Raw genomic sequence first — 48,102 nt, forward strand, 5'->3', positions numbered from 1 at the left:
AAAGCACTCTTTGGCTGGACAAATGACAGTATGGCATCTCTTTATACCAAGAGCGCAGATCGCAAAAAACTCTCCCTTGAATCGATACAAAAGCTCCAAAAAAGTTAGGGATAGAGATAAAAAAACATAATAGAATCAATAAGCACCTAATCCCTTACTACAAATATAACTTTTTGATTTAATTATTATTTGTTACCGTTGCTTAAAATTATAAAGTTTAAGTGCATAGAAACAAATAACAAGCCAAGCAATCCAACTAACACCTATAATTAAAACTGGTCGTGTCTCATCAAAGTACCATAGGAGAATAAAAATAAAAACCATAAATAAAATAGAAAAAATCGATCCTATTGGCCAAAATGGAATGGGAAATTTTAAACCATTCTGAGCTTCTTTAGGCATCTTAATTCGCATAAAAAATTGTGAAAGTAGAATCATCATCCAAACAAAAACTGTCGCAAATGTTGCCATTGCAGCAATAAGAAAAAAAAGCTTTTCATGATAAAAATAATTAAGGACAGCACCAAGAAGAAAAATACCAAAGATCATCAAAATAACAAAAACTGGTATACCGTTTTTTGATAAATATTGAAACTTTTTTAAAGCATAACCTTCCTGCGATAAACCATGGATCATACGACAAGCACCATACATTCCACTATTCATTGCTGAAATAGCCGCTGTAACAACAACAATATTTAAAATATTTGCTGCATATGAAATCCCAAGATTTTCAAAAATGGATACAAAAGGGCTATCCATGAGACCAATCTCATTCCAAGGATAAAGAGACATTAAAATAGCTAACGTCATGACGTAAAAAAGCAAAATACGAACTGGAGTAGAATTAATTGCCTTTGAAATCGTTTGATGAGGGTTTTGAACTTCCATGACTGCCATGCCAATGATTTCTATGCCACCAAAAGCAAAAACAACAACACTAAAGCAAGCTAAAAAACCAAACCAACCATTGGGAAAAAGTCCACCATTTTTCCATAAATTATGAACAGTAACGGTAGAAAAATCTGTACCTTCACCCCACCCCCAAAAAATAATTGCTATTCCTAAAATAATCATCGCAATGATAGCGATAACTTTAATAGAAGATAGCCAAAACTCTAGTTCACCATAGACTTCTACAGCAGCTAAATTAATACCTGTGATGATTAATGTAATACTCAGTGCCCATACCCAAGGAGCAACATCAGGATACCAAAACCCCATATAAGTCGCAAAAGCTGTAATATCAGCCAAACCAACAAGAATCATCTCAAATACATATGTCCATCCCGTTAAAAAACCTGCTAATGGTGATATGTAATTTGCCGCATAACGAGCAAAAGAACCAGGCAATGGATTATGAAGTATCATCTCTCCTAGAGCCCGCATAACCATAAAAATAGCTAAACCAGCAATACAATAGGCAATCAAAACACTGGGACCCGCAAGCTTAATTGCCTGTGCAGACCCATAAAAAAGACCTGTTCCAATAGCAGAACCAAGAGCTAAAAAAATAACTTGGCGTTTACTCATCCCTCTTTTCAGTTCATTTATTGCCATTTCTTTCCTTACTTTTTGAAATGCTGACAATCCACACCACGATAACAGCTCTATGAGAAATAAAGCCTCATGTTTCTTTCACAAATATATTTCAAAAAACATCGAAGACCAGCCAGTCCAACACTTTGCTCTAAACAATGAAAAAATACTTTTATTGCGTATTGCGAATTATTCAGCTTTTATATATTGCGAATTATTCAGCTTTTATAGCCTGCAATTTCGTATTATTTTATTCAAATAAAGTGATAATGAATTTTTTCATAATTGTCATTTAATTCATTTCGTATTCTCTAGTTTTTTACAGAGAAAATTAACCTTAATGTAATCTAAACTTTAGGCTTCTATTTCGGTGCACTGAAATAGAAGCCTAAAAATTCATAACAAACACATTAACTATGCATACAATTAATTTTTTGTTACTTTAAGCAAACTTTCTTTGAGCCCATAAAACAAACTTTTTATGCCAATTGAATAGCTCAATCAATGATAATACGAATCTCGCAAGTTTTCAAAAGCATGAGAAAATTTATCTACAACCCATCTTTTAAGGACTCCAGCTGCCTTAACGACAAGCTTTCCAATGAAAAAAAAATATACGATAAAAAGAGCATCTTTGATTATTGGTCCGATGATAGCGTTCTCATTACCTCTGGGAATTTGCCCTGAGATAGCAATAAAATCTTTGTTTTTCGCTGAAATAAGAGGCTCTTTCTCTTGGGCCACTATCATAATGAAAACTTCCTCTGGAAAGCTAGCTCTCCTAAAATTTGCATGAATCTCAAGAATTTGAGAGAAAAAAAGAAGTGTTATTAAAACACATAATTTAGCACTTTTAAACATTCTTTTCTCCTTTTTTATTTTAAATATCAAAAATGAACTATAAAATTCATAAAGTATTAAAAATAAGAAGAATATAAAATAAAAATTTTATTTTTACTTGATACAATACATATATCATAATTTATATTTATAAAAATACAATATCACGAATATATAATTCGTATATATTATTTAACTTATATTAAAATTTCTGATATAAATCAGAAAATATAGGTGCTTTAATTTTATAGTTTCTATAAAATAACAAAATATCTAGTTAACTACAAAAATCAGATATATACAGTAATAAATATATAATTTATTAAATAATTCAAATATAGTATTGCTCCTCTATATTTTCATATGAGGAAGTTTCAAAATTCAATATCCCCCCTTCAGCATTGACCTTAAAACAAATACTATTGAAAACTTAATGAAGGAAAAATTGTTTCTGGTAAAACAGATAATAAGTGCCCTTCACGCACAAGTATATGTGCTTGATGAAGATCTGGAGCCAGATAGCGATCTTCCTTAAGAGAAGCAACATTTTTTCGTAGACATTCCATAACAGATTGCAAAAAAGTACTTGTTTTTAAAGGTGCACGATATTCAATTCCTTGTGCTGCAACAAGCGTTTCAATGCCAATAAGTGTAAAAAGATTTTCGCTCATTACCAATAACCGACGCGCTCCATGGCAAGCCATTGAAACATGATCTTCTTGATTGGCAGAAGTTGGGGTTGAATCAACGGAAGCAGGATGGGCCATTTGCTTATTTTCAGACATTAAAGCTGCCGCTGTTACTTCAGCAATCATAAAACCTGAATTAAGACCCGCATTATGTGCTAAAAAGGCTGGAAGTCCATAAGAAACTGCTGGATCAACCATAAGAGCAATACGCCGTTGAGAAATAGATCCTATTTCACATAAAGCAAGAGCAATCTGATCAGCAGCAAACGCTACAGGTTCAGCATGAAAATTCCCACCTGATACAACTTCACCATTCCTTAAAATCAATGGATTATCTGTAACAGCATTTGCTTCAATAATCAGTGTTTTTGCTGCTGCCAGCAAAATATCAAAACATGCCCCCATGACCTGTGGCTGGCAACGTATACAATAAGGATCTTGTACACGCTCATCCCCCTGTAAATGTGCTGCACGAATTTCTGAATCCTCTACAAGCTTTTCTAATGTTTTCGATACGGCAATCTGCCCATAATGTCCTCGTAAAATATGGATATCAGGATGAAATGGCGCCGTTGATCCCATGATAGCATCTGTCGTCAAAGCCCCTGCCAACAATCCACCACACAATGCCCGATAACCTCGAAAAAGACCAGCAAGTGCAAGGGCTGTTGATGTTTGAGTCCCATTAATAAGAGCTAGACCTTCCTTTGCCTCTAAAATAATAGGGGACAATCCCGCTTTCTCTAATGCAACCGCCCCACTCATACGAATATTTTGAAAAAATGCTTCCCCTTCTCCCATCATAACAGCCGCCATGTGAGCAAGTGGAGCTAGATCACCTGAAGCACCAACAGACCCTTTTTCAGGGATGACAGGAATGACGCCCTTTGCAAGCATATTTTCCAGCAAATTTACTAATTCTAGACGAACTCCTGAAGCCCCTTTTCCTAAAGAGATAAGCTTTAAGCTCATTATCAAACGCACAATATTTTCAGCTAAAGGCTCTCCTACCCCACAACAATGGGACAAAATAAGGTTTCTCTGTAAAACAGCGACATCGTCCGCATCAATTTTAATGGAAGCCAACTTCCCAAAACCAGTATTAATGCCGTACACAGGCTCACTTCCAGCAGCAATTTCAGCAATGCGCTGAGCCCCTTTCTTGATAGCTAAATGCGTGTCATTATGAAGTTTACTCACTTCACCATTAAAATAAATAGCTGCAAGTTCACTAAGCGTCACTTCGCTCGGTTTCAGTATAATAGTCATAATTTACTTTCTTTTTTTATCAAAGTATAATGTTTAGCATTATTGATCCTTCTATAAAACAAAAAAACTATAACGACTCTTTAAAACGAGAATGCTTTCTTAAAGACATTCCTTACAGTGGAGTCATTATTCAAAAGTAGAATAGTTTACGATAAATGAAAATGAAATATTGACAAGCTCAACCAAGGTCATGGATTTCAAAAATAGACAACACATTAATTTATAATCATGATCTAGCATTATTAATATTAAATGAGAGAGCGGAATATCTTAAGATTCTTTCATTCCAAATCTGTGTATGTTGAATCAATCAAAACCATTCGCTTGCACGTCATAAGCGAGATTGTCGTATGGATAAAACTGTACAAAAAAGGACTAAAAACTCCTCTTATAAACCATGTCAAGGGCTGTCGCAACATTGGAAAATGACAAAGTGTGTGATGGTGCAGGCTTATTCTTTTATGAAGCGTAAAGATGGAGAACTCAATGGATTTATCATCAAGCTATTCCTACTAAACTTATAAAAACCTTAAATAGATAGCTGCCACAATCTATCATGATTGCAAAAATTAAACTCTATAGAAAATTAAAAAACTTATTCAACACATCACAACAGAGAAAAAATTGAGCTTATTTGCCACTTCTAAAATTGTATTTAAAGCGCCAGATTAAACCTTGAAAAACACATCTTCAATAAAACCACATAAGACTCGGACTAACCCGTTATTTAAAATAGAAAATAAAAGAAGTTTTCTTATATCAAAAAAAATTAATTAATATATTGTTTTTATATTATATATTCTAAAAAGAGAAATGCTTCATATAGCATATTTATATTTTACTTTTTGTTATATTCAATCTGAATTTAGAGATAATTTCAAAATGAGTTGTTTTTTAAAGGTTCTTCCAAGCCATTACCTTTTTTACTACAAATTTCTGATTATGATAATTTTTTGTACTTTTTCAGTTATTTTTGTCAAAATTTATTAAAAACACTCTCATTTAATAATAAAAAGCAATCATAAAAACAAAGAATTATCAAACATTTCTATTCAATCTACCTCTTTCCATTTTATAAAATAATCTGTTGTTAAACTGCAGTAAAGAAAGCGCTTCGATGCTATAATGCAGTGCATAAATTTTCTATTTAAACTCTCTCATATTAAATGAATAATGAAAATCAACGGTAATAAGATGTCAATGTGAATGCTGAAGAAAAAAACTTTCCCCCTCAAAGTCTGCCTTAATAATGCGTTAATTTCCTGAATACCGCCCACTCTGATGTGCTAAAAGAGCAAAAGCAATCATCGATATCGGATTATCCTGCATACATATAGAGCTCACTTCGATACAAAAGCTCCAAATTGCCTTGCACTTCATATTTCTTTATCAATGCGACCAATTGCCGCAAATATTCTTCCCCATAGAAAGCAATAGCGCGTTGCGCTTGCGTTGAAGAGCGGCTCATTCCAATAAAAGCTTCAGATGGGATCATCATCGTCCAATTGTGCGTATGAAAAAAAATCTTTTCTGGATCTACCCCAAAGCCATCACTCATTTCCTGTAAAAAATCAAAATTACGATAATACCGAGAATAGTTCGGACTCATTTTCTCTAACAATGTCTCATAAGCCTCTAGAAATTCGCTATGCTGGAAATCGCGATTATTTTGAATAACCGCCATGACACCATTGACCCGAAGTTGATCTGAAACAGAACAAAGCAACTTAGAACGATCCATCCACTGAAACGCTTGCGCTGCAATGACAAGATCAACCTCGCCAATTTGAGGCAATAGGTCTTCGGCACGGCCCTGATACCACTGCACCGTAGGAAATTTTTTTCGCCCCTGCTTAATCATATCTGCCGATACATCGATAGCATGATATTGGTGCTCATTTCCTAAAAATTTAACAATTCCCTCTAATGCGATGCCTGTCCCAGCACCCACATCCACAATGGACAAATGCTTTTTGTTCTTAAAAGGATGGAGCATGGTTTTAAATAAAGTAAGGGGATAGCGAGGACGATAACGATCATAATCATTAGCCAATCCATCAAACTTTTCACTTTGCCGCTGAACACTTTCTATCATAGGACTTTCACCCTCCTTCTCAATTACTACCATACATAATAAAAAAGCCTTTTTTATCCAATTCATTAAACATAACTTCTAAAGGAGGAAAATAAGAACTGCCCTGACCTTCTATCTTTCCATAAGATTGATACTTACATTTTTCTCTTTTCCAATTGTTATCTGCACGTTGCGAAATCCAAAACTCCTACGAAAATAATATAATTTTCTGTAATAATAATTGATATAAATATTATTGATCTTTTATAAGATGACATCTATATTACTATTATTATTTTAATATCAACAAGTCACTTAAGCGTACCTAAAACGCATAGAGATATCAATTTATTGATAAATACGCCTGTTTATAAAGTTCAAAATACTTTCCACCAAGAAAATAAACCCTATATAATACATAAAATATCTGTGGAGACATCTTTATGTTAAATGTACAAACTTCTTCAATGTTTAAAATATTAAAAAAATTTCCAATCGTGATTTTTTTGGCATGGTTAGTGCCATTTTTAAGTGGGTGCGGATTTAATACGATACCAACAAATGAAGAAAAAGCACATGCAGCATGGAGTGAAGTGCTCAATCAATATCAACGTCGTACAGATCTCATCCCCAATCTTGTAGAAACAGTTAAAGCTTACGCAGCTCATGAACAAAGCGTTTTCACAAATGTAATTGAAGCACGCGCCAAAGCAACGCAGGTCAACATTAATGCAGATATGTTGAATAATCCAGAAGTTATGCAGCAATATCTCAAAAATCAAGCAAATTTATCAAGTGCACTTTCGCGGCTTATGGCTGTTGTTGAAAACTATCCGGATCTTAAAGCAAACCAAAACTTTCTTGCTCTTCAATCACAATTAGAAGGAACAGAAAACCGTATTTCCGTTGCGCGCCGCGATTATATTGAAACAGTACGTGCCTACAATACTGCACTCAAAACAATGCCGACGATGATTTGGGCAAAATTATGGTTTCGTGATGCTAAACCTATGCCAACTTTTACCATCGATACTGATAGCCAACAAACACCAAAGGTTAATTTTAATTAATGAAATCATTTCGATACTCTTTGCAACGTATTGTATTTCCAAAATTATGGGCTTTTATCTGCTCTCTGTATTTAGTTGCTGCATTGGGAAGTATCGCTTGTTCGCAAATAAAATTTCCTCATTTAACAGGTTATGTTAATGATGTGGCTCATTTGCTCGATAATGCAACCAAAGAAGACTTGACAAAAAAACTGGCAGCACTCGAAGAGAAAACGGGAGATCAAATTGTTCTTGTGACACTCCCTACTCTTTCTGGCAATGATATAGAAACATACAGCAATTCTCTTTTTCGTACATGGGGATTAGGCCAAAAGAAGATCAATAATGGTGTATTACTGGTCATTGCACCGAATGAACGCACAGCACGTATCGAAGTTGGATATGGTTTGGAAGGAGAGCTAACAGATGCTCTTTCCTCTGTCATTATTAATAGCTTCATGATTCCTAATTTTCGTGAAGGAAATTATCAAAAAGGAATTGCTGAAGCAGTTGATGCAATTATCAAAGTTATTACAGAAAGTGATTCTGATTTTACTTTTCGCATCAAAGAAAAAGCTAAAATCGTTGAAGAACAACGTAAACAAGCTGAAAAAGAAGAAATAATTATAAATACAATCATGTTTCTCATTCTCTTTATAGTCGTTGGTTTGCCCATTCTTGCAATGATTTTTGGTAAAAAAGTGGGTCCACAAAAGTATCTCTGGCTGGGGATCATCTTCACACCTTGGTTTCTTAACTTAAGTGCCGGTGGCAGATATCCTGGTGGAAGGTTCGGTGGTCCTCGAGGTGGAGGGGGATTTAGGGGTGGTGGTGGATCATCAGGTGGTGGTGGTGCAACAGGAAGATGGTAAAAGGAACGTGGATTTTTAAGCGTAGCAAATCTTCTTAAGATAAAATTTATGAACGTATTCTCTTTTATTCAACAATTCTATACCTTACTCTGTAATCACTTTTATTGATTAAAAAATAAACTCAAACATCAAGATAAATATTACCAATGACATTTGAATTGAAACATACGGATCGTAATCACTTATCACATCATTTTAATGCAATTCTAGGAAATCCACCCGTTGAATGGAAGATAAGTGATCATCTAGTTGAGTATCCTGAAGCTCTGCGTTATATGCAAGAACGTGTAGAAAAAATTCTTGCAAAAACCGCGCATGAACAAGTTTGGCTTCTTGAACACCCTTCCCTTTATACAGCGGGAACGAGTGCAAATAAAAAAGATCTTTTAGCGCCTAATTTATTCCCTGTTTATGAAGCAGGACGTGGAGGTGAATTTACATATCACGGTCCAGGACAGCGTATTGCTTATATCATGCTTGATCTTAAACGCCGAAAACAAGACATTCGTGCTTTCATTAGTGCATTAGAAGAATGGATCATACAGATGCTTGCCAACTTTAATATTAAAGGCGAACGCAGAGAAGATCGCGTTGGTGTCTGGGTTAAACAGTCTCATTGCCCATCAAAACAAAATGATCTTTCTTCCGAAGATAAAATTGCAGCTATTGGCATTCGAGTGCGCAAATGGATAAGTTTTCATGGAGTTTCTATCAATGTTAATCCTAACTTAGCCCATTATTCAGGAATTGTTCCTTGTGGAATTACAAACCACGGTGTAACAAGCTTTCTTAATCTCGGTTGCCATGTAGCAATACATGATGTTGATATTGCTCTCAAACACGCTTTTGAACAAATTTTTGGCCCAACAATCGATGTTTCCTAAGTGCATTGATTTTTAAATAAAAAACAGGCATAAAATTATTTTAATAATATTTGATTTTATGAGGTGGATAGTTAAACGCTATGAGCGATAACAAAAAGGATCTTTTTAGTGTTTTAAATAAAGCCCAATCTCGGGTAAATACAAAAGAAAACACTCTGCAGTCTCCAATGAAATCAAACGCGATGATTTCAAGAAAAAGTGCAAAAGATACGCAAGAAGATGACTATAATGCCCTCTCTATTCGAGTTCTTGAGGGTTTAGAGCCTGTACGTTTACGCCCTGGAATGTATATTGGTGGAACAGACAGTAAAGCGCTTCATCATTTATTTTCCGAAATTATTGATAACGCGATGGATGAAGCTGTTGCGGGTTATGCAGATTCTATTGAGGTCTCATTAGATAGGAACGGTTATATAACCGTTACAGATAATGGACGCGGTATTCCTGTTGAAAATCATCCTCAAATGCCTGAGAAATCGACTCTTGAAGTTATTATGACACAACTCCACTCAGGGGGAAAATTTGATGGAAAGGCTTATCAAACTGCAGGTGGACTTCATGGAGTAGGAATTTCTGTCGTCAATGCTCTTTCTGATGATATGGAAGTTGAAGTTGCACGAGAACGAAAACTTTACCGCCAACGTTTCTCACGTGGTATTCCTCAATCTGGATTGGAAGATCTGGGAGATGTTTATAATCGTCGTGGTACGCGCGTTCGTTTTCATCCTGATCATGAAATTTTTGGTGAAAAAGCAGCTTTTGATCCAGAAAAAATCTATAAGATGACATGCTCCAAAGCCTATCTTTTTGGTGGCGTAAAAATTCGCTGGTCTTGTGATCCCGTCATACTTGAAGGCGCAAAAAATATTCCTGAAAAAGCTGTTTTTCATTTTCCCGATGGGCTTAAAGACTATTTACTTTCGTCACTAAAAGATGAATATCGAGTAACGTCAGAAATTTTTTCTGGCAAAACACAACACAATAATGGCCATGGCTCCGTTGAGTGGGCTATCGCTTGGCATGGTGGTGATTCTTGTGTGCAATCTTACTGCAATACGATTCCTACAGGAGAAGGCGGAACACATGAAATAGGATTACGTCAAGCTCTTTTGCGTGGATTGAAATCCTACGCTGAGTTAATAGGAAACAAGCGCGCAACGATTATTACGTCTGACGATATTATGATTTCAACAGCCGCAATACTTTCAGTCTTTATCAGTAACCCTGAATTTGTTGGACAAACAAAAGATCGATTAGCAACCATTGAAGCACAGCGTATCGTTGAGAATGCAATCCGCGATCCTTTTGATCATTGGTTAGCAAATTCCCCACAAGAAGCAACAAAACTTCTCGATTGGGTTATTGAACGTGCTGAAGAACGTGTTAAACGACGCCAAGATAGAGAAATAAGTCGAAAAACTGCTGTCCGTAAATTACGTCTGCCCGGTAAACTTGCAGATTGTAGCCAGAACCATGCTTTGGGTGCTGAACTATTCATTGTTGAAGGGGATTCTGCAGGAGGATCTGCTAAACAAGCAAGAAATAGAGCAAACCAAGCAATTTTACCTCTTCGTGGTAAAATCTTAAATGTCGCCAATGCTGCACATGAAAAAATGAACTCAAGCCAAACAATTAGCGATCTTATCCTTGCTCTTGGATGTGGAACACGCTCCAAGTATCGTGAAAAAGATCTTAGATATGAACGTATTATCATCATGACAGATGCTGATGTTGATGGTGCTCATATTGCGTCACTGCTCATTACCTTCTTCTTTCAAGAAATGCCTGACCTTATTCATCAGGGACATTTATATCTTGCCGTCCCTCCCCTTTATAGAATATCGCAAGGAGGAAAAGTTGCTTATGCTCGTGACGACATTCATAAGGATGAATTGCTCAAAACTGAATTTACTGGAAAAGCTAAAATCGAAATCGGGCGTTTTAAAGGGCTGGGTGAAATGCGCGCAGAACAACTTAAAGAAACGACTATGCATCCTCAAAAACGTACATTGCTTCGTGTTTCTATTGATGCCGTGGAAATGCAAGAAACGAAAAAGACTGTAGAAAGTCTCATGGGAACAAAACCAGAAGCACGATTTCGTTTCATACAAGAAAACTCTACTTTTGCTTCTAATCTAGACATCTAATGTAAAAAACATCCCTTTCAAACCACTGCAGCTGCGTCAATCACGCGCAGTTGCGGATTGATCGTTCCATTCCAATAATTCAAACTAAGATGACCAGCTAAATGAATCATTTCACCAATATTTTCAAAAAGAAAATCACCTAGCGATGTCCCTACAGCACGAAAAGCTATTCCTTGCAATTTTTTTCCTTCAACATTAGATACAACGAGGCGAAGATGTCCTTTACCAACTTCAGATAGATTCACCAGTCTATGAGAGGGAAGAACAAAAACAGGTGTTGCATTCCCTGCTCCAAATGGCCCTGCTTTTTCAAGCAATTCAAACAGTGCTTCATTAACACCAGAAGCAGAAAGAGAACCATCTATACTAAGAGATTTTTTTGCACGCAACTGTGAAACCATTAAAGAAACTTTTTCTTCTAGCCATTTTCGAAAGATTTCAATTTTTGTTGATTGAATTATAATTCCTGCGGCCATACTATGTCCCCCTCCTTTTTCTAATAAATTTAATGTAACAGCTTCACGAACGAGTGCTCCTAAATCTATACCATTAATTGAGCGTCCCGACCCTACGCCATTTCCATCTTCTTTCAAAGCAATAGCAAAAACAGGACAAAAAAAACGCTCTTTGAGACGGGAAGCAAGAATACCAATAATTCCCGGATGCCATTCTTTATGAGAAATTACAAGTGACAAGGGTATTTCTTGATCTTGATAAAGAGATGCAATGTAAGATTCCGCTTGTGCTAATTGAATGTTCTCCATTTCTTGGCGTTCTTGATTAAGCTGATCTAATTGTTCTGCTATTCTGTCCGCTTCATCTTTATTCTCACAGCTAAGCAAACGTGCTCCCAAAGCTTGATCACCAATGCGCCCTCCTGCATTAATTCTAGGACCTAATAAAAAACCTAAATGAAAACTATTAAGCGGCTCCCCTATTCGTGAAACCTTTGTTAAAGCTGTTATTCCTGGATTATGCATAGAACGAGCAACTTGAAGCCCTTTTATCACAAAAGCACGGTTAACCCCCTGTAATGGAACGACATCACATATGGTTGCCAATGCAACAAGATCAAGCATACTTAAAAGATCAGGCAGCTGCCCTTGGAATTGTTTTTTCCGCAGCAAATGATGAACCCAAGCTAACGTAACAAAAACAACGCCCGCTGCACATAAATGCCCCTGTTTAGAAAAATCATCAGGGCGATTAGGATTGACAAGAGCAACGGCTTCTTGATGAATCTCTGACATTTGATGATGATCTAAAATCACAACATCAGCACCAGCAAGCCTCGCTGCTTTTACCGCATCTGGACTATTTGCGCCACAATCAACAGTGATAATTAACCGAGCACCTTCTTGCACAAGCATCCTCATTGCTTGTTCATTCGGACCATAGCCTTCAACAATACGATCAGGAATATAAATTTTGACTTCAATACCAAAATAACGAAAAAAACGCGCTATGAGTGCTGAAGAACAAGCACCATCAACATCATAATCACCAAAAACAGCAACCTGTTCTTGATTGAGAAGAGCCTTAACAATACGCTCTGCAGCGCATTGCATATCCCTAAAACTTTCTGGATCCGGCATAAGTGTACGCAATGTTGGATTAATAAAAGCAATAGCCTCAGCTTCATCCACATCTCTTGCTGAAAGTACTCGAGCTAACTGATCTGGAAAACCAAATTTTTGAGAAATAGCGCGCGCATTATTTATCCCTTGAACATCAAGGGCATCTAACCAAGCTTGACCACAAGCAGAAGATTCAACATTAAGAAAATAACGAGACCACTGCATTATTACTTATTTTATAATGAAGAACGATAAAATACAATCATGCGTTAAAGATAAAATAGTCTTTTGCAACATTCATTTTAAATTTAAATGGTCCACAAACTTCTTTAATGTAGTATTATAATACCTTTCTCATAACATGTTGTTTTATAAAGTTTTTATTTTCTCTTGACGTCAATCAAAAGACATTATATCAGAACAAGTGGTATGCGTTAAATATTTCGCTATGGTAACAATTTTCAACGCAAAACAGTAAAAATTCCCTTATATTAAAAGGGTTCTAATAAAGGATACTTCTATGGCAACTTTTTCACAAAAGCCAACTGAAGTGGTGAAAAAATGGGTTATTATTGACGCAGAAAACCTTGTTTTAGGTCGTCTTGCCACATTTGTTGCTAACCGCTTACGTGGCAAACATAAAGCTACATTTACTCCACATGTTGATGATGGTGACAACGTTATTGTCATTAATGCAGATAAAATAGCTCTCACTGGCAAAAAATATACGGATAAAAAATATTATTGGCATACCGGCTATATTGGTGGAATCAAACAACGTACAGCACGTCAACTTCTTGAGGGGCGTTTTCCCGAACGCGTTATTGAAAAAGCGGTAGAGCGCATGATTCCTCGGGGTCCCCTTGGTCGCCGTCAATTGAAGAATCTACGTGTTTACGCTGGAAGCCAACATCCACATGAAGCACAACAGCCTGAATCTCTTGACGTTGGTGCTTTAAACCGCAAAAACAAAAGGATTGCTTGATTATGGCTGAAATTAATTCTCTTTCTGAGCTTAGCATAGTAACAAGTATTACAGAAACACATGAAAATGTTGTTCCTGTTCACGTGCAAAAGCTTGATTCACAAGGACGTGCTTACGCAACAGGAAAGCGTAAAGACGCTGTTGCACGTGTATGGATTAAACCAGGTTCTGGAAAAATCACGATCAACAATAAGGAATTTGACAAATATTTTGCTCGTCCTGTTCTTAGAATGATTCTTCGTCAACCAATTGTTGCAACAAATAGGGATACCCAGTTTGATATTATTGCAACCGTTGCAGGCGGTGGTCTTTCCGGACAAGCCGGTGCAGTGCGCCATGGCATTTCCAAAGCTTTAACCTATTACGAACCAGAACTTCGCTCAATCTTGAAAAAAGGTGGGTTTCTTACCCGTGATAGTCGTGTTGTTGAACGTAAAAAATACGGTAAAGCAAAAGCACGTCGTTCTTTCCAATTCTCAAAGCGTTAATTTCATTTTTTGTACAATGCATAAAGCCTCGGACAAAAACGGGGCTTTTTTAAACTGCTAAAACAGACTTTTAGATGAATGTAGGAACAAATCTATACCGATTAGAAAAAACAAGAATGCAAAACAACCTCTTCTCTTAAGATAAAAGGCAAGAAAAATAGACCGAAAAAATTCAAAACTTCAGTTTCAATTTTTTAAATCTGTTTTACTAACTTGTAATATATCGACGTGCTAAAGCACAAAAATATTTACGCGACAACTTTAGCAATCTTATAAGCTTTTCAATATTTTTTCTATCATCACTTAACAAGCTTTAGTCCAAGAAATGCTTTACCATTGTGATAAAATGAGGGACAGAAATAGGCTTTGACATATATTCTTCACATCCACTGGCACGAATTCGCTCCTCATCGCCTTTCATAGCAAAAGCTGTTACAGCAACAACGGGGATTGATCGAAGTTCTTCATCTTCTTTTAATTGTTTAATAACATCTATTCCAGAGACCTCTGGCAACTGGATATCCACAAGGATAAGAGATGGCATTGATGAACGCGCCAAATCTAATGCCATAAGACCATTACGCGTTTCAACGGTTTCATAACCACTCGCTTCTACAAGATCGCGAAATAACTTCATATTAAGCTCATTATCTTCCACGATCATGACTTTTTTTGACATTCGTATAACTCCACCCTTCTCAGATAAAATAGAGAAATAGAAATGAATCCACATTCTCTTTGCTTAAGATAAAATGATAAAATGAATTGTAAACCACAAAGAGATTAAAAGATTCCAATAAAAGCATTTTTGCAAATATTTGTAAGACGCATCGCTATACTTATTCAGTTCATCAACATAAAACCCACAAATAGTCGTAAGATTGTGTGACCTTGTATTTTTTGAGTTGATATACAAAGTTTATGGATGTCTCAATTAATGCATTCGCGTTTTCATCATAAAAAAATATCAACCACAAACTTAGCTCAAATGCGCATTTTGAAGAGGAAAAAATTTAAGTAAATTTAAAAAGCAACTGATTAGCTGAATTTAATGCACCATATACTGGCATCCACAAAACAATATCTTAATGATATAAAAGGATAAACTTATCAATGTCATTAAGAGTAAAAAACAAATAAACCGTGATTAAATATCACGGTTTATTTAATATAAAACATTCAATAACAGCATAATTCAAAGTTTATCAAGGATAATATCTTTTAATTCAAAGCCCATGAACTATGAGAAAAAGCATCGAATGTTCTTCCACCTGTCTTTCTGTTAGGACTCGGCGGCTTTCTAGTAAAGAAATATACAAGATATGCGATGAGACCAAAAATCGCTGTCTCCAACCCCATTAAACCCGCAACTTTTTGGACATTTTTCTCAGCCCCGTGTCCTCCAAACTGGCTAATAACCATATCAACAGCTTTAATAACTCTATTTTCCTGTGTCATTACAGAAATAAAACCAGCATTTTGAAATCTACCATTTAAAGAATCAGCATTGGCTCTTAAAATCTGTGAAAAGAAAATCGCTACTGCAACAAAACATACTATACAATGCTTGAATATTTTCATCATAACCACCTAATTACAATATTTAATAAAATAAATTTTCTTTACCGCCCCCTCTAAATAGAAAACATTCCATCATCTATCGATAAAGTATATTTATCTTCTTATAATAAAAATATAATACAAAATTTAATTAATAATTTTATTTTAATTGTTATTTTTTGTATTATATTACACTTATAATATATCCGTTACATGTTTATTTAATAATTGTCAATTATTTTATTTGTAATTTACATTATGTAGTTTAATGATAAAAATATATTAAAATAAAATTATTTTATTGTTTTTATTATAAATTTATCTTTATTAGCATAAATATTATTATGATTTTATAATATAAAAAATATCAATATGTTGTTTTTTAGTTACACATAATATTTTTATTTTTTTGTATAATATAGTAAAATAAATATTTTATAAAATAATTTTTCCTTAGTATAGATTGAGAAAAAATATTTTCCCCAGCTACAATTAGCGTAAGCACTAGCTTAATTCTTTGATTAAAAAAGCTAAATTAGGTAATATAAGGGATAACTTTGGTGAATGCGCTAAATCTAATGCCATAAGCTATTACACATTTCAACGATTTCACAGCCATGCGTTTCTACAAGAACGTGGAATAATTTTAATAAAGTTCATTGTCTTCCACAATTATAACTTTCTAACATTAATATAATTCCACGACTTTAAGATAAAATAGAGAAATAAAAATGAATAGACCTTCTTTCTAACTAAGATAAAATGATTAAAAATATAAATCATAAAAAATTTAAATAACGTTGATATGGATAGATTATTTGCTAGCAAACAATCTTCTCTATTAAATCAGAGTGTTCACTACTATGATATTGTAATTTCAATCACGACAACACTTCAATAACAGACTAAAATATAGATTCACTATAAGCTTAAAATAAAAATTTTGGAATTGATCATACATACAATGAATGAACCGTAACATACAAAAGTAATCATAACACTAGAAAGTGAAAAAGCTTATCACTCTTGTTCACTATTCCTTCCTCACTCATTTTTTTTGTGTTATTTTTAAAGTCTTGTAAAAGATATGAATTACATACAAAAAAATTTAGCCCTTTGTAATCTCTACGCCATCAATCACATTAGTTTTATTAATGATAAGCAATAACATCTGTATAGCTCTAAGCTTAAATAGCAACACCAGATTAAAGTATCATTTTTATTTATTGTAAAAGAGTATGTAAAACTTCATTTTACTCTTATCATTGTTAAGAAAAATTGAAAAATGAGCTTATTAATATTTAAAAAATAGAAAATATTTTTTTACAAAATAATATTTTATTTAATTACTTTTTAAAATAACCTATTTAAAATAATATAAATATATTATGTTTATATTGTATGTGTTTAAATTGTATATTTTTAATTAAATAATAATATTTATAATAACACTAAAATATTACATAATAATTATCTTTCTATTAAATAGAATAAGAAATTAACAAGAAAATCAAGTATAATTCTCTTTGTTTACAAGAACAACAAAGAAATATATTTAATTATGTTATTGAACTCAGTTGCGTTGCCATCGTTTTTGCCTGCTTGGATTGGTGAATCCTTTTATTTCCAAGCAATTATTAACTGAATTTTGACTGCTCAGCATGCTGAAAAATCTCTATGTGATTGTTGTCTTGATAATTGCTATCATGTTGTTTGGCGAAGCTCTTAGCTTTCTATCGGGCAACTTAAAAGCTTTATTCTGTCAATTTTCTTATTGTTTAAGCAAAAACTCATCCACGTAATAATATATTGAATGTACCAACAAAATCCGCACGAATAACCACATTCTGCACATATAAAAATTACCCATCTTTGACAATTTTTTAGTACTATAAACGCAACAAAAATAAATTTTGCTCGGAGGAGAAAGCACTACTAATATTGTACACCATCTTACAATTGGCTTGTGTCATCAAGCAGCCATCTAAACTCAAACTAATCTAAAACCAAGAAATTTAACTATCTGATTTTTATTGTAAATTCTTTGCTCATAGCTATAGAAATACAACCGATTTTATGCATGAATATGTCTAATAAAAATCCTCATGTGTAAATTTTACATACCCTATACCGCCAGCATAAATAACGATATTTTACAGTACGATAGAATTTTCACTCAATTTTTTATTTTTATAATCATGATGACTTTTATATTATCCCCCTAATCCATTAAATTTACGCATTGTTTTCTTATAACTTATGAAAGTCATGACCATGGAAAGAAAAGCGCTCAACAGAAGATATCCAATATTCCATTCGTCTTTACCAAGCAACAATGACACAGGCAAGGAAGCAGAAAAAGCCATGGGAAGCATAAACAAAAGCCATTTTACGATGCTTAAAGGATAAATTCCTATTGGCACAAATGAAAGCTCGTAAATCATTTCATGAAAATATTCGACAGGCATCTTACGGCTAATAATAAATGTTATAAAATTGAACATCATGAAAAAACAAATATTGACGATAAAAACACAAAATATTGCAACAATAAAAGAGATCCATCTTAGCTTAAGATCAGAAATATTCGGTAATGATACAAATAAATAGGCACTAACATAAAGGACAAAGAGCTTGATCAAATTAAGAGGTTTACACCAACCAAACAACATCAACAACCAGATTGAAACGGGCTTTATCAAGTATGGTTCAATTTTACCATCCGCTACTTTTTCAAAAAACGTTTCAATAGAATTAGTAAAAATATTCAAAAATATTCCAAGTAAAACAAAGACAACAAAGATAAAATGGATTTCATCTCTGCTATAGTTACCGATCTTTCCTGAAAAAGAAGATATTCTATCAATAAATATGAATTGAATAAAATAATAGCATAGAGAAAGCATAAACTCCCCAGCCAAATTCTTACCATAAACAATCTGTCGGCGGATATTCAGACTGATAAAATGAAGGATGATTTTCATCTCAACCACCTGCTCCATTATATGCTTTCATCCCTTTATTCCAAGCAATATAAATTAAGAATAAAAAACACAAAATATAAGTAAAACTTCCGAAAATAAACTGCTGAAACAACGCTAAATTTTGCGTCGCGAAAAACTCGGCAGGAGCTGATATCATGAAACGATAAGGATTAAATTGCATAAGCGGAATAAGCCACACCGGCCAAAAAGATGGTGGTAAAAGAACACCCCCAAGAAGCGCTGAACTGAGAATACTGAAAGAAAGTAATATATTGTACTCAATCACCCAAAAGCTTAATAAGGCAATTCCAAAAGAGATTAAAAAACAAAGCAATTGTGATAGAATAACAACCAAAAAAAAGAACAGAAAAGCGATGACCAATCCCAGAATATTTTCATAGGATAAAACAAGCTTAACAACAAAAAGAGCCAATAAGGGAATGCTATATAATACACTCTCCCCTAAAAAAGTAAAAAGCATTTGTGTCATATAACTAAAGGGCTTTGTAAGATATACTTCTAATTGACCTTCTTTAACATGATGAGAGAAAAACTTAATCACATTATAACCATTATTTAAGCGACCTAGGACTAAAGCAAAAGCATAATAATACATCATATCATAAAAGCTAAAGCCATTTATGGTGTTGCCCGTATCAGAGAAAAGTGCATTCCATAATAGAAGTTGAATAACAAATGGCGAAAGTGTCCCAATGATAATATCGGTAAAAAACATTGCTCTATCACTTAGAACAGTCAGTAATCCATTCTTGGCAAAAAGAAACATACCAAAGTAGTGGTTAGATAAATTCTTTAAATTTAACACGGAGCATCTCTTCAAGCGAGGGAGTGGATACAGAGAACGTACAGTTCAATTTGGTTGTAATTTCGCGTACAAAACGCGCAAAATCCTCACGGGGCAGCGAAACCTCCAGCGAGCATTCTTCAGCGTTAAAGTGCTTATCTTTTAAAGAAGTAGATAATTTCAACGCAATCTCATCAATTTTTTCTACAACAGCTGAAGGTACAGCCATGTGTTCACAAAAAAACGTTATTCTCACCAAAGAAGGGATGACATTTTTAAGCGCGTGAAGATTACCATGAAACTGTTTCTTTCCTTTATGCAAGAGAATAATATCATCAACGTATCCATCAATATCTCCCATATCATGACTTGTGATGATATATCCAGTGCCACGCTCCTTTTTCAGTTTTTTAAGAAGCTCCCTGATTTCATGCTTAGATGTAATATCAAGACCAATACTTGGCTCATCGAGAAACAACAGTTTAGGTCTAAAGGAGAGATTAAATGCCAATTCACTTTTCACTCTCTCACCCAGACTAAGCATCCGCACTGGCTTATCCATAATATGCTCAAGGCCCAGTAACTCAGCGATCTCTTTAAGATCACGGGTAAAAGAGGCGCGTTCAAGACCATATAATGGTTGAACCATATCCAAACTGTAGCGTAAGGGCAAATCCCACCATAAACAATTCTTGTGACCAAAGACCACACCCAAAGACTTGAACAGATTTTTCTTCGCTTTATAAGGATCAACACCAAGGACTTTAACACATCCCTCATCAGCGTATTGTATACCAGAAAGTATTTTAATCAGTGTCGATTTACCCGCTCCGTTAGGGCCAAGAATTGCTAACGATTGCCCTGAAAAGAGGGTGAAACTCATATCTTTTAACACATGATGATTTGTATAAACCGGCTTGAAGAGAGAAAACACCTTGTTTTTAAAACCAATTCCTCTGTCAATGTTGCGATATATTTTTGAGACGTTATTAACGTCAATCAATAATGATCCCATCAGTCACTCCTAATTTCAACTTATCTCCCCTTTGAATGTTCCCATAATAAATATCTGTTTTGTTCACTAGAAAAAACAAAAGTGTTCAAGCCCTCCCTAGAGCAATAAAACGCGCCTGACGTTTTATCTCCAATTTTTTGTCTAGATATTTTTTTAATGTGATGAGTTCACTTCAATGAAGCATTAAGATACTAAAAACTTATTTCTTCTTTTATGAAAGATGATCTTTTGGATAAACTAAGTAAGTAGAAAAATAATTGCTCATTAAAAAGAGAACTTTGCTAAGAAGGCTTCATTGTGTAAGTAAAGCATAAATCTATACTATAAGCATATCAAACCACATTTATAACAGAACAAACTTCCTTGACAACAGGATTTTTTTGAGAGTCTACTTTTCCTAAGCATTACTATAAAATGCCTTCATTATTCCCCATAAAAAACTAAAATCGCTTTCTCTATTTTAGTAAATATCTTTCAGATTTTATCTAACTCATCTCCCTCAACAGACACGCCTTCCCAATATATGACCTCTATAGATAATTCAAAGAAGCAGCTTCATAAACTCAGATTATTAAATGATACACCATATCCAAAAAATAACAATACAATCAATATGGATAAAGAGCTGTAGAAAGAAAGCCATGATATTCGAAAATTTCATCACTCAAAAACATAATTTTCTCATAGCGATTGACTTATCAAAAACTTCCTTCAAATGATGCCCTATTCATCTTATTAAATTTATAGACAAAATTTTATATCAATCAAAAAGAACAAATGAAGTTTCTTTACTCTGTTTCAGCATCACTCTCATTAAAAGACAAAAGATTAAAACTTTGAACCATATGAGGTGGTAAAGGTGCAACAATGTCCAATATTCCTCCTGAAGGATGAGGAATACGAATACGACGTGCATGAAGATGAAGACGATTTTGAATTCCTCCTGGTAATGTCCAATTACTATCAGAAAAAAAATACTTTGTATCGCCAATGATAGGATGATCCATATGGGCAGCATGCACACGAAGCTGATGTGTTCTCCCAGTATAGGGTTCCATTTCAAGCCACGAAAGAGCCCGCCCTCTCGTATCTAAAACGCGATAGTAGGAAACCGCATGATGTGAATCTGGCTCCCCATGTTCACAAACACGCATTTTGTCACCTTGTGCAGTCATTTCCTTAACCATCCACGTTGAAATTTTGTCCTGCTTTTTTTTAGGCACGCCCCGAACCAACGCCCAATAAGTCTTTTTTGTTTCTCGCGCTCTAAAAGCAGCTGTTAAGGACTGAGCAGCTCCCCTTGATCGCGCAACAATAAGCACACCCGACGTCTCACGATCAAGACGATGAACCAAACGCGGCTTTTCACCTTTTTTATTGCGCCATACCTCAAGCATACTATCCATATGACGTGTTAAACCAGAGCCTCCTTGTACAGCCAATCCAGCTGGTTTATTAAAAACAAATACCTTTGGATCTTCATAAAGCAGCATTTTTTTCAAAACGGTCCCATCATCCTGCCCACGAAGTGTTTTATCCGTTATTGAAAGATTTTCCTTGTCATTAATAGGGAGAGGTGGAATACGAACAGCCTGTCCTATACAAAGACGCGTATCGGCTTTAACACGTCCACCATCAACCCGTATCTGACCAGAACGCAACAATTTTTGCAAAGCTCCAAAACCAAGTCCTGGATAATGCACTTTAAACCAGCGATCTAAGCGCATTCCATTTTCATCTGCCTCAACTTTTTTTATTTCTATGCCTGCCATGAAAATTCCCTTACCTGATAATTTTATTGATCTATTTTTGCGCCTTTATAAACACAAAAATTCATATTTTAGTTGGTTTTATCACACCATATTACAGTTAGTATCCAAAATTGCCTTTTCTTAACATCCAAATTTTATTAGCTAAAAACTAAGCGTTGTAAAAATCAACAGCCTTTACGCTTAATAGCGAATGGAGATAATTAACCGTGTCCTTATTCAAAACCTATGCACGTGTTCTCACTTACCTAAATAGAGAAAAAAATGCATCCCTTTTAATCTGTACCGCTAATGTTATATTAGCTATTATCACTATTGCAGAACCTATTTTATTCGGACGTGTTATTGATTCTATTTCAGAAAAATCAGCTATCATTCCTACTCTTACCATTTGGGTTTGTTTTGGACTTTCACATATTATTGCTTATGTCCTTGTTGCTCGCGGTGCTGACCGCTTAGCCCATAGACGCCGCTTAACGGTTTTAACGGAATCTTTCGAACGTATCATTGCCATGCCTTTAATTTGGCATCAACAACGTGGAACTTCCAACGCACTCCATACACTTTTGCGCGCAATAGATTCCATGTCAACCATATGGCTTGATTTTATGCGCCAACACCTCTCAACGCTTGTCGCCTTATTGGTTCTCATCCCCATAGCGTTTAATATGAATTGGCGTCTTTCAATAGTCTTGGTTGTGCTTGCCATCACCTACGTATTAATTGCACGTTTAGTGATGCGAAAAACAAAAGACGGACAAGCCGCTGTGGAATGCTACCACCACAACCTTTTTAAACATGTCAGTGATTCAATCTCTAATGTTTCCATTGTACAAAGTTATAACCGAATAAAAGAAGAAGCTTCTATACTGCATCAACATACAAATGCTCTGCTTAAAGCACAAAATCCTGTTCTCAATTGGTGGGCGCTCGCCAGTGGCTTAAATCGAATGGCTTCAACAATTTCAATCGTTTGTGTTCTTCTCCTTGGAGCTTTTTTTGTTGCAAAAGATCAATTACGAGTAGGTGAAGTCGTTGCTTTTGTTGGATTTGCACAACTCATGATTAGCCGCCTAGACCAAATGAGCAGTTTTATTAATTGTGCAATATCCTCACAAGCAAAACTGCAAGAATTTTTTGAAATGGAAGACTCAACCTTTCATATCAACGAACCGCAAAATCTTCCTTCCCTCCAAAATGTTAAAGGCGCCATACAATTTCATCACGTGACCTATCAATTCCAAAATTCTTCTCAAGGTGTTTTTGATATTTCCTTTGAAGTTAAAGCAGGACAAACTGTTGCGATTGTAGGACCAACAGGGGCTGGAAAAACAACATTGATCAATCTGTTGCAGCGCGTATACGACCCTACCCTTGGGCATATCTCCATTGATGGAATAAATATATGCTCAATCAATCGCGAATCTTTACGCAAATCTCTAGCAACAGTATTTCAAGACTCGGGTCTTTTCAACCGTACTATTCATGACAATATTTCAATAGGAAAAGCGAGCGCAACGAATGAAGAACTTTATGAAGCAGCAAAAATAGCAGAAGCTCACGATTTTATTCTAAAAAAAGCTGATTGTTATAACACAATAGTGGGCGAACGAGGATCTCAATTATCAGGTGGAGAAAAACAACGACTAGCAATTGCACGCGCTGTTTTAAAAAATGCCCCTATTCTCATTCTAGATGAAGCAACAAGCGCTCTTGATGTTGAAACAGAAGCACGAGTCAAAGATGCTCTCGATTGTATAAGCCATAACCGTACTACTTTTATTATAGCACATCGCCTCTCAACAGTACGCAATGCTGATGTGATACTCTTTCTGGATCATGGTCACTTAATGGAAAAAGGAAACTTTCAAGAATTAATCGATAGAGGGGGACGTTTCTCTAAATTTTTAAAGGCAAGTGGTTTAACAATCAAACCACCAAAAAGAGAAGGAGAAAATGTTATCCCCTTACATGAAGCCATAGCATCATAAAATTGACACTCTTTTCAAGCAAAAAAATCCTCCTCAGAATAACAAGAGTGCTTATATATGATACAAGTAAAAAGATTTCTAAAAATACCACAATCCATTTTAGGTATTTAAGAAAAATATTAAAACAGTCTAGTATTTTCTCTGCTATTGCAATTTTACTAGATTGGGACAAAAATATTTCCCTATATCTGTGAATATTGACGAGTATACATTCTCATTTAGGGAAAATGTAAAGGTAAAAACAATTTCCAGTTTTACCGTCTTCTTTTTACTCAGCTTTACGAATTTCAAAACGAACTAAAGAAATATCTTTTAAATAATGAATATTATGTATTGCGTTGCACTTTGTTTATCACTTTCTTTATAGTCCTCTCATAAAGAACAGAACATCATTGTTTTGCACATTCATATGACTTTTTTTAAGAAACATTTCTCAATGCTCTTAAGCCCATTTCACAACGACATTCGTGAGTGGTTTTGATTAATTTAACATACACAGAATTTGAAATAATAAAATCCTACGAATATTCGTAGCTCTTATTCAAAAGATAAAACGATAAATTATCATTATAACTCAATGTATTAAAGCAATTTTATCATAAATAAATTAGATGTTAATCTAAATCTTTAGATTTATGTGATATTCCTTTGATTCATATTGATAATTCATTACTTTATAATATGAAATAAAGATTTATAAAGATAGGAGAATATTCCTTTCAAGACCTTTTAATAATAAACCAAAAAACTGTTTTTTTGTACATAACAAGCAAAATGAAAACAATAGCTCTAAGATATAACAACGCTTTTATAAGCCTTTTCAAGGAAAGAGATTTTATTCATTTGAAAACTAATCGAATAATGACAGCTTATAACTTTATAAGGATAATCGTATGCAATAAATCTTATATTTTTCTTTCATAAAAAGAGATGTTTCTTCAAAAAATCTATAAGAGCAACATAATAACTAGTCTCCCTAGTAAAAGAATACACAGCAAAGCATGAAGTGCTGCATAATCTATCTTATCTTAAAAAGGTGATTCCTGAAACGCTTGGAAGCTATAAAGCCAAATGATAAAGTGGTGATAAAGACAAACACTGTCTTTATCTTTACAATTGTATTTTCCCCAATTACGCTGTATCTGCATTTCAGAAATACACCAGACAGATATTCATGATACATAGATGCCAACCAAATATAACAATGTGAAAAACACCTATGCAGAATGATTTCATTCTTTAATTTTTTTCAAGAAAATCTTTTAGTGCCGCAAATGCCTCCTCAGCTTTGTTCCCCTCAGGACCACCAGCCTGCGCCATATCAGGACGGCCACCTCCACCTTTACCACCAAGCATCGCTGAAAGAATACGAACGAGATCTACAGCATTTAATTTATCCGTTAAATCATCCGTAACACCGACAACAGCACTCCCTTTTCCATCCTCCGAGACACTAATAAAAGCAACCACTCCAGATCCAATTTGTTTTTTCTCAGAATCGACAAGCGCCTTAAGATCCCGTGGTAAAATATTTTTAACAACGCGTCCGGTAAAAGAAAACCCATTGATGATGATAATATCATCTTGGCTCCTTTCTGTTATTCCACCACTCAACATCATTTTCTTGCGTACATCATTCAATTCTTTTTCAAGTTTACGACGATCATCAAGCAAAATTCGCACCCGTTCTTCCACGCCAACAGAAGAAATTTTTAAAAGATCAGCAATTTCATGAATACGTTCATCTTGGCGGCTAAGATAAAGACGTGCTTCTTTGCCTGTTAAAGCTTCAATACGCCGCACTCCAGCTGAAACAGAACTTTCAGAAACAATATGAATCAAACCGATATCACCTGTTCGCTCCACATGTGTCCCTCCACAAAGCTCAATTGACCAACGCTTTTTTAATCTTCCCTGTTCAAGTGGCTCCCCCATAGAAACAACACGAACTTCATCACCATATTTTTCACCAAACAATGCCATGGCTCCTTCAGAAATGGCATCATCTACAGCCATGAGGCGCGTTATCACTCTACTATTTTGCAAAATAATCTCATTGGCTAAATCTTCTATTTTTTTCAACTCTTCTGGTGAAACGGATTTTGGATGTGAAAAATCAAAACGCAACCGATCTGGCGATACAAGAGAGCCCTTTTGTGTAACATGGTCCCCCAATGTTTGGCGTAAAGCTTCGTGTAACAAATGAGTAGCAGAGTGATTCGCACGAATTTTCTTACGACGAACAATATCAACCGTTAATTCTACACAATCAGACCTCGATGCCTGACCAGATTTCACCTCCCCAATATGGATAAAAACACCATCACCCTTTCTTTGGGTATCATGCACCTTAAAAATAAAATTTTCACCAGAAATGATACCGCTATCACCAATTTGCCCACCAGATTCACCATAAAAAGGTGTCTGATTAACAACAAGCATAGCTTTCTGACCTGAAGAAATATGATCAACAATTTTACCATCACACACAAGAGCTGTAAGAATACCTTTCGCCGTCTCAGTTTCATAACCTAAAAATTCTGTAGCCCCCACTTGATCACGAACAGAAAACCAGATTTTTTCTGTTCCAGCTTCTCCAGAACCAGACCAATTGGCACGTGCCTCCTCTTTTTGGCGTTCCATCGCTTTATCAAAAGCACCAACATCAACAGATATTCCGCGACGACGAAGAACATCTTGCGTCAAATCAAGCGGAAAACCATAGGTATCATAGAGCTTGAAAGCAACTTCACCATTCAAATAGTCCCCTTCTTTAAGATCGGTACTTGCTTCGTTCAACAAACCAAGTCCTCGTTCAAGCGTTTTACGAAAACGTATTTCTTCTAACCTTAAAGTTTCTGAAACCAAAGATTCAGCACGCACCAACTCAGGATAAGCTTGTCCCATTTCGCGAATTAAAGCAGGCAAAAGTTGCCACATTAAGGGCTCTTTAGCACCAAGAAGATGCGCATGACGCATAGCACGACGCATAATACGACGTAAAACATATCCTCTTCCTTCATTAGAAGGAAGCACACCATCAGCAATCAAAAATGCAGATGAGCGAAGATGATCAGCAATGACACGATGGCTGGCAATAAAATCACCCTTTGCCTCAATCCCTGTAATTTCTTCTGACGCGTCAATTAATGCACGAAAAAGATCAATGTCATAATTATCATGAACACCCTGTAAAACAGCTGCAATACGCTCTAACCCCATACCGGTATCAATAGAAGGGTGAGGTAAGTTAACACGTTCTTCCTTAGAAACTTGCTCATACTGCATAAAAACAAGATTCCAAATCTCAATAAAGCGATCCCCATCTTCATTAGCACTTCCAGGAGGACCGCCCCAGATTTCATCACCATGATCATAAAAAATCTCCGAACAAGGCCCACAAGGGCCTGTTTCTCCCATCGACCAAAAATTATCAGCCGTCGCAATACGGACAATTTTTTCATCTGGAAGACCAGAAATTTTACGCCACAGTTCAGCAGCAACATCATCACTCTGATAAACTGTCACCAACAATTTATCTTTTGGCAGGCAAAATTCCTTTGTTAAAAGATTCCATGATAAAAAAATAGCTTCTTCCTTGAAATAATCACCGAAAGAAAAATTACCCAGCATTTCAAAAAATGTATGATGGCGCGCCGTATAACCAACATTATCAAGATCATTATGCTTTCCACCCGCACGAACACATTTTTGTGCCGTTGTTGCCTGCGTATAAGAAGGTTGTTCAAGTCCAGTAAAAACATTTTTAAACTGCACCATCCCTGCATTTGTAAACATAAGTGTAGGATCATTCCGCGGAACAAGCGGACTAGAAGAAAGAACTTTATGCCCATTACGATGAAAATAATCCAAAAATATTGACCGAATATTATTAACATTATTCATGTTGACACCTGCTCAATACAGCACAAAACCATAAAAGAAAAATCCCCCTCATTAAATCCTCTTCGCCACGCATGGAGTCAATTTAATCAAAAATGGAATATTTGTTTTAAAAAATTGAGAAACAACGACTGCGTATTTAAAAACTCAAACAAAAAAACAGAAAAATCTTAAAGGAAAAAAATTATAAACGAAAAAAACGCCCCATCAAATGGCTTCATCACTTTCTATATTTTCTGACCCTGCATTTTCTAACAATTCAATCGCAATCAAACCAGCATTTTGGCGCAAAGCTGCTTCAATCTCTGTAGCTATTTCCACATGTTCACGTAAAAACTGCTTTGCATTCTCACGCCCCTGCCCTAAACGCTGAGAATTATAAGAAAACCATGCACCAGATTTTTCCACAACACCAACCTTGACACCCAAATCAATCAATTCACCTACTTTGGAAATACCTTCACCATAAATAATATCAAACTCAACCTGTTTGAATGGAGGTGCCAATTTATTTTTCACCACTTTAACGCGCGTCTGATTACCAACGATTGAATCCCTATCTTTAATGGATCCAATGCGACGAATATCTAAACGAACAGAAGCATAAAACTTTAAAGCGTTTCCACCCGTTGTCGTTTCAGGAGAACCAAACATCACACCAATTTTCATGCGAATTTGATTAATAAAAACAACCATACAGTTAGAGCGAAAAATTGCTGCGGTTAATTTTCGTAACGCTTTACTCATTAACCGAGCTTGCAATCCGGGCAAAGCATCACCCATTTCACCGTCAATTTCTGCTCGCGGTGTTAAAGCTGCGACAGAATCCACAACAAGCACATCAACGGCACCAGAACGAACCAACGTTTCTGTAATTTCCAATGCCTGTTCACCGGTATCTGGCTGAGAAATGAACAAGTTTTCTAAATCAACACCAAGCTTACGCGCATAAATAGGATCAAGCGCATGCTCTGCATCAATAAAAGCACAAATCCCACCACCTTTCTGTGCCTCAGCAATAGCATGGAGAGCCAATGTTGTTTTCCCAGAACTTTCTGGTCCATAAATCTCAACAATACGCCCCTTCGGTAATCCACCAATCCCTAAAGCAATATCCAAGGATAACGACCCTGTTGGAATTGTTTCAATTTCAACAACCTGCTCTTTTTGCCCAAGACGCATAATCGAGCCTTTACCAAAAGAACGTTCAATTTGTGAGAGAGCAGCATCGAGAGCTTTTGTTTTATCCACGATTATATCCTTGACCGAATCCATAATAACCTAAAACTTTAGTGTACACTGTACTTTTAATTTAACTAAAGGCTTGAGTTTAGATTTTCACAGACTATTTCCATTCCTATCTCCACATTATGTCCATAAACATTCATGACCATCACAATAAAGAATTGGCATTGCTTATCTTATGACACATAATAAACTTCAATAAAGTAATATCTCTATGGGAGCATAGTTAACATATTTATATCTCTCTAGAAAAGGAACAATTTAATTTTAAACACAATGTTCTACAACCCTTCTGCTTATCCCTTTGATTAAATACTTGAGAGACTAAGAATTCTCCCACTATTGATCACACAAAAAACGCATCATCAATCAACCTCATACCCTATTGCATCGAAGAACAAAACGCTATTGTGTTGCATATTCATGCACTTGATTTAAGAAACATCTCTCAAAACTTCCAAGCTCATTTTGTGACAACACCTATGAATGTGGTATACTGCAAAACCCTTTAGGCACCACCATCTTTACTCTATAGAAGGAGCAAGCCGGCACCATCACACTATTTATCATCCCCCAATGTTGCGACAGCTCTCGGCACTTGAGACGATTCATAAGAGGGATTTTTAGTCCTTTCTTGTACAGTTTTTATCACACGCTAATCCTGCTTGTAACATGCAAGCGAATAACTTGATTGCTTCAACAAATAACAGACTTGGGATGAGAGAAATTTACGGTATTTGAAACTTTCATTCAACTTACGAAACAGTCAATTATCATTATAAGTCAATATATTATTTAATAAAAACCAAAAAAAATAAAGCAGCTTAAAAGTTGAATGACATATTTAAATTTGAAAAAATATGCAATTTTGGAGATATCAAAAAAAAATCTCTACAAGCAATGCAATAAATGTTTAAAATATAAGCTAAATTTCTCATACAATAACATAAGAGATCAATAAAAAACGTATTTCAACTCAAATTTTATTTTGATCTTTACGTTTTTTGCGCAACTGTTGCCACCACTCAAGACGTTTCACAATTTCACGCTCAAAACCACGCTCAACTGGTTTATAATAACTCTGACGCCCAAGTTTTTCGGGAAAATATTCTTGTCCTGAAAAAGCATCTGGTTCATCATGGTCATAACAATAACCACTTCCATACCCTTCTTCCTTCATAAATTTCGTAGGAGCATTAAGAATATGCTTAGGAGGTGGTAAAGAGCCATTTTTGCGTGCACAACGCAGTGCTGCTTTATACGCAAGATATGCTGCATTTGACTTTGGCGCAGTTGCAACATAAAGACATGCTTGCGCCAAAGCCAATTCTCCTTCTGGTGATCCTAAATAATCATAGGCATCTTTTGCTGCATTACAAATGACAAGAGCTTGAGGATCCGCCAAACCAACATCTTCAACGGCTATACGAACCAATCTTCGCCCAATATAGAGAGGATCTTCACCAGCATCCAACATACGTGCCAAATAATAAAGCGCAGCATCAGGATCAGATCCACGAACGGATTTATGCAACGCTGAAATGAGATTATAATGCCCATCTCGTCCTTTATCATAAATAGGCGCACGACGCTGAATAACTTTTTGCAAAGCAACAACATCAAGAATCTCTCCCAATGGTGCAATAGACCAAACTTCCTCTGCCAATGTTAACGCAACCCTCGCATCACCATCAGACATCTCTATCAAAACGTCTCTGGCATCATTATCCAAGGGAAGAGTTTTTCCCTCCACTTCTTCAGCACGCCTCAAAAGCATGTCCAAACTTTCATGATCATGAGAAAGAAATGTTAAAACACGTGCACGCGAAAGAAGGGCAGCATTCAGTTCAAAAGAAGGATTTTCGGTTGTTGCACCTATAAGTACCACAGTACCCTCTTCCATCACAGAAAGAAAACTATCCTGCTGTGCACGATTAAACCGATGAATTTCATCAACAAAGAGAAGTGTTTTATCCCCAGATATAAAACGCCTCTGCGCAACTTCAAAAATCTTTTTAAGTTCAGAAACTCCTGTAAAAATAGCAGAAACCTGTTCAAACGCGAAATTTGTTTCAAGGGCTAACAAACGTGCAACGGTCGTTTTTCCCGTCCCTGGAGGTCCCCAAAAAATCATCGATCCAATTGAGCCTGTTGCCGCCATACGTGAAAGCAAACCATCCTCTCCAATCAAATGCTTTTGTCCCACAACATCATTGAGAGAACAAGGGCGCATTCTTTCTGCTAGTGGCTGATTTTTATTAACTTGAAAATCAAACGACGAAGTAAAAAAATCTTTCTTCAAAAAAACCTCAACGAATAAATTGGCGAATATACATACCATCACGTTCATATTCCAATTGCCACATATTTGAGCGACCTTGCATAAGAACCTTTTTCAACTGATGAACTGTTTGAATTTTATGGCCATTTACAACACGTAGAATATCTCCTGACTGAAAAATTCCAGCAGCATTGCTCATTTCCTCAAGATTGGTAATCACAACCCCTTTTGCAGATATAGGAAGATGAAAACGTCGACTATTTTGCGGTGTTAAATCTAACACCTCAGCACCAGCAAGAGGACTTTCACCCGTAATTTTTTCAGATTTTAAAAATGCAGTTTCTGATATCGATGAAACTGTTATTTGTGTTTTTAAAGTTTTTCCACTTCGTAAATATTCCAAAGCAAGACTATGCTCAACGTCAGCTGTCATCAAACGATACCCAAGACTATCTGGGCTGTCAACGCGTACCCCCTGCACACTCAAAATAACATCACCTACTTTCAATCCAGCTTTTTCAGCAGGACTATCTTTGATAACTTCAATAATCAGAGCACCATAGGGACGTTCTAAACCTAAACCACCAGCAATATCAGGTGTAACATTTTGAAAAGAAGCCCCAATATAAGGCGGCACAAAATATTTTCCACCGCGTTTAACAGTATCAAGCATTACTTTTACAAGATTAACTGGAATAGCAAAACCAATCCCTACAGAACCACCGGAACGCGAATAAATAGCCGTATTAATTCCGATTAACTGACCTTTCATATCAATTAAAGCGCCACCAGAATTCCCTGGATTAATGGCTGCGTCTGTTTGAATAAAAAAGTCAAAATCAGAAATCCCAACACGTGTACGCGCTTGCGCTGAAACAATACCACTTGTAACTGTTTGACCAACACCAAAAGGATTACCAATAGCAAGAACAAGATCACCAACTTCAACAGTATCAGAATTTCCCAAAGAAAGAACCGGAAATTGAGCATCTTTTTCCTTAACTTCAAGAATTGCAATATCAGTTGCTTCATCTTTGAGCACGACCTTACTCTCAAACTCCCGTCCATCAGAAAAAGCCACTTTAATTTCGCTTGCATCTTTAATGACGTGGTAATTTGTAACGATCAAACCACGTGCATCAACAATCACCCCTGATCCTAATGACGATTGCTTACGAACAGGAAATTTATTTTGAAAACGACCAAAAAATTGCTCAAAAAATGGATCGCCTTCAAAAGGTGATCTAGCTCTAATTTGTCGAGCTGCATAAATATTTACAACAGATGGAACTGTCTTTTTAACTAAAGGAGCAAATGAAAGAGTGATTTCTGTTTGTGTTTGAGGAACATGAGCATATACATGATCAAATGATATCTGCATCATAATTACAAAAAAAATCTGCACCCAAAAAGAACACCTCATAATCCACTCCTTATAAAATCAGCACATTCTGTTGAAGATTAATAGAATAAAAAAACGTATCCCCGCAAATTAAGGACCTCTATTAATATTTCATAATAGAGAATAAAAACAACCTATTTGAACAATAAATATTATAAAAATAAGATAATTCAATATTCTATAATTTTCTCTCTGCACCTATTTCTCAACTAAAACAAACTTAAAAATGCTCACAAAAAAAACCGCCCAAGACAAGGCGGCCTTTAAAAATCCAACAGAATAAAAAACTCTACGAAGATGTTCCCTTTTCATTCTCAGAAGCTTCCATGCGAGCACGATCCCCAGCACCCTTCGCTTCAACATCACGATCAACAAATTCTATAACAGCCATGGGCGCATTATCACCGGTACGAAACCCCGCTTTCATAATACGCAAATACCCACCGTTGCGTGATGCATAACGTGGCGCAAGCGTATCAAATAATTTCGCAACCTTTCCTGCATCACGAAGTGCTGCAATAGCTTGCCGACGCGCATGCAAACCACCACGCTTACCAAGAGTAACAAGTTTTTCAACAATAGGACGAATTTCTTTAGCTTTTGGAAGCGTTGTCACAATCTGCTCATGCTCGATCAACGAAGTTGCCATATTTGCAAACATCGCTTTACGGTGACTGGCAGTACGGTTCAACTTGCGTCCTGACTTACTATGGCGCATAAGCCCTCTCCTTAAATTCTAATTTTAATATTGATCTTCATAACGTTTTGCAAGATCATCAATGTTTTCAGGCGGCCACGCAGGAATCTCCATCCCAAGATGTAAACCCATACACGCCAAAACTTCTTTAATCTCATTCAACGATTTTCGACCAAAGTTCGGTGTCCGAAGCATTTCAGATTCTGTTTTCTGAATCAGATCACCAATATAGACAATATTATCATTCTTAAGACAATTTGCCGAACGAACTGAAAGTTCTAATTCATCCACTTTTTTGAGAAGAGCAGGATTAAAAGAAAGCTCAGAATCAGCCTCTTCAACAGGCTCCTTCTGTGGCTCTTCAAAGTTAATAAATAACGATAATTGATCCTGAAGAATGCGTGCTGCAAAAGCAACAGCATCCTCACCATTAACAGCACCGTTTGTTTCAATCGTGAGCGTTAATTTATCATAATCGAGAACTTGACCTTCGCGTGTATTTTCTACTTTATAAGATACCTTACGGATCGGTGAATAAAGACTATCAATTGGAATAAGCCCTATACGTGCATCATCAACACAATTACGATCAGATGGAACATACCCCTTTCCTGTGTTGACAATAAATTCCATACGAATTTCAGCTTCTTCATCAAGAGTACAAATAACATGATCTGGATTTAGAATTTCCATATCCCCAACTGTACTGATATCTCCCGCTTTCACGACACCAGGCCCCTCTTTATAAACGACGACACGTTTAGGACCTTCTTCTTCCATACGAAGCGCAATTTCTTTTATATTCAGAATAATATCCGTAACATCCTCACGCACACCTGGAATCGATGAAAATTCATGCAAGACACCGTCAATCTGCACAGCAGTAATAGCAGCACCACGAAGCGAAGATAACAAAACGCGACGAAGCGCATTTCCTAACGTTAAACCAAAACCACGCTCAAGAGGTTCAGCAATCACACTTATAATATTTGGATTATCATGTGCACATGATTCAACCTTATTGGGTTTAATAAGTTCCTGCCAGTTTTTCTGGATCATATTTTTATTCCCGTTCTTTAGTTCCGTTACCATTCAATCGTAACGACCAATGTGAACATCAGAGAAATCTCCGACAACAAAAAACAACACCCAATTAAACACGCCGCCTTTTCCGCGGACGACATCCATTATGAGGAATTGGTGTTACATCGCGAATAGAAGTAATGACAAAACCAACAGATTGCAATGCTCGTAGAGCAGATTCACGCCCTGATCCAGGTCCACAAACTTCAACTTCCAAAGAACGCATACCATGCTCTTGCGCTTTTCTTGCACAATCCTCCGCAGCAACTTGAGCAGCAAAAGGTGTCGATTTACGTGCACCTTTAAACCCCTGAGCTCCCGCAGATGACCAAGCAATTGCATTACCCTGAGCATCAGTAATAGTAATCATTGTGTTATTAAATGTTGAATTAATATGAACAACACCCGATGAAATATTTTTACGTTCGCGACGACGAACACGTGTGGCTTCCTTGGCCATAATTTCCCTTTCAACGATCTCATCACTGCCGTAACATCAGCAGCTCCACCTTTTTTTCCTTGTCAAACAAATCAAACAAGAAAAAGAACATATAAAAACCTTCCACAAAGGCCCTTATTTCTTCTTACCGGCGATTGCCTTAGCCGGACCTTTACGCGTACGAGCATTCGTATGTGTACGCTGTCCTCGGACAGGCAAAGACCGGCGATGACGCAATCCTCGATAACAACCAAGATCCATCAAACGCTTAACATTCATAGCAACCTCACGACGAAGATCACCTTCAACTTGATACCCCTGATCTATTGCCTCACGAATCTGCAGCACCTCAGCATCTGAAAGCTCATGCACACGACGCCCCAAAGGAATGCCAACTCTTTCAATAATTTCTTGAGCAAATTTTGGTCCAATCCCGTGGATATATTGAAGCGCAATAATTACACGCTTATTTGTCGGGATATTGACGCCAGCAATACGAGCCACGCCTACTCTCCTTAGTTATTTTTGACAAATTGTTATAAAATACCTGATATACCTTATAGAAAAAAATAGACTCAGAAAAAAATTCTTCCGAATCCTATTATTTCACTAAAATAAATTAAATTCACTTTTGATAGATTTCATCTCAAAAGTCAACTCTTTTCATTTATTTCTAAAAAAATCTCATGAAAGAAACCCTCTAATCATACGTGTCACTTCAGCAACACCAATCATTCCATCAATAACCTTCAACATTCCCCTCTCTGAATAAAATTTTGATAAGGGAGCTGTTTTTTCACGATATTCTACTAATCTTTTTGCAAAAGCAACAGGATTGTCATCTAAACGAACCTGTCCACCAGCCGCTATTGTTTCTTCAACGCGCTTCTTCATACGTTCAATCAACACGTCTTCATCAACACACAACTCAATAACAGCATTAAGCTGCGTATTTTTTGAATTCAGTATCTGTTGCAACGCTTCTGCCTGCCCTACAGTTCGCGGATATCCATCCAAAACAAAACCGTTTACACAATCAGCTTCATCAATCCGATCTGATACGATTTGATTAACAATACTATCAGGTACCAAAGCACCAGAACTTATAATAGCTTTAGCTTTTTTACCAATCTCCGTTTCTTTGGCAATCACCTCACGCAACATATCCCCTGTTGATAAATGAGGAATGCTATATTCCTCAGTCAACATTTTTGCTTGCGTACCTTTTCCCGCTCCAGGAGGACCTAAAAGAATAACTCTCATCGATTCCTTCTACCTCCACGAAGTTTTGATTTTTTTATCAACCCTTCATATTGGTGGGCAACAAGATGCCCCTGAATTTGAGCAACCGTATCAAGTGTAACAGTAACAACAATCAACAAGGATGTTCCCCCAAGATAAAAAGGAACCTGTAATGCAGATATCATAAATTCAGGTAACAAACAAACCAAGATAATATAAAGTGCCCCCACAACAGTAATACGCGTCAAAACGTAATCAATATATTCGGCTGTACGCTCACCTGGACGAATCCCTGGAATAAAACCAGAATGTTTTTTCAACTGATCTGCAGTATCACTTGGATTAAACACAATAGCTGTATAAAAAAAGCAAAAAAACGCCATTAAAAATGCATAAACAATCATATAAAGTGGCTGTCCATGACCAAGAGCATAAGAAATCTCCTGAACCCATTGTGGCATTTTATCAGAAAAATTATTAATAGTGGCAGGTAATAATAATAAAGATGAAGCAAAAATAGGTGGAATAACACCAGCAGTATTCAACTTTAAAGGAAGATGCGACATATCTCCTTGAAACATTTGATTACCGACCTGACGTTTCGGGTATTGGATAAGAATTCGCCGTTGCGCACGCTCTATAAAAACAATAAGCCCAATAACCAAAACAGCAATAAGAACGATTCCTATTAAAAGAAAAGTTGATAAATCAGCCTGACTATGAGCTGTCAAAAGCTGAGCAAAAGTAGAAGGAAAGTTGGCTACAATCCCTGTAAAAATGATAAGAGAAACCCCATTACCAATACCACGTGACGTAATTTGCTCGCCAAGCCACATAAGAAACATCGTTCCGCCAACAAGCGTAATAACAGAAGAAATACGAAACATAAGACCTGGTTCTAAAACAATTTGAAGCCCCGACCCTATACCGCTTTCAAGCGCAACCGCAATACCAAAAGCTTGTAGGATTGCCAATACGACTGTTACATAACGCGTATATTGATTGATAATCTTACGACCTAAATCTCCTTCTTTTTTAAGAGTTTCCAAAGAAGGAATAATAGATGTTAACAATTGCACAATAATAGATGCCGATATATAAGGCATGATACCCAGCGCAAAAATAGCCATACGCCCAACGGCACCTCCAGCAAACATATTAAAGAGTCCTAATACACCCGACGCGTGATGTTCAAATGTTTGCCGCAAAGCATCGATATTGATACCTGGAAGAGAGATGTAAGTGCCAAAACGATATACAAGAAGCGCCAACAGAGTAAACCAGATACGTTTCTTTAATTCAGTTGCACGCGAAAAGGTGCCGAAGTTTATATTGGAAGCAAATTGCTCTGCTGCTGATGCCATAAAACGTCTCCACTTTACACTCCAGTTCTTTAAATCACAGAAGTATAATCCTAAAATTCATATATGCATACATAAACAAATGCAGAACTTAAACAATTCTCCACAAAAGATCCCACAAAACAGATATCATTCTTCTTTAGGTCTCTATTCATATTAAAAAATTATCGAGCAATATCAGGAAGAATAACCTGACCACCCACTTTTTCAATCTTAACACGAGCAGCTTGTGAAGCACCAGAAACATGAAAGGTAATCTTAGTTTTCAAATCACCAGCAGAAAGAAGACGAACCCCATCTTTTTCACGACGAATAATACCAGCCTCTTTCAAAGAAACCATATCAACAGGCTTTTCAATATTCAACTTACCTGCATCAACTGCCAACTGAATACGTCCTAGTGAAACTTCATTGTAGGTTTTAGCAAAGAAATTCCTAAATCCACGTTTTGGCAAACGACGATAGATAGGCATTTGCCCACCTTCAAAACCATTAAGGGAAACACCAGAACGTGACTTTTGCCCTTTTACACCACGACCACCAGTCTTACCCATACCGGAACCAATACCACGCCCAACACGCTTACGATTTTTTGTTGCGCCTTCGCAATCACGCAGTTCATTGAGTTTCATATCTAATACTCCCGCAACCCTTAACCTTCATCTATAACGCGAACAAGATGCCGAACCCGAGCAATCATACCCCGCACACAAAGTGTATCATCTAAAACGCGCCGACGACGCATTTTATTTAGTCCAAGCCCCTTTAAGGTTGCACGCTGAATCTGTGAGTTTCGAATAGGGCTTCCAATTTGTTCCACAGTCACAGTTTTACCACTCTGAGATTTTTTCTGAACCATTTCCTAATTCCTTTTCTGATAATCTCAGAAACTACCCTTCTAGGTCGACTAAATGGCGACGACGCGCCTGCAAAGTCGAATACTTTATACCACGTTGAGCAGCAATATCTCTAGGATGCACTTGATGTTTTAATGCATCAAATGTTGCACGAACCATGTTATAAGGATTCGACGATCCTAGTGATTTTGCAACGACATCCTGCATACCAAGAGCTTCAAAAATAGCACGCATCGGTCCCCCAGCAATAATACCAGTACCAGCAGAAGCCGAACGTAGCAAAACACGCCCAGCTCCGTGACGACCTTCAAGATCATGATGCAATGTACGCCCAGACCGAAGCGGAACATAAATCATCCCACGTTTTGCAGATTCCGTTGCTTTACGAACGGCTTCTGGAACTTCACGGGCTTTACCATGTCCAAAACCCACACGCCCTTTTTGATCTCCAACGACAACAAGAGCGGCAAAACCAAAACGCCGACCACCCTTTACAACTTTAGCAACACGATTGATATGAACGAGCCTATCGACAAATTCATTATCGCGTTCTTCTCTCTCACCACGTTCTTTTTGTGCCATTCCTCATTCCTTTTTCTTTTCCGGAAGCACGATAACAAAGTCCCTCATCAAACTGGAAGAACTTAAACGAAATACTCTAAACTCTCCTTACTCATTCATAAATAAGAAATTTTAGAAATTCAAACCACCTTCACGAGCAGCTTCAGCTAAAGCTTTGACGCGACCATGGTACACATACGCTCCACGATCAAAAACCACCTCATTAACACCCGCTTTCTTCGCACGCTCAGCAATTAACTTACCAACAGCAAAGGCCGCCTTTTTATTAGCACCACTCTTTAACGATTTTTTCAAATCACTTTCAAGAGTAGAGGCTGAAACAAGTGTACATCCCCGCAAATCATCGATAACTTGAGCATAAATGTTCTGATTTGAACGATAAACACTAAGCCGAGGACGATCATGAGAAACCATTTTAATTCTACGACGAACACGCCTTGCACGACGTTGGATAATGTCCTTAGATGAAACCATAATACAAAATCCTTATTTCTTTTTACCTTCTTTACGGAAGATACGTTCATCTGCATGCTTAACACCTTTACCTTTATAAGGCTCAGGCCTACGATACTCACGAATCTCCGCTGCAACTTGTCCAACTTGCTGTTTATCAATTCCAGAAACAACAATTTCCGTTGGCTTAGGAACAGTCACAGTAACACCCGACGGAACTTTATAAACCACATCATGCGAAAAACCCAGAGATAGTTGAACATCCTTACCCTGCAAAGCAGCACGATAACCAACCCCATTAATCTCCAACCTCTTTTCAAAACCATCTTTCACACCACAAAAAATGTTCTCAATCATTGAGCGCGACATACCCCATTTAGAACGCGCATCTTTTGACTGATCCCGCGGCATAACTGATATGATATTGTCCTCAAGTTTGACTAAGACTTCATCATTGACGACGTAACTCAGCTCACCTTTTGGACCTTTTGCCTTAACCAGCTGACCTTCAACAGTAGCAGTAACTCCAGAAGGAATTGAAATGGGTTTCTTTCCAATACGAGACATTGTTCTAACCTACTTTTTCTTCCGTTTTCTTGACATAACTTAGAAAACACGACAAAGGAGTTCTCCACCAACATTCTGTTCACGCGCCTCATGATCTGCCATGACGCCTTTAGGAGTCGATAAAATCGAAATACCAAGGCCATTTGCCACCTGAGGAAGTGACTTAGCAGAAACATACACACGACGCCCTGGCTTTGATACACGTGAAATCTCACGAATAGCAGCCAGCCCTTCAAAATACTTCAATTCGATTTCAATTTCAGCTTTCCCATCACCTAAATCAATTCGATTATATCCGCGAATATAACCTTCCGACTGAAGAACATCAAGAACGTGTGCACGAAGCTTCGAAGCTGGAGTAACTACTTTACCTTTTTTACGACCAAGTGCATTACGAATACGTGTTAACATATCACCAAGAGGATCTGACATAGACATTAAATAATCTCCTCTTACCAACTAGACTTTACAATACCAGGAATATAGCCAATAGAGCCAAGTTCACGCAACGCAATTCGCGACATTTTTAATTTACGATAATAAGCCCGCGGACGACCTGAAACCTCACAGCGATTACGAATACGAACTTTCGAAGAATTACGCGGCAACTCTGCCAACTGAACAGAAGCTTTAAAACGTTCTTCAAGAGAAACCTTCTGATCCATAACTATTGCTTTCAAACGTGCACGACGAGCAGCATAGCACTTTACCATCAACTCACGACGCTTATTTTTTTCAACGGCACTTACTTTGGCCATAATTTCACCTCACTACGCTTGCCGTTACGAACGAAAAGGAAAATTAAAAGCACGCAATAACTCACGAGCTTCATCATCCGTTTTTGCTGTCGTACAAACAATAATATCCATGCCCCAAATTTGATCAACTTTATCATAGTTGATTTCTGGAAACACAATGTGTTCTTTAATACCCATAGCAAAATTGCCACGACCATCAAAACTCTTTGGATTTAAACCACGAAAGTCACGAACCCGCGGAAGAGCAATCGTCACAAGACGATCTAAAAACTCAAACATACGATCTTTACGCAATGTAACTTTAGCCCCAAGAGGCATTCCTTCACGAACCTTAAAGGTCGCAATAGAATTACGCGCACGCGTAACAACAGCCTTCTGACCCGTTATTAGCCCTAAATCCTCAGCGGCAAGGGAAGGTTTCTTGGAATCAGCAGTTGCTTCACCTATCCCCATATTTATTACAACTTTATCAATCCGCGGAATTTGCATTGCATTTCTGTAATTAAACCTCTCTTGAAGCACTTTACGAATCACTTCAAAATAATGCGCTTTCATACGCGGTATTTGTCTTTCCTCAGCCATTAATCAACTCTCCCGAACGCTTGGCAAAACGAACCTTATTACCATCTGCATTCACACGAAAGCCTACACGTGTAGGCCTACCATCTTTAGGATCAGCAATCGCCAAATTAGACAGATGAATCGGAGCTTCTTTAGAAATAATTCCAGCTTCTTGCTTCTGCGTTTGACGTTGATGACGTTTAATCATATTAATCCCACGAACAAAAGCCTTATTCTCTTTTGGACTAACCTTAATTACTTCACCACTACATCCTTTATCCTTACCGGACAAAACAACAACTTTATCACCTTTTCGAATCTTCTGCATAACATTTACTCCTTACAGAACTTCAGGAGCAAGCGAGATGATCTTCATATGATTCCTACCACGCAATTCACGGGGAACAGGTCCAAAGATACGAGTACCGATCGGCTCTTTTTTATTATCCACCAAAACCGCAGCATTACTATCAAAACGAATGACACTACCATCTGCGCGACGAATATCCTTAGCAGTACGAACCACAACAGCTTTCATAACATCACCTTTTTTAACACGTCCACGAGGAATTGCATCCTTAACCGAAACAACAATAATGTCACCGACCGAAGCATATTTCCGCTTTGAACCGCCTAACACTTTGATGCACATGACACGACGCGCTCCAGAATTATCAGCAACGTCGAGGTTTGTTTGCATCTGAATCATGACTGGCCACCTTCTCTTAACACATATATCCGATTGTACCTTTTACACACTCGGATTTGCCTGCCAAATAACGATAAAGTTATCGCCTTCAAATTTATCAATGATAACCACACTGTTAAATTCTAAAACAATAAGCTTAACTCATTACGCTACATTGTCTTTTACAACAATCCAACATTTATCTTTCGAAATTGGTCTAGATTCTTGAATAGAAACTTGATCCCCAATCTTAAATTGGTTGTTTTCGTCATGCGCTTTATAATTTTTAGACTGCCGAACAGTCTTCTTAAGAAGCGGATGAGAATAACGGCGTTCAACTTTGACAACAACAGTCTTATCACTTTTGTCGCTAATAACAACACCCTGCAAAACGCGTTTAGGCATCTCTTATTTCCTTAAACCTTACTTTCACTTATCTTTTGACGAAGAAAAGTTTTAATACGCGCAATATCACGACGAACTTGTCTAACGCGCGCAGTCTTTTCTAATTGACCTGTTGCTTTTTGAAAACGCAAATTAAATTGCTCTTTCTTTAACTTAGCCAATTCATCTTTCATTTGGTCGAGCGTTTGCGCCCGTAATTCTGTGGCTCTCATCGCTTAACCTCACTATTCAGCAATACGCTGGATGAAACGCGTTTTTATAGGCAACTTTGCAGCACCCAATCTTAGTGCTTCACGTGCAACATCCTCCGGAACTCCATCAAGCTCAAACATGACGCGCCCAGGAGCAACACGTGCAGCCCAATAATCAACACTTCCCTTACCTTTACCCATACGAACTTCAGTCGGTTTAGATGTAACCGGAAGATCTGGAAAAATACGAATCCACACACGACCAGAACGCTTCATATAACGTGTAATCGCACGACGCGCCGCTTCAATTTGACGAGCAGTGACCCGCTCCGGCTCAACAGCCTTCAAACCGTAGGCACCGAAATTCAAATCCGTACCACCCTTCGCAAAACCGTGAATACGGCCTTTGAACTGTTTACGGAACTTTGTGCGCTTTGGCTGCAACATTGTTCTCTACTCCAAATTTTAGTTCAATCTCAAAAACTAAGCATTTTCGCGGCGACGATTCGATGAAGAACCAGATTGATCAGCTTCCGTAGCACGACGTTCTGAAGCCATCGGATCATGCTCAAGAATCTCACCCTTAAAGACCCAAACTTTAATACCACAAATACCATAAGCGGTCTTAGCTTCTGCTGTACCGTAATCAACATCAGAACGCAAGGTATGAAGTGGAACACGACCTTCACGATACCATTCCATACGAGCAATTTCAGCACCACCAAGACGGCCAGAACAATTGATACGAATACCTTCCGCACCAAGACGCATAGCAGACTGAACAGCACGCTTCATTGCACGACGAAAAGCAACACGACGCTCTAACTGTTGAGCAATTGATTGCGCAATAATTGTCGCATCAATCTCCGGTTTACGAATCTCCACAATATTCAATGAAGTTTCAGCATCCGTCATTTCTGATAGCTTACGACGAAGCTTTTCGATATCAGCACCCTTTTTACCAATAATCAAACCAGGACGTGCAGAATGAATCGTAATACGACACTTTTTATGAGGACGCTCAATAACAACCTTAGAAATAGCTGCCTGTTTAAGCTCCTCAAGCACATATGAACGAATTTTCAAATCTTCATGAAGAAGGCGCCCATATTCACCACTATCAGCATACCAACGAGAGTCCCAAGTCCGATTAACACCAAGACGAAGTCCTATTGGATTGATCTTCTGCCCCATTACGCGGCCTCCACTTTTTCGGTAACTTCACGAACAATAACAGTAAGATGCGAAAATGGACGTTCAATTCTACTAGCACGCCCTCGACCACGAACATGAAAGCGCTTCATCACTATCGACTTACCAACATAAGCTTCCGCCACAACAAGCGAATCAATATCAAGATCGTGGTTATTTTCTGCATTTGCAATTGCTGATTCAAGCGTTTTTTTCACAGTAGCAGCAATACGCTTGCGTGAAAACATCAAATCAGCGAGCGCTACATTAACTCTTTTACCACGAATCATTGCAGCAACTAAATTAAGCTTCTGCGGACTAACACGAATTGTCCGCGTGACAGCTCTTGCTTCATTATCTTTAAGCTGGCGCGAAACTTTAGCTTTTCCCATTCCTACTTCCTCTTCGCTTTCTTATCGGCACCATGACCATAATAAGTTCGGGTAGGAGCGAACTCACCAAACTTATGCCCAACCATCTCTTCAGAAACAGAAACAGGAATATGCTTATTACCGTTGTAAACACCAAAAGTTAAACCAACAAATTGCGGTAAAATAGTAGAGCGACGACTCCATATTTTTATAACTTCGTTGCGCCCACTTGAACGTACCTTCTCTGCTTTACCAAGAAGATAGCCGTCAACAAACGGACCTTTCCACACTGAACGAACCACCTCAGACTACCTTTCTCATTTCTTGCGTTGATGACGCGTACGCATAATAAATTTATCAGTAGCTTTATTGGAGCGCGTACGCTTACCTTTCGTAGGTTTACCCCAAGGAGATACTGGATGGCGCCCCCCCGATGTACGACCTTCACCGCCACCGTGTGGATGATCAACGGGGTTCATAGCAACACCACGAACATGTGGACGCTTACCACGCCAACGTGACCGACCTGCTTTACCATCATTAATATTCCCATGATCAGGATTTGAAACAGCGCCAACAGTTGCAAAACAGCTACTCGGAACCAAACGCTGCTCACCAGAATTTAAACGAAGAATAGCCATACCATGATCTCGTCCAACCAACTGCGCATAAGCACCTGCTGAACGTGCAATCTGTCCGCCTTTCCCTGGCTTCATCTCAACATTATGAATAATTGTACCTACAGGCATATTAGCAAGAGGCATAGCATTACCTGGTTTAACATCCACATTTAAACCAGCCATAACAGAATCACCAACACCAAGACGCTGTGGTGCAAGAATATAACTCAATTGCCCATCCTCATAGCGGATTAAAGCAATAAAAGCGGTACGATTAGGATCGTATTCTAAACGCTCAACTTTTGCTGAAACATCACGTTTAAGACGCTTAAAGTCGACAAACCGATAACTACGTTTATGTCCACCACCCTGAAAACGAGCAGTAACACGACCGCGATTATTACGTCCACCCTTTGAAGACAAACCTTCAGTTAACATCTTTACAGGTTTTCCCTTATAAAGACAAGAACGTTCCACAATAACAAGCTGACGCTGCCCAGGTGTCGTTGGATTAAACTGCTTAAGTGCCATTATTCCTATCTCCGAGCCTCTTAAAGACCTGTCGAAACGTCGATAGTCTGACCACTGGCCAGAGTTACGATCGCTTTTTTGACATCACTCTGCCGACCAACTATACCTTTGAAACGCTTCACTTTACCCTTACGGACTATCGTGTTAACTGCTTTAACTTTTACGCTAAAAAGCGCTTCAATAGCAGCCTTAATCTCAGGCTTCGTCGCTTTCGGCGCGACATTAAAAGCAACTTGATTATATTCAGAAATCATAGTCGCCTTTTCAGTAATAACTGGACTAATAATTATATCATAATGGCGAAGATCTGTCATTTAAAACGCTCCTCAAGAGCCTCAACAGCTGCTTTTGATAAAACAAGTTTGCTGCGACGCAAAATATCATAAACATTAATTCCCTGAATAGGCAAAATGTCAATATTAGGGATATTAGAGGCTGCACGAAAAAAGTTAATATCAATCTCTTTACCATCAATCAAGAGAGCGTTATTAAATCCAAGCTTAGAAAAATGAGAAACAAGCATTTTCGTTTTAGCATCCTTAACAGTCAACTCATCCACAATAATTAAATCTTTTGCTTTTAATTTTGCAGATAAAGCAAGACGTAACCCAAGAGCACGAATCTTTTTAGGAAGATCATGCGCATGGCTACGAACCACCGGTCCATGTGCCTTACCCCCACCCCTAAACTGCGGTGCACGTGCAGATGAATGTCGAGCACGCCCAGTTCCTTTCTGTTTAAACATTTTTGCCCCTGTTCGCGACACATCAGAACGACCTTGGGATTGATGACTTCCCTGCTGACGACGTGCAAGCTGCCAACGAACAACACGTTGCAAAATATCCTCACGCGGAACAAGATCAAAAATAGCTTCAGAAACCTTTAATTTGCCAGCTTCATTACCATCAAGAGTTTTAATTACAAGATCCATTATTAGGCTCCCTCAACCTCAGAGGTTTCCGTCACCGGAGTAACCATTTCCGCTTTCTCCTTCACAAGACGGCGAATACCAGCAGGCTTTGGAGCATTATCAGGAAGACGCTTCTTCACAGCATCCCGTATCAAAATCCAAGAACCTTTAGAACCAGAAACAGCACCACGCACTAAAATTAAACCACGCTCACTATCAGTGGAAATAACTTCAATATTCTGTGTTGTTACACGCACTTGCCCCATATGGCCAGCCATTTTTTTACCTTTAAAAACTTTACCAGGATCTTGGCACTGCCCTGTAGAACCATGAGCACGATGTGTAATCGAATTACCATGAGAAGCACGATGCCCACCAAAGTTATGTCGTTTCATAACACCAGCAAACCCCTTACCAATACTGGTACCAGTCACATCAACTCTTTGTCCTGGAACAAAATGTTCCACTGTAATCTCAGTACCAACATCAAGAAGATTGTCGGGACTCACACGAAACTCTGCTATTTTGGCTTTAGACTCAACAGAAGCCTTAGCAAAATGTCCACGAAGAGCTTGTGAAGTATTCTTAACCTTAGCAAAGCCTACACCTAATTGAACAGCAGTATAACCATTCTTTTCAACTGTACGCTGAGCAACGACTTGACAATTCTCCAAACGAAGTACCGTCACCGGCACATGCTCACCAGCATCATTATAAATACGGGTCATGCCCAGCTTCTGTGCTATTACACCTGAACGCATCGGGTCTGTTCCTTCTGTCCTCAAACCTCAGAGCTTAATTTCTACATCCACACCAGCAGAAAGATCGAGCTTCATAAGCGCATCCACTGTTTGCGGCGTTGGATCAACAATGTCAAGAAGACGCTTATGTGTTCGCATCTCAAACTGCTCACGACTTTTCTTATCGATATGCGGTCCACGATTGACCGTAAACTTCTCAATCCGCGTCGGAAGCGGAATGGGACCACGGACATTTGCACCGGTACGTTTAGCAGTCGATACGATCTCACGCGTCGACGTATCAAGAATTCTATGATCAAACGCTTTCAAGCGAATGCGAATATTCTGACTGTTCATGCTCTTTATTTCCCTGTTATACAAAGTGCCTTCAATAATCAAAGCACTCAACAAGCATTATTTATTCAATGATCTTAGAGACGATACCGGCACCAACAGTACGACCACCTTCACGAATAGCAAAACGAAG

The 48,102-nt window shown here is 37.3% G+C and carries 49 protein-coding genes and 2 pseudogenes; 8 read left to right on the plus strand and 43 right to left on the minus strand.

Annotated elements, in window-relative coordinates:
- Positions 1-108, plus strand: a pseudogene (locus ACFIK2_RS00150) (integrase); the annotation flags it as partial.
- Positions 109-192: 84 nt separating this feature from the next.
- Here ACFIK2_RS00150 and ACFIK2_RS00155 read toward each other — a convergent pair.
- The 4 genes from ACFIK2_RS00155 to ACFIK2_RS00170 all read right to left on the minus strand — a co-directional run bounded on the left by ACFIK2_RS00155 (position 193) and on the right by ACFIK2_RS00170 (position 6,432).
- A complete protein-coding gene (locus tag ACFIK2_RS00155) occupies positions 193-1,560 on the minus strand; it encodes an amino acid permease (RefSeq protein WP_375634743.1) in 1,368 nt (455 codons plus the stop codon).
- A gap of 480 nt (positions 1,561-2,040) precedes the next feature.
- On the minus strand, positions 2,041-2,400 hold the full coding sequence (locus ACFIK2_RS00160) for a hypothetical protein (protein ID WP_375634742.1): 360 nt from the start codon (positions 2,398-2,400) through the stop codon (positions 2,041-2,043).
- 398 nt (positions 2,401-2,798) lie between these two features.
- Positions 2,799-4,337 carry a histidine ammonia-lyase gene (gene hutH / locus ACFIK2_RS00165; protein WP_375634741.1) on the minus strand — a complete coding sequence of 513 codons (1,539 nt, stop codon included), beginning with the start codon at positions 4,335-4,337 and terminating at the stop codon, positions 2,799-2,801.
- 1,318 nt (positions 4,338-5,655) lie between these two features.
- Positions 5,656-6,432 carry a class I SAM-dependent methyltransferase gene (locus ACFIK2_RS00170; protein ID WP_375636973.1) on the minus strand — a complete coding sequence of 259 codons (777 nt, stop codon included), beginning with the start codon at positions 6,430-6,432 and terminating at the stop codon, positions 5,656-5,658.
- A gap of 422 nt (positions 6,433-6,854) precedes the next feature.
- Here ACFIK2_RS00170 and ACFIK2_RS00175 point away from each other — a divergent pair, with 422 nt between their 5' ends.
- From ACFIK2_RS00175 to parE, 4 genes are all read left to right on the plus strand, one after another.
- Positions 6,855-7,481: a LemA family protein gene (locus tag ACFIK2_RS00175; RefSeq protein WP_375633780.1), complete on the plus strand. Its 627-nt coding sequence runs from the start codon at positions 6,855-6,857 to the stop codon at positions 7,479-7,481.
- On the plus strand, positions 7,481-8,332 hold the full coding sequence (locus ACFIK2_RS00180) for a TPM domain-containing protein (protein ID WP_375633781.1): 852 nt from the start codon (positions 7,481-7,483) through the stop codon (positions 8,330-8,332). Before ACFIK2_RS00175 ends, ACFIK2_RS00180 begins: the two co-directional genes overlap by 1 nt.
- Positions 8,333-8,478: 146 nt before the next feature.
- Complete coding sequence (gene lipB / locus ACFIK2_RS00185; protein ID WP_375633782.1) at positions 8,479-9,216, plus strand: lipoyl(octanoyl) transferase LipB; 738 nt, start codon at positions 8,479-8,481, stop codon at positions 9,214-9,216.
- An 80-nt stretch (positions 9,217-9,296) separates the two neighbouring features.
- Positions 9,297-11,363 (plus strand): DNA topoisomerase IV subunit B, encoded by a 2,067-nt coding sequence (gene parE / locus ACFIK2_RS00190; protein ID WP_375633783.1) that lies wholly within the window; start codon positions 9,297-9,299, stop codon positions 11,361-11,363.
- Positions 11,364-11,380: 17 nt separating this feature from the next.
- On the opposite strand, the gene recJ is transcribed toward parE, so the two are convergent.
- Positions 11,381-13,165 (minus strand): single-stranded-DNA-specific exonuclease RecJ, encoded by a 1,785-nt coding sequence (gene recJ, locus ACFIK2_RS00195; protein ID WP_375634738.1) that lies wholly within the window; start codon positions 13,163-13,165, stop codon positions 11,381-11,383.
- A 295-nt stretch (positions 13,166-13,460) separates the two neighbouring features.
- On the opposite strand from recJ, the gene rplM reads away from it, so the two are divergent.
- Positions 13,461-13,925: a 50S ribosomal protein L13 gene (rplM, locus tag ACFIK2_RS00200; protein ID WP_015856544.1), complete on the plus strand. Its 465-nt coding sequence runs from the start codon at positions 13,461-13,463 to the stop codon at positions 13,923-13,925.
- A gap of 2 nt (positions 13,926-13,927) precedes the next feature.
- Complete coding sequence (gene rpsI / locus ACFIK2_RS00205) at positions 13,928-14,413, plus strand: 30S ribosomal protein S9 (RefSeq protein WP_015856545.1); 486 nt, start codon at positions 13,928-13,930, stop codon at positions 14,411-14,413.
- A gap of 313 nt (positions 14,414-14,726) precedes the next feature.
- Here rpsI and ACFIK2_RS00210 read toward each other — a convergent pair whose 3' ends face one another.
- The 6 genes from ACFIK2_RS00210 to ACFIK2_RS00235 form a co-directional block, all read right to left on the minus strand.
- Positions 14,727-15,092 (minus strand): response regulator, encoded by a 366-nt coding sequence (locus ACFIK2_RS00210; protein WP_273724078.1) that lies wholly within the window; start codon positions 15,090-15,092, stop codon positions 14,727-14,729.
- A gap of 542 nt (positions 15,093-15,634) precedes the next feature.
- A complete protein-coding gene (locus tag ACFIK2_RS00215; RefSeq protein WP_375676759.1) occupies positions 15,635-15,994 on the minus strand; it encodes a hypothetical protein in 360 nt (119 codons plus the stop codon).
- 2,192 nt (positions 15,995-18,186) lie between these two features.
- Positions 18,187-18,975: an ABC-2 family transporter protein gene (locus ACFIK2_RS00220; RefSeq protein ID WP_375633785.1), complete on the minus strand. Its 789-nt coding sequence runs from the start codon at positions 18,973-18,975 to the stop codon at positions 18,187-18,189.
- Complete coding sequence (locus ACFIK2_RS00225; protein ID WP_375676755.1) at positions 18,959-19,783, minus strand: ABC-2 family transporter protein; 825 nt, start codon at positions 19,781-19,783, stop codon at positions 18,959-18,961. The genes ACFIK2_RS00220 and ACFIK2_RS00225 overlap by 17 nt, the downstream gene beginning before the upstream one ends.
- Entirely contained in the window at positions 19,758-20,777 is a 1,020-nt protein-coding gene (locus tag ACFIK2_RS00230; RefSeq protein ID WP_375629017.1) for an ATP-binding cassette domain-containing protein, read from the minus strand. The genes ACFIK2_RS00225 and ACFIK2_RS00230 overlap by 26 nt, the downstream gene beginning before the upstream one ends.
- A gap of 788 nt (positions 20,778-21,565) precedes the next feature.
- Positions 21,566-22,549: an RluA family pseudouridine synthase gene (locus ACFIK2_RS00235; RefSeq protein WP_375643218.1), complete on the minus strand. Its 984-nt coding sequence runs from the start codon at positions 22,547-22,549 to the stop codon at positions 21,566-21,568.
- A gap of 206 nt (positions 22,550-22,755) precedes the next feature.
- On the opposite strand from ACFIK2_RS00235, the gene ACFIK2_RS00240 reads away from it, so the two are divergent.
- Positions 22,756-24,537 (plus strand): glucan ABC transporter ATP-binding protein/ permease, encoded by a 1,782-nt coding sequence (locus ACFIK2_RS00240; protein WP_375676756.1) that lies wholly within the window; start codon positions 22,756-22,758, stop codon positions 24,535-24,537.
- 1,239 nt (positions 24,538-25,776) lie between these two features.
- On the opposite strand, the gene alaS is transcribed toward ACFIK2_RS00240, so the two are convergent.
- The 32 genes and pseudogenes from alaS to ACFIK2_RS00400 form a co-directional block, all read right to left on the minus strand.
- Complete coding sequence (gene alaS / locus ACFIK2_RS00245) at positions 25,777-28,443, minus strand: alanine--tRNA ligase (protein ID WP_375634736.1); 2,667 nt, start codon at positions 28,441-28,443, stop codon at positions 25,777-25,779.
- Between the two features lie 204 nt (positions 28,444-28,647).
- Positions 28,648-29,691 carry a recombinase RecA gene (recA, locus tag ACFIK2_RS00250; RefSeq protein ID WP_273791424.1) on the minus strand — a complete coding sequence of 348 codons (1,044 nt, stop codon included), beginning with the start codon at positions 29,689-29,691 and terminating at the stop codon, positions 28,648-28,650.
- A gap of 970 nt (positions 29,692-30,661) precedes the next feature.
- Positions 30,662-31,987, minus strand: a complete 1,326-nt coding sequence (locus tag ACFIK2_RS00255; protein ID WP_375633791.1) for a replication-associated recombination protein A — start codon at positions 31,985-31,987, stop codon at positions 30,662-30,664.
- 7 nt (positions 31,988-31,994) lie between these two features.
- Positions 31,995-33,389: a DegQ family serine endoprotease gene (locus ACFIK2_RS00260; RefSeq protein ID WP_375634735.1), complete on the minus strand. Its 1,395-nt coding sequence runs from the start codon at positions 33,387-33,389 to the stop codon at positions 31,995-31,997.
- A 268-nt stretch (positions 33,390-33,657) separates the two neighbouring features.
- Positions 33,658-34,086 (minus strand): 50S ribosomal protein L17, encoded by a 429-nt coding sequence (rplQ, locus tag ACFIK2_RS00265; RefSeq protein WP_273791421.1) that lies wholly within the window; start codon positions 34,084-34,086, stop codon positions 33,658-33,660.
- 24 nt (positions 34,087-34,110) lie between these two features.
- Positions 34,111-35,124: a DNA-directed RNA polymerase subunit alpha gene (locus ACFIK2_RS00270; protein WP_375611485.1), complete on the minus strand. Its 1,014-nt coding sequence runs from the start codon at positions 35,122-35,124 to the stop codon at positions 34,111-34,113.
- Between the two features lie 94 nt (positions 35,125-35,218).
- Complete coding sequence (rpsK, locus tag ACFIK2_RS00275) at positions 35,219-35,608, minus strand: 30S ribosomal protein S11 (RefSeq protein WP_007347762.1); 390 nt, start codon at positions 35,606-35,608, stop codon at positions 35,219-35,221.
- Positions 35,609-35,722: 114 nt separating this feature from the next.
- Positions 35,723-36,091 carry a 30S ribosomal protein S13 gene (gene rpsM, locus ACFIK2_RS00280; protein ID WP_026500557.1) on the minus strand — a complete coding sequence of 123 codons (369 nt, stop codon included), beginning with the start codon at positions 36,089-36,091 and terminating at the stop codon, positions 35,723-35,725.
- Positions 36,092-36,271: 180 nt separating this feature from the next.
- Complete coding sequence (locus ACFIK2_RS00285; RefSeq protein ID WP_375633793.1) at positions 36,272-36,850, minus strand: adenylate kinase; 579 nt, start codon at positions 36,848-36,850, stop codon at positions 36,272-36,274.
- The gene (gene secY, locus ACFIK2_RS00290; protein ID WP_375617729.1) at positions 36,847-38,193 is read right to left on the minus strand and encodes a preprotein translocase subunit SecY; all 1,347 of its coding nucleotides are present in this window, start codon (positions 38,191-38,193) and stop codon (positions 36,847-36,849) included. The genes ACFIK2_RS00285 and secY overlap by 4 nt, the downstream gene beginning before the upstream one ends.
- Before the next feature lie 161 nt (positions 38,194-38,354).
- Complete coding sequence (gene rplO / locus ACFIK2_RS00295; protein WP_375617728.1) at positions 38,355-38,822, minus strand: 50S ribosomal protein L15; 468 nt, start codon at positions 38,820-38,822, stop codon at positions 38,355-38,357.
- A 20-nt stretch (positions 38,823-38,842) separates the two neighbouring features.
- A complete protein-coding gene (gene rpmD / locus ACFIK2_RS00300) occupies positions 38,843-39,049 on the minus strand; it encodes a 50S ribosomal protein L30 (RefSeq protein WP_375611481.1) in 207 nt (68 codons plus the stop codon).
- A gap of 31 nt (positions 39,050-39,080) precedes the next feature.
- Positions 39,081-39,629 (minus strand): 30S ribosomal protein S5, encoded by a 549-nt coding sequence (rpsE, locus tag ACFIK2_RS00305; protein WP_375617727.1) that lies wholly within the window; start codon positions 39,627-39,629, stop codon positions 39,081-39,083.
- A gap of 111 nt (positions 39,630-39,740) precedes the next feature.
- Positions 39,741-40,103, minus strand: coding sequence for a 50S ribosomal protein L18 (gene rplR / locus ACFIK2_RS00310; protein ID WP_375676757.1), 363 nt, complete (start codon positions 40,101-40,103; stop codon positions 39,741-39,743).
- 12 nt (positions 40,104-40,115) lie between these two features.
- Positions 40,116-40,649, minus strand: a complete 534-nt coding sequence (gene rplF / locus ACFIK2_RS00315) for a 50S ribosomal protein L6 (protein WP_375617726.1) — start codon at positions 40,647-40,649, stop codon at positions 40,116-40,118.
- A gap of 39 nt (positions 40,650-40,688) precedes the next feature.
- A complete protein-coding gene (gene rpsH, locus ACFIK2_RS00320; protein WP_375613142.1) occupies positions 40,689-41,087 on the minus strand; it encodes a 30S ribosomal protein S8 in 399 nt (132 codons plus the stop codon).
- A gap of 14 nt (positions 41,088-41,101) precedes the next feature.
- Positions 41,102-41,407 (minus strand): 30S ribosomal protein S14, encoded by a 306-nt coding sequence (rpsN, locus tag ACFIK2_RS00325; RefSeq protein WP_375617724.1) that lies wholly within the window; start codon positions 41,405-41,407, stop codon positions 41,102-41,104.
- 24 nt (positions 41,408-41,431) lie between these two features.
- Positions 41,432-41,989, minus strand: a complete 558-nt coding sequence (gene rplE, locus ACFIK2_RS00330) for a 50S ribosomal protein L5 (protein ID WP_375617723.1) — start codon at positions 41,987-41,989, stop codon at positions 41,432-41,434.
- Positions 41,982-42,296 carry a 50S ribosomal protein L24 gene (rplX, locus tag ACFIK2_RS00335; protein WP_375617722.1) on the minus strand — a complete coding sequence of 105 codons (315 nt, stop codon included), beginning with the start codon at positions 42,294-42,296 and terminating at the stop codon, positions 41,982-41,984. Before rplX ends, rplE begins: the two co-directional genes overlap by 8 nt.
- 12 nt (positions 42,297-42,308) lie before the next feature.
- Positions 42,309-42,677 carry a 50S ribosomal protein L14 gene (gene rplN, locus ACFIK2_RS00340; RefSeq protein ID WP_004855715.1) on the minus strand — a complete coding sequence of 123 codons (369 nt, stop codon included), beginning with the start codon at positions 42,675-42,677 and terminating at the stop codon, positions 42,309-42,311.
- 144 nt (positions 42,678-42,821) lie between these two features.
- On the minus strand, positions 42,822-43,061 hold the full coding sequence (rpsQ, locus tag ACFIK2_RS00345) for a 30S ribosomal protein S17 (protein ID WP_012231991.1): 240 nt from the start codon (positions 43,059-43,061) through the stop codon (positions 42,822-42,824).
- A gap of 11 nt (positions 43,062-43,072) precedes the next feature.
- Complete coding sequence (gene rpmC / locus ACFIK2_RS00350) at positions 43,073-43,273, minus strand: 50S ribosomal protein L29 (RefSeq protein ID WP_375606714.1); 201 nt, start codon at positions 43,271-43,273, stop codon at positions 43,073-43,075.
- A gap of 12 nt (positions 43,274-43,285) precedes the next feature.
- A complete protein-coding gene (gene rplP / locus ACFIK2_RS00355; RefSeq protein ID WP_375611475.1) occupies positions 43,286-43,699 on the minus strand; it encodes a 50S ribosomal protein L16 in 414 nt (137 codons plus the stop codon).
- A gap of 36 nt (positions 43,700-43,735) precedes the next feature.
- The gene (gene rpsC / locus ACFIK2_RS00360; RefSeq protein WP_273791408.1) at positions 43,736-44,446 is read right to left on the minus strand and encodes a 30S ribosomal protein S3; all 711 of its coding nucleotides are present in this window, start codon (positions 44,444-44,446) and stop codon (positions 43,736-43,738) included.
- Positions 44,446-44,835: a 50S ribosomal protein L22 gene (rplV, locus tag ACFIK2_RS00365; RefSeq protein ID WP_273791407.1), complete on the minus strand. Its 390-nt coding sequence runs from the start codon at positions 44,833-44,835 to the stop codon at positions 44,446-44,448. The genes rpsC and rplV overlap by 1 nt, the downstream gene beginning before the upstream one ends.
- 2 nt (positions 44,836-44,837) lie before the next feature.
- A complete protein-coding gene (gene rpsS / locus ACFIK2_RS00370) occupies positions 44,838-45,116 on the minus strand; it encodes a 30S ribosomal protein S19 (protein WP_375617719.1) in 279 nt (92 codons plus the stop codon).
- Between the two features lie 15 nt (positions 45,117-45,131).
- Positions 45,132-45,965 (minus strand): 50S ribosomal protein L2, encoded by an 834-nt coding sequence (gene rplB, locus ACFIK2_RS00375; protein ID WP_375611474.1) that lies wholly within the window; start codon positions 45,963-45,965, stop codon positions 45,132-45,134.
- A gap of 20 nt (positions 45,966-45,985) precedes the next feature.
- Positions 45,986-46,279, minus strand: coding sequence for a 50S ribosomal protein L23 (locus tag ACFIK2_RS00380; protein ID WP_273723987.1), 294 nt, complete (start codon positions 46,277-46,279; stop codon positions 45,986-45,988).
- Positions 46,276-46,896 (minus strand): 50S ribosomal protein L4, encoded by a 621-nt coding sequence (gene rplD / locus ACFIK2_RS00385; RefSeq protein ID WP_375613145.1) that lies wholly within the window; start codon positions 46,894-46,896, stop codon positions 46,276-46,278. The genes ACFIK2_RS00380 and rplD overlap by 4 nt, the downstream gene beginning before the upstream one ends.
- 2 nt (positions 46,897-46,898) lie before the next feature.
- The gene (rplC, locus tag ACFIK2_RS00390; protein WP_375676758.1) at positions 46,899-47,636 is read right to left on the minus strand and encodes a 50S ribosomal protein L3; all 738 of its coding nucleotides are present in this window, start codon (positions 47,634-47,636) and stop codon (positions 46,899-46,901) included.
- 27 nt (positions 47,637-47,663) lie between these two features.
- The gene (gene rpsJ / locus ACFIK2_RS00395; RefSeq protein WP_005773267.1) at positions 47,664-47,972 is read right to left on the minus strand and encodes a 30S ribosomal protein S10; all 309 of its coding nucleotides are present in this window, start codon (positions 47,970-47,972) and stop codon (positions 47,664-47,666) included.
- A 61-nt stretch (positions 47,973-48,033) separates the two neighbouring features.
- Positions 48,034-48,102: pseudogene (locus tag ACFIK2_RS00400) on the minus strand (elongation factor Tu); the annotation flags it as partial.

It is taken from the genome of Bartonella sp. AP88XZML (assembly GCF_042195565.1).
GTDB lineage: Bacteria > Pseudomonadota > Alphaproteobacteria > Rhizobiales > Rhizobiaceae > Bartonella.

Bases quoted from the DNA above. Each gene is read 5' to 3' on its own strand.
- ACFIK2_RS00155 (WP_375634743.1), bottom strand. From the start codon at position 1,560: ATGGCAATAAATGAACTGAAAAGAGGGATGAGTAAACGCCAAGTTATT.
- ACFIK2_RS00160 (WP_375634742.1), bottom strand. From the start codon at position 2,400: ATGTTTAAAAGTGCTAAATTATGTGTTTTAATAACACTTCTTTTTTTC.
- hutH (WP_375634741.1), bottom strand. From the start codon at position 4,337: ATGACTATTATACTGAAACCGAGCGAAGTGACGCTTAGTGAACTTGCA.
- ACFIK2_RS00170 (WP_375636973.1), bottom strand. From the start codon at position 6,432: ATGATAGAAAGTGTTCAGCGGCAAAGTGAAAAGTTTGATGGATTGGCT.
- ACFIK2_RS00175 (WP_375633780.1), top strand. From the start codon at position 6,855: ATGTTAAATGTACAAACTTCTTCAATGTTTAAAATATTAAAAAAATTT.
- ACFIK2_RS00180 (WP_375633781.1), top strand. From the start codon at position 7,481: ATGAAATCATTTCGATACTCTTTGCAACGTATTGTATTTCCAAAATTA.
- lipB (WP_375633782.1), top strand. From the start codon at position 8,479: ATGACATTTGAATTGAAACATACGGATCGTAATCACTTATCACATCAT.
- parE (WP_375633783.1), top strand. From the start codon at position 9,297: ATGAGCGATAACAAAAAGGATCTTTTTAGTGTTTTAAATAAAGCCCAA.
- recJ (WP_375634738.1), bottom strand. From the start codon at position 13,165: ATGCAGTGGTCTCGTTATTTTCTTAATGTTGAATCTTCTGCTTGTGGT.
- rplM (WP_015856544.1), top strand. From the start codon at position 13,461: ATGGCAACTTTTTCACAAAAGCCAACTGAAGTGGTGAAAAAATGGGTT.
- rpsI (WP_015856545.1), top strand. From the start codon at position 13,928: ATGGCTGAAATTAATTCTCTTTCTGAGCTTAGCATAGTAACAAGTATT.
- ACFIK2_RS00210 (WP_273724078.1), bottom strand. From the start codon at position 15,092: ATGTCAAAAAAAGTCATGATCGTGGAAGATAATGAGCTTAATATGAAG.
- ACFIK2_RS00215 (WP_375676759.1), bottom strand. From the start codon at position 15,994: ATGAAAATATTCAAGCATTGTATAGTATGTTTTGTTGCAGTAGCGATT.
- ACFIK2_RS00220 (WP_375633785.1), bottom strand. From the start codon at position 18,975: ATGGAGCAGGTGGTTGAGATGAAAATCATCCTTCATTTTATCAGTCTG.
- ACFIK2_RS00230 (WP_375629017.1), bottom strand. From the start codon at position 20,777: ATGGGATCATTATTGATTGACGTTAATAACGTCTCAAAAATATATCGC.
- ACFIK2_RS00235 (WP_375643218.1), bottom strand. From the start codon at position 22,549: ATGGCAGGCATAGAAATAAAAAAAGTTGAGGCAGATGAAAATGGAATG.
- alaS (WP_375634736.1), bottom strand. From the start codon at position 28,443: ATGAATAATGTTAATAATATTCGGTCAATATTTTTGGATTATTTTCAT.
- ACFIK2_RS00260 (WP_375634735.1), bottom strand. From the start codon at position 33,389: ATGAGGTGTTCTTTTTGGGTGCAGATTTTTTTTGTAATTATGATGCAG.
- rplQ (WP_273791421.1), bottom strand. From the start codon at position 34,086: ATGCGCCATAGTAAGTCAGGACGCAAGTTGAACCGTACTGCCAGTCAC.
- ACFIK2_RS00270 (WP_375611485.1), bottom strand. From the start codon at position 35,124: ATGATCCAGAAAAACTGGCAGGAACTTATTAAACCCAATAAGGTTGAA.
- rpsK (WP_007347762.1), bottom strand. From the start codon at position 35,608: ATGGCCAAGGAAGCCACACGTGTTCGTCGTCGCGAACGTAAAAATATT.
- ACFIK2_RS00285 (WP_375633793.1), bottom strand. From the start codon at position 36,850: ATGAGAGTTATTCTTTTAGGTCCTCCTGGAGCGGGAAAAGGTACGCAA.
- secY (WP_375617729.1), bottom strand. From the start codon at position 38,193: ATGGCATCAGCAGCAGAGCAATTTGCTTCCAATATAAACTTCGGCACC.
- rplO (WP_375617728.1), bottom strand. From the start codon at position 38,822: ATGAAACTCAATGAACTGCGTGATTGCGAAGGCGCAACAAAAAATCGT.
- rpmD (WP_375611481.1), bottom strand. From the start codon at position 39,049: ATGGTTCAGAAAAAATCTCAGAGTGGTAAAACTGTGACTGTGGAACAA.
- rpsE (WP_375617727.1), bottom strand. From the start codon at position 39,629: ATGGCACAAAAAGAACGTGGTGAGAGAGAAGAACGCGATAATGAATTT.
- rplR (WP_375676757.1), bottom strand. From the start codon at position 40,103: ATGGTTTCATCTAAGGACATTATCCAACGTCGTGCAAGGCGTGTTCGT.
- rplF (WP_375617726.1), bottom strand. From the start codon at position 40,649: ATGTCTCGTATTGGAAAGAAACCCATTTCAATTCCTTCTGGAGTTACT.
- rpsH (WP_375613142.1), bottom strand. From the start codon at position 41,087: ATGTCTATGTCAGATCCTCTTGGTGATATGTTAACACGTATTCGTAAT.
- rpsN (WP_375617724.1), bottom strand. From the start codon at position 41,407: ATGGCCAAAGTAAGTGCCGTTGAAAAAAATAAGCGTCGTGAGTTGATG.
- rplE (WP_375617723.1), bottom strand. From the start codon at position 41,989: ATGGCTGAGGAAAGACAAATACCGCGTATGAAAGCGCATTATTTTGAA.
- rplX (WP_375617722.1), bottom strand. From the start codon at position 42,296: ATGCAGAAGATTCGAAAAGGTGATAAAGTTGTTGTTTTGTCCGGTAAG.
- rplN (WP_004855715.1), bottom strand. From the start codon at position 42,677: ATGATTCAGATGCAAACAAACCTCGACGTTGCTGATAATTCTGGAGCG.
- rpsQ (WP_012231991.1), bottom strand. From the start codon at position 43,061: ATGCCTAAACGCGTTTTGCAGGGTGTTGTTATTAGCGACAAAAGTGAT.
- rpmC (WP_375606714.1), bottom strand. From the start codon at position 43,273: ATGAGAGCCACAGAATTACGGGCGCAAACGCTCGACCAAATGAAAGAT.
- rplP (WP_375611475.1), bottom strand. From the start codon at position 43,699: ATGTTGCAGCCAAAGCGCACAAAGTTCCGTAAACAGTTCAAAGGCCGT.
- rpsC (WP_273791408.1), bottom strand. From the start codon at position 44,446: ATGGGGCAGAAGATCAATCCAATAGGACTTCGTCTTGGTGTTAATCGG.
- rplV (WP_273791407.1), bottom strand. From the start codon at position 44,835: ATGGGAAAAGCTAAAGTTTCGCGCCAGCTTAAAGATAATGAAGCAAGA.
- rplB (WP_375611474.1), bottom strand. From the start codon at position 45,965: ATGGCACTTAAGCAGTTTAATCCAACGACACCTGGGCAGCGTCAGCTT.
- ACFIK2_RS00380 (WP_273723987.1), bottom strand. From the start codon at position 46,279: ATGACAGATCTTCGCCATTATGATATAATTATTAGTCCAGTTATTACT.
- rplD (WP_375613145.1), bottom strand. From the start codon at position 46,896: ATGGATCTTGTAATTAAAACTCTTGATGGTAATGAAGCTGGCAAATTA.
- rplC (WP_375676758.1), bottom strand. From the start codon at position 47,636: ATGCGTTCAGGTGTAATAGCACAGAAGCTGGGCATGACCCGTATTTAT.
- rpsJ (WP_005773267.1), bottom strand. From the start codon at position 47,972: ATGAACAGTCAGAATATTCGCATTCGCTTGAAAGCGTTTGATCATAGA.